Annotated in this window: 46 protein-coding genes and 1 pseudogene (2 of these 47 cut by a window edge); 31 read left to right on the top strand and 16 right to left on the bottom strand. The window is 68.0% G+C overall.

Annotated features, from left to right (window positions below; genetic code table 11):
• The 4 genes and pseudogenes from C0541_RS19990 to C0541_RS19975 form a co-directional block, all read left to right on the top strand.
• A protein-coding gene (locus C0541_RS19990) for a hypothetical protein (protein WP_238601374.1) crosses the window boundary here: on the top strand, positions 1–1,135 show its 3' portion. The gene continues 368 nt to the left of window position 1, outside the view; the window shows 1,135 of its 1,503 coding nt (coding positions 369–1,503); its start codon lies beyond the left edge, outside the window; it ends in the stop codon at positions 1,133–1,135.
• Between the two features lie 432 nt (positions 1,136–1,567).
• Positions 1,568–1,987 (top strand): annotated as a pseudogene (locus C0541_RS21190) (phosphodiester glycosidase family protein); the annotation flags it as partial.
• Between the two features lie 180 nt (positions 1,988–2,167).
• On the top strand, positions 2,168–2,947 hold the full coding sequence (gene xth / locus C0541_RS21185; RefSeq protein WP_115051095.1) for an exodeoxyribonuclease III: 780 nt from the start codon (positions 2,168–2,170) through the stop codon (positions 2,945–2,947).
• Positions 2,944–3,381, top strand: coding sequence for a GFA family protein (locus C0541_RS19975; protein ID WP_115051094.1), 438 nt, complete (start codon positions 2,944–2,946; stop codon positions 3,379–3,381). The genes xth and C0541_RS19975 overlap by 4 nt, the downstream gene beginning before the upstream one ends.
• A 58-nt stretch (positions 3,382–3,439) precedes the next feature.
• Here the strand turns inward: C0541_RS19975 and C0541_RS19970 are convergent, their stop codons facing one another.
• Positions 3,440–3,691 (bottom strand): GlsB/YeaQ/YmgE family stress response membrane protein, encoded by a 252-nt coding sequence (locus C0541_RS19970; RefSeq protein ID WP_016901812.1) that lies wholly within the window; start codon positions 3,689–3,691, stop codon positions 3,440–3,442.
• A 126-nt stretch (positions 3,692–3,817) separates the two neighbouring features.
• Between C0541_RS19970 and C0541_RS19965 the strand changes: the two genes are divergently transcribed.
• Complete coding sequence (locus tag C0541_RS19965) at positions 3,818–4,414, top strand: 4'-phosphopantetheinyl transferase family protein (RefSeq protein WP_115051093.1); 597 nt, start codon at positions 3,818–3,820, stop codon at positions 4,412–4,414.
• A gap of 111 nt (positions 4,415–4,525) precedes the next feature.
• Here C0541_RS19965 and C0541_RS19960 read toward each other — a convergent pair whose 3' ends face one another.
• Entirely contained in the window at positions 4,526–6,112 is a 1,587-nt protein-coding gene (locus C0541_RS19960) for an alkaline phosphatase D family protein (RefSeq protein ID WP_115051092.1), read from the bottom strand.
• A 363-nt stretch (positions 6,113–6,475) separates the two neighbouring features.
• Between C0541_RS19960 and rsmG the strand changes: the two genes are divergently transcribed.
• The 8 genes from rsmG (at position 6,476) to rpmG (ending at position 18,174) form a co-directional block, all read left to right on the top strand.
• Positions 6,476–7,111 carry a 16S rRNA (guanine(527)-N(7))-methyltransferase RsmG gene (gene rsmG / locus C0541_RS19955; protein WP_115051091.1) on the top strand — a complete coding sequence of 212 codons (636 nt, stop codon included), beginning with the start codon at positions 6,476–6,478 and terminating at the stop codon, positions 7,109–7,111.
• Between the two features lie 428 nt (positions 7,112–7,539).
• A complete protein-coding gene (locus C0541_RS19950; protein WP_115051090.1) occupies positions 7,540–9,363 on the top strand; it encodes a DUF885 domain-containing protein in 1,824 nt (607 codons plus the stop codon).
• Positions 9,364–10,228: 865 nt separating this feature from the next.
• Complete coding sequence (locus C0541_RS19945) at positions 10,229–10,612, top strand: hypothetical protein (RefSeq protein WP_161960172.1); 384 nt, start codon at positions 10,229–10,231, stop codon at positions 10,610–10,612.
• Positions 10,613–10,667: 55 nt separating this feature from the next.
• A complete protein-coding gene (locus C0541_RS19940; protein WP_115051089.1) occupies positions 10,668–11,939 on the top strand; it encodes a TolC family protein in 1,272 nt (423 codons plus the stop codon).
• A 449-nt stretch (positions 11,940–12,388) separates the two neighbouring features.
• Positions 12,389–13,651: an efflux RND transporter periplasmic adaptor subunit gene (locus C0541_RS19930; protein ID WP_115051193.1), complete on the top strand. Its 1,263-nt coding sequence runs from the start codon at positions 12,389–12,391 to the stop codon at positions 13,649–13,651.
• Between the two features lie 591 nt (positions 13,652–14,242).
• Complete coding sequence (locus C0541_RS19925) at positions 14,243–17,437, top strand: efflux RND transporter permease subunit (RefSeq protein ID WP_115051088.1); 3,195 nt, start codon at positions 14,243–14,245, stop codon at positions 17,435–17,437.
• A 319-nt stretch (positions 17,438–17,756) separates the two neighbouring features.
• Entirely contained in the window at positions 17,757–17,993 is a 237-nt protein-coding gene (gene rpmB, locus C0541_RS19920) for a 50S ribosomal protein L28 (RefSeq protein WP_002809459.1), read from the top strand.
• 13 nt (positions 17,994–18,006) lie between these two features.
• The gene (gene rpmG / locus C0541_RS19915) at positions 18,007–18,174 is read left to right on the top strand and encodes a 50S ribosomal protein L33 (protein WP_002809462.1); all 168 of its coding nucleotides are present in this window, start codon (positions 18,007–18,009) and stop codon (positions 18,172–18,174) included.
• Between the two features lie 431 nt (positions 18,175–18,605).
• Here rpmG and C0541_RS19910 read toward each other — a convergent pair whose 3' ends face one another.
• From C0541_RS19910 to C0541_RS19900, 3 genes are all read right to left on the bottom strand, one after another.
• Entirely contained in the window at positions 18,606–19,628 is a 1,023-nt protein-coding gene (locus C0541_RS19910) for an amidohydrolase family protein (protein ID WP_115051087.1), read from the bottom strand.
• Between the two features lie 234 nt (positions 19,629–19,862).
• Positions 19,863–20,918, bottom strand: a complete 1,056-nt coding sequence (locus tag C0541_RS19905; RefSeq protein WP_115051086.1) for a 4-oxalomesaconate tautomerase — start codon at positions 20,916–20,918, stop codon at positions 19,863–19,865.
• Positions 20,911–21,582 carry a 4-carboxy-4-hydroxy-2-oxoadipate aldolase/oxaloacetate decarboxylase gene (locus C0541_RS19900; RefSeq protein ID WP_115051085.1) on the bottom strand — a complete coding sequence of 224 codons (672 nt, stop codon included), beginning with the start codon at positions 21,580–21,582 and terminating at the stop codon, positions 20,911–20,913. The genes C0541_RS19905 and C0541_RS19900 overlap by 8 nt, the downstream gene beginning before the upstream one ends.
• Before the next feature lie 101 nt (positions 21,583–21,683).
• Between C0541_RS19900 and C0541_RS19895 the strand changes: the two genes are divergently transcribed.
• The 6 genes from C0541_RS19895 (at position 21,684) to C0541_RS19870 (ending at position 29,906) form a co-directional block, all read left to right on the top strand.
• A complete protein-coding gene (locus C0541_RS19895) occupies positions 21,684–22,994 on the top strand; it encodes a LysR substrate-binding domain-containing protein (RefSeq protein ID WP_115051084.1) in 1,311 nt (436 codons plus the stop codon).
• A gap of 13 nt (positions 22,995–23,007) precedes the next feature.
• Positions 23,008–24,426 (top strand): cardiolipin synthase, encoded by a 1,419-nt coding sequence (gene cls, locus C0541_RS19890; RefSeq protein WP_115051083.1) that lies wholly within the window; start codon positions 23,008–23,010, stop codon positions 24,424–24,426.
• Positions 24,427–24,693: 267 nt separating this feature from the next.
• Positions 24,694–26,088 carry an FAD/NAD(P)-binding protein gene (locus tag C0541_RS19885; RefSeq protein WP_115051082.1) on the top strand — a complete coding sequence of 465 codons (1,395 nt, stop codon included), beginning with the start codon at positions 24,694–24,696 and terminating at the stop codon, positions 26,086–26,088.
• Positions 26,089–26,395: 307 nt separating this feature from the next.
• A complete protein-coding gene (uvrD, locus tag C0541_RS19880) occupies positions 26,396–28,582 on the top strand; it encodes a DNA helicase II (RefSeq protein ID WP_115051081.1) in 2,187 nt (728 codons plus the stop codon).
• Positions 28,583–28,768: 186 nt separating this feature from the next.
• A complete protein-coding gene (locus C0541_RS19875; protein ID WP_115051080.1) occupies positions 28,769–29,350 on the top strand; it encodes a sugar O-acetyltransferase in 582 nt (193 codons plus the stop codon).
• A gap of 109 nt (positions 29,351–29,459) precedes the next feature.
• Entirely contained in the window at positions 29,460–29,906 is a 447-nt protein-coding gene (locus C0541_RS19870; RefSeq protein WP_115051079.1) for a universal stress protein, read from the top strand.
• A gap of 1,644 nt (positions 29,907–31,550) precedes the next feature.
• Here C0541_RS19870 and C0541_RS19865 read toward each other — a convergent pair.
• The gene (locus C0541_RS19865; protein WP_115051192.1) at positions 31,551–31,832 is read right to left on the bottom strand and encodes a DUF2782 domain-containing protein; all 282 of its coding nucleotides are present in this window, start codon (positions 31,830–31,832) and stop codon (positions 31,551–31,553) included.
• Positions 31,833–31,909: 77 nt separating this feature from the next.
• Between C0541_RS19865 and polA the strand changes: the two genes are divergently transcribed.
• Entirely contained in the window at positions 31,910–34,702 is a 2,793-nt protein-coding gene (gene polA, locus C0541_RS19860) for a DNA polymerase I (protein ID WP_115051078.1), read from the top strand.
• Positions 34,703–35,134: 432 nt separating this feature from the next.
• Here polA and hemF read toward each other — a convergent pair whose 3' ends face one another.
• The 4 genes from hemF to C0541_RS19840 all read right to left on the bottom strand — a co-directional run bounded on the left by hemF (position 35,135) and on the right by C0541_RS19840 (position 40,243).
• Positions 35,135–36,034 carry an oxygen-dependent coproporphyrinogen oxidase gene (gene hemF / locus C0541_RS19855; RefSeq protein WP_115051077.1) on the bottom strand — a complete coding sequence of 300 codons (900 nt, stop codon included), beginning with the start codon at positions 36,032–36,034 and terminating at the stop codon, positions 35,135–35,137.
• 160 nt (positions 36,035–36,194) lie between these two features.
• Entirely contained in the window at positions 36,195–36,767 is a 573-nt protein-coding gene (locus C0541_RS19850; RefSeq protein ID WP_115051076.1) for a hypothetical protein, read from the bottom strand.
• The gene (locus C0541_RS19845; RefSeq protein WP_115051075.1) at positions 36,764–37,480 is read right to left on the bottom strand and encodes a hypothetical protein; all 717 of its coding nucleotides are present in this window, start codon (positions 37,478–37,480) and stop codon (positions 36,764–36,766) included. Before C0541_RS19845 ends, C0541_RS19850 begins: the two co-directional genes overlap by 4 nt.
• Positions 37,481–37,879: 399 nt before the next feature.
• Entirely contained in the window at positions 37,880–40,243 is a 2,364-nt protein-coding gene (locus tag C0541_RS19840; protein ID WP_161960189.1) for a S9 family peptidase, read from the bottom strand.
• A gap of 357 nt (positions 40,244–40,600) precedes the next feature.
• On the opposite strand from C0541_RS19840, the gene C0541_RS19835 reads away from it, so the two are divergent.
• Positions 40,601–41,944, top strand: coding sequence for an AMP-binding protein (locus C0541_RS19835; RefSeq protein ID WP_193725971.1), 1,344 nt, complete (start codon positions 40,601–40,603; stop codon positions 41,942–41,944).
• 34 nt (positions 41,945–41,978) lie between these two features.
• Positions 41,979–42,974 (top strand): hypothetical protein, encoded by a 996-nt coding sequence (locus C0541_RS20805; protein ID WP_153065006.1) that lies wholly within the window; start codon positions 41,979–41,981, stop codon positions 42,972–42,974.
• A gap of 1 nt (position 42,975) precedes the next feature.
• Here C0541_RS20805 and C0541_RS19830 read toward each other — a convergent pair whose 3' ends face one another.
• Together C0541_RS19830 and C0541_RS19825 are read right to left on the bottom strand one after the other, a co-directional pair.
• Positions 42,976–43,983 carry a pteridine-dependent deoxygenase gene (locus C0541_RS19830; RefSeq protein ID WP_161960171.1) on the bottom strand — a complete coding sequence of 336 codons (1,008 nt, stop codon included), beginning with the start codon at positions 43,981–43,983 and terminating at the stop codon, positions 42,976–42,978.
• The gene (locus C0541_RS19825) at positions 43,980–45,326 is read right to left on the bottom strand and encodes an NAD(P)/FAD-dependent oxidoreductase (protein ID WP_115051072.1); all 1,347 of its coding nucleotides are present in this window, start codon (positions 45,324–45,326) and stop codon (positions 43,980–43,982) included. The genes C0541_RS19830 and C0541_RS19825 overlap by 4 nt, the downstream gene beginning before the upstream one ends.
• Before the next feature lie 327 nt (positions 45,327–45,653).
• Between C0541_RS19825 and xanC the strand changes: the two genes are divergently transcribed.
• From xanC to fabG, 9 genes are all read left to right on the top strand, one after another.
• Positions 45,654–45,923: a xanthomonadin biosynthesis acyl carrier protein XanC gene (gene xanC / locus C0541_RS19820; protein WP_005914783.1), complete on the top strand. Its 270-nt coding sequence runs from the start codon at positions 45,654–45,656 to the stop codon at positions 45,921–45,923.
• 37 nt (positions 45,924–45,960) lie between these two features.
• Positions 45,961–46,644: a ketosynthase gene (locus C0541_RS19815; RefSeq protein WP_161960188.1), complete on the top strand. Its 684-nt coding sequence runs from the start codon at positions 45,961–45,963 to the stop codon at positions 46,642–46,644.
• Between the two features lie 53 nt (positions 46,645–46,697).
• The gene (locus tag C0541_RS19810; protein WP_115051070.1) at positions 46,698–47,447 is read left to right on the top strand and encodes a lysophospholipid acyltransferase family protein; all 750 of its coding nucleotides are present in this window, start codon (positions 46,698–46,700) and stop codon (positions 47,445–47,447) included.
• A 71-nt stretch (positions 47,448–47,518) separates the two neighbouring features.
• Entirely contained in the window at positions 47,519–47,746 is a 228-nt protein-coding gene (locus tag C0541_RS19805; protein ID WP_238601373.1) for a hypothetical protein, read from the top strand.
• On the top strand, positions 47,743–48,717 hold the full coding sequence (locus C0541_RS19800; RefSeq protein ID WP_115051068.1) for an acyltransferase: 975 nt from the start codon (positions 47,743–47,745) through the stop codon (positions 48,715–48,717). Before C0541_RS19805 ends, C0541_RS19800 begins: the two co-directional genes overlap by 4 nt.
• On the top strand, positions 48,641–49,288 hold the full coding sequence (locus C0541_RS19795; RefSeq protein ID WP_115051067.1) for a LolA-related protein: 648 nt from the start codon (positions 48,641–48,643) through the stop codon (positions 49,286–49,288). Before C0541_RS19800 ends, C0541_RS19795 begins: the two co-directional genes overlap by 77 nt.
• A gap of 135 nt (positions 49,289–49,423) precedes the next feature.
• Positions 49,424–51,790: an MMPL family transporter gene (locus C0541_RS19790; protein ID WP_115051066.1), complete on the top strand. Its 2,367-nt coding sequence runs from the start codon at positions 49,424–49,426 to the stop codon at positions 51,788–51,790.
• Positions 51,777–52,217 carry a phosphotransferase gene (locus C0541_RS19785; protein ID WP_115051065.1) on the top strand — a complete coding sequence of 147 codons (441 nt, stop codon included), beginning with the start codon at positions 51,777–51,779 and terminating at the stop codon, positions 52,215–52,217. The genes C0541_RS19790 and C0541_RS19785 overlap by 14 nt, the downstream gene beginning before the upstream one ends.
• 168 nt (positions 52,218–52,385) lie before the next feature.
• Entirely contained in the window at positions 52,386–53,123 is a 738-nt protein-coding gene (fabG, locus tag C0541_RS19780; RefSeq protein WP_115051064.1) for a 3-oxoacyl-ACP reductase FabG, read from the top strand.
• 375 nt (positions 53,124–53,498) lie between these two features.
• Here the strand turns inward: fabG and C0541_RS19770 are convergent, their stop codons facing one another.
• The 4 genes in view from C0541_RS19770 to C0541_RS19755 are tightly spaced (each overlapping or abutting the next) and all read right to left on the bottom strand, a layout consistent with a single transcriptional unit that may run on beyond the window.
• Positions 53,499–55,121, bottom strand: coding sequence for an NAD(P)/FAD-dependent oxidoreductase (locus C0541_RS19770; RefSeq protein ID WP_115051062.1), 1,623 nt, complete (start codon positions 55,119–55,121; stop codon positions 53,499–53,501).
• A complete protein-coding gene (locus C0541_RS19765) occupies positions 55,118–55,939 on the bottom strand; it encodes a glycosyltransferase family 2 protein (protein ID WP_115051061.1) in 822 nt (273 codons plus the stop codon). The genes C0541_RS19770 and C0541_RS19765 overlap by 4 nt, the downstream gene beginning before the upstream one ends.
• Positions 55,936–56,709, bottom strand: coding sequence for a beta-ketoacyl synthase chain length factor (locus C0541_RS19760; protein ID WP_115051060.1), 774 nt, complete (start codon positions 56,707–56,709; stop codon positions 55,936–55,938). Before C0541_RS19760 ends, C0541_RS19765 begins: the two co-directional genes overlap by 4 nt.
• Positions 56,709–57,671 carry the 3' portion of a beta-ketoacyl-[acyl-carrier-protein] synthase family protein gene (locus C0541_RS19755; RefSeq protein WP_115051059.1) on the bottom strand. The gene runs 234 nt beyond the window's last position, so only the last 963 of its 1,197 coding nucleotides appear in the window; the start codon falls outside the window, past its right edge — the gene reads right to left on this strand; its stop codon occupies positions 56,709–56,711. Before C0541_RS19755 ends, C0541_RS19760 begins: the two co-directional genes overlap by 1 nt.

Raw genomic sequence — 57,671 nt, 5'->3', positions numbered from 1 at the left:
CTCAATGCCCGGTCTGGCTACCGTGGGCTATGTCAGAGAAGAGGATGACGATGAGCTGCGTAGCGCACGGACTATGGGGCTGGATCAGTTCTCGTTGCAGATCCGTGCTATTTCCCTCATGGAGCGCCATTCGCCCGGCCGAGCCCTGGCGCTGATCCCCGCATTGCCCAAACCCGTCGCTGCAGATTGCGATAGTGCTTACGTAGACGACCCAACGGCGGTTTACGCGCTTCTTCCAACGATTGGCATTCACGACACACTCCAGAACACCGATCTACTACTTGCGCAGATAGATCGCGCAAACAGCGAGGCAGACATCGCACCTGCGCTGAAGTCCGTCATCAGGCTACCGCCAGGATCCGCGACAACCGAGGCAGGTGTCGCGCAGCACCTTGCGAAGCTGCTGCTACGTGCGCGCGGGGATGACGTCAGCTTCACCGCAACCGAGCTCAGTGTCGCGTCCGACATCCAGTTGGCGCTCCAGCGAGTTGAAAGCATTCCAGGCGTCCATGCGCAGCTACGCGCAAGCTATCGCGACTATGTGCAGGCGCACTTGTCAGCCGCTCGCTGCACATCTAGCTTGGCCGGCAATCATCAACTACTTGAACAGCGCTTTGTCGCGGAGCTACCCGTTGATCGAATACGCGAACCGGCGCCTCTGACGCCATCAAGGACGCCGGAAGCTGAAACGGCAGTGTCTCTTGTGCGTCAAGCGGGCTATAACGTCCGTACCGAGCTGCTCGGCTATGTTGGGCAAGAACCCCTACACGCGGCTGCATTGAGCATCGCTTCGAAGGAGTTCCTCGATCAGATCGATTCCGGCCCGCTACGCGAGGCTGCGACATCCGACGCCACTGGCCGCATCAGAAGAGCCCAGTTGATGGAGATTCTCCGCTACCTGGAGTACGCACCGGCGGGTACCCAGCGTGATCACGGCTTTGCAATACTCGATGGGTTACTCGACGGACCGCATTATCGGCGCGACCACGACATGTGGCTGGGCGATCTCAAGCGCGTCGCGGATCAAGCAGCCCGCTGGCCGGATCGCAGGCTGCGGCTGCGTCATATGTCAGCCAGCACGGTACCTGTGCTCCGGGTCTACGCAATGCTAATGCAGCGCCAACAGTTCTCATGAGCGTATCGATGCACGGCAGCCACACTCAATGCGGCTTTGCCGGGGACAGATTGCCGGGTTGACAGGCTTGCTGTCTTTTCGCCACATAGAAAATGATTTCGTATGGGTCAGCCAATCCGTACAAGCCATGTGCAAGCCATGTGCAAGCCATGTGCAAGCCATGTGCAAGCATAATCAAACATTTCCTGGCAAGCGAAAAGTTAAAACCCCAACGGAGAAATCAAGGATTACGCTATCAATAAAGCGCTTGCCAGTGCTCGCAGGAGCGGTGATGGTCTGCACCCCGCTGGACGCGCCACCGGTACCGGCCCAGGCCGTCATGCTGTGGTAGTTAGTGGCCCCTGAGAAATCCTAATCGGCCAGAACAGCAGCCCGCTGGTCGATGCTACCGGCCTGCCGTTCGATGGCGGGCAGTTGTTCGACAAGGCGTTCGTGCCGGCAGCCGGGCAGGGCATCACTGCCGAAGGCCTGGTGATCGACGCGGGGCATCTCGATTCGGCCGCCGCCACCGACGATGCGCGCGTCGATGCCGCGTTTTGCGTGAGCGCGCGCAACGCCGTGGGCATCGCGCGCGGCAGCTGCCCGTCCGCTACGCGCATCGGTGTGGGCGCCGGCCCGCTGCTGCTGCGCGATGGCAAGCGCCAACCGCGCGAAGCCAGCCGCGCCGACTACTACGACGGCGCCGAACCGCGCAGTGCGCTGGGGCTGGACCGTGCCGGCAAGACCCTGTGGATGGTGGTGGCCGATGGCCGCCAGCCCGGCTACAGCGCCGGCATGACGCTGGACGCGCTCACCGCCGTGCTGCAGCAGCTTGGCGCCAGTGCGGCCATTAACCTGGACGGCGGCGGCTCCAGCACCCTGGCCGCGCGGGTGGATGGGTGCGTGCGCGCACTCAATCGCCCCATCCACACCGGCCCCCGGGGGCGAACGCCTGGTCGCCAACCCGCTCGGGGTGCTTATCGCGCCACGGCCCTGAGCGCACACGGGCGGCGCGGTACCATTGGTGGTTTGAACCACGGTCCGCGCCACGCCATGAAGATTGCCTCCTGGAACGTCAACTCGCTCAACGTGCGGCTGCCGCACCTGCAACAGTGGCTCGCCGACTTCGCGCCGGACGTCGTAGGCATCCAGGAAACCAAGCTGGAAGACCACAAGTTCCCGGATGCGGCCCTGGCCGCGCTGGGCTACCGCAGCGTGTTCTGCGGGCAGAAGACCTACAACGGCGTGGCGATCCTGTCGCGCGCGCCGGCGCTGGACGTGCAATTGGGTATTCCCGGCTTCGATGACGTGCAGCAACGCGTGATCGCCGCCACCGTCGATGGGGTGCGCATCATCAACCTGTACGTGGTCAACGGCCAGGACGTGGGCACCGACAAGTACGCCTACAAGCTGCGCTGGCTGGAGGCGGTGCACGACTGGATCGCGCAGGAGCTGCAGCGCTATCGGCAGTTGGTGGTACTGGGCGACTTCAACATCGCCCCGGATGCGCGCGATGTGCACGACCCGGTGGTGTGGAACGAGACCCACATCCTCACCTCCGCCGCCGAGCGCGCCGCACTGGAAAAACTGCTGGCGCTGGGCCTGCACGATGCCTTCCGTCTGCATCACGACGCCGCCGAGCAGTTCAGCTGGTGGGATTACCGCCAGGCCGGGTTCCGCCGCAACCTTGGCCTGCGCATCGATCTGACCCTGGTGTCGGAGGCCTTGCGCACGCGCGCGGTGGAGGCAGGCATCGACCGCGAACCGCGCACCTGGGAGCGTCCCAGCGACCATGCGCCGGCCTGGGTGCGGCTGGCGGAGGTCGGCGCATGAGCGAGCGGCATCTGCGGCGTAGCACGCACAAGGTCGGCGAGATGACGCTGGGGCCGGTACACCGCCTGAGCTGCCATTGCGGCGCGGTGCAGATCGATCTGGACCTTCCGCACGGCCTGCTTGATCCGCGCCGATGTGACTGCTCGATGTGCCGCCGCCGCGGTGCCATCGTCGCCTCGGTCACCCTCGATGGCCTGCACGTGCTGCAGGGCGAAGAGGTGCTGCGGCTGTATCAGTTCAATACGCATGCGGCGGCGCATTATTTCTGCGGAGTGTGCGGCATCTATACGCATCATCGCCGGCGCTCCAATCCCAACGAATACGGCTACAACGTCGGTTGCCTGGAAGGCGTCAACCCGTATGCATTGAACATGGCCGTGCCGGTGGAAGACGGCGTCAACCATCCGGCCGACCGTGTTGCGGTCGATGGCTGAAATGGCAACGCCCGGGCAAGCCCGGGCGTTGGTTTCTGCAGCACTGCCGGTGCGCCGTTTAGCGCACGCGGCCGCGTGTAAACAGGTTGACGATCGCCAGCAGGATCACTGCACCCACCAGCGACCATACGAAGGTCCACAAGGTGATGGCCTGATTGATGCCGCCACCGAACAGGAAACCGGCAATCAGCGCGCCGACGATGCCGACCACGATATTGAGGATGATGCCCTGCTGTGCATCGCGACGCATGATGATGCTGGCCAGCCAACCCACGATGCCGCCGACGATCAACCAGATGATGATGCCCATGTTGTCGAACTCCTCATGCGATTGCACCGGAAGTGGTGCATGGACGCCATTCAATGCAGCCGGGCGTGAAGCGACTGTCGAGCGCGATCACACGCCGATGCGGCTGTTTTGCTTGGTGCACGCAGCGTGACAGCGTACACAAGCTGGCGCATCGGGCCGGTGCAGCTGTGGCTGCGTCCGCACCGGCAGGGCGAGCGTGGCGAGCCACAGGCGCGCGAACTGCTGGGCCAGGCGCTGGTGTTGGAACCTGCCCGGGTACCGCTGCTGCGTGACGCGCGCGGGCGCCCGTCGCTGCAACCGGCCTTGCCGGACTGGGACACCGGCTGGAGCCATAGCGGCGACTACCTGCTGGTAGCTCTGGGCAACCGCGTGCGGCTGGGCGTGGACCTGGAACGCATCCGCGCCCGCCCGCGGCTGCTGGAGATCGCGCAGCGATTCTTCCATGCCGACGAAATCGCACTGCTGGCCGGGCTGGAGCCGGACGCGCAGCAGGCGCTGTTTTTCCGCCTGTGGTGCGCAAAGGAAGCACTGCTCAAGGCGCACGGGCATGGCCTGTCGTTCGGCCTGCATCGGCTCGCCTATGCAGTGGCACCTGATGGCGCATTGCGGTTGCAGTGGTGCGACCCCGCACTCGGCCAGGCCGCGCAATGGCAGTTGCACGAGTGGTGGGCTGCGCCGGACTGCCGCGCTGCGCTGGCGTTCCATCCGCTGCTGGCCGAATAAGCGCGGCGATCAAGGCGCTGCATCTCTGCACCGCAGCAGCAGCGCGTTGTCTTGGTCGGGATGCAGCCCGTACGGGCCGTGGATCTGTGCCGTAGCGGCCCGACCAGCGTCTCAGGCATGTTCTGGCCGCACCGCAGCGTGCGGCAAAATCGGCTGGCGGAACTGCGCCACCCCATCCAGATCGCGCAAGGTCACCGTCAACACCCCGGTACGTGCATCGATCTCCACTTCGCCAAAGAATTGAAATCCTGCCAGCGGCGACAGGTTCGGCGCCGGTGGTGCCTTCTGGAAGATCACCGTCGGGCCAAAGGTGGCATCGAGCGTATTCGGGCCGAAGCTGCCGGCATTGAGCGGGCCGGCCACGAATTCCCAGAACGGCTCGAATTGCTGGAACGCCGCGCGGTCCGGGTGGTAGTAATGCGCCGCGCAATAATGCACATCGGCGGTCAGCCACAGCGTGTTGCGAATGCGCGCTGCGCTGATGAAACGCAGCAGCGTGGCGATCTCCTGTTCGCGCCCACGCGGCACGCCCGGATCGCCGTTGGCGATCGCCTCCCAGCGCGCGCGGCCCGCTGCGTCCTGCCCATCGGGGACCTGCAGGCCGATCGGCATGTCGGCGGCGATCACCTTCCATTGCGCGCGCGAACCGGCCAGTTCGCGCTGCAGCCAGGCCAGCTGCTGCGGACCGAGAAATGCCGCGTCCGCGCCGGGCTGCGGTTGCAGGTTGTCGCTGTTGGCGCCGCGATAGCTGCGCATGTCCAGCACGAACACATCCAGCAGCGGCCCGTAGCTGATCTTGCGATAGATGCGACCGTCGCCATCGGCACGCACGCCGCGCATCGGGGCGTATTCCAGGAATGCCTGGCGCGCACGACCGGCCAGCACCCCGATATCGCGCACCTGATAGCGCGCGTCCAGCTGCTTGCCGGGCGACCAGTTGTTGGTGGTTTCGTGATCGTCCCATTGCCAGAGTTGTGCGACCTCCGCATTGAAGCGGCGCACATGCTCATCGAGCAGGTTGTAGCGGTAGTTGCCGCGGAATTCGTCCAGCGTTTCGGCCACCTTGCTCTTGGCCGCGGTGGTGAGGTTGCGCCAGCGCCTGCCTTGTTCGACGACCAGCTCGGCCGGGACGGGGCCGTCGGCATAGATGGTGTCGCCGCTGTGCAGGAAGAAGTCCGGGTTGCGCTCGCGCATCGCGCTGTAGATGCGCATGCCGCCGATGTCCGGATTGATGCCGAAGCCCTGGCCGACGGTATCGCCGCTCCAGACAAAGCGCACATCGCCGCGTGCCTGCGGCGCACTGCGCAGATGGCCATGCACCGGCGCGCTCAAGGCGCCGTTGTCGGCATCTTCGAAGCGCACCCGGTAGAAGATGTCCTGATCGCGTGGCAACGCGCCCAGATCCACCCGCGCAGTGAAATCGTGCGCCGGCCTGGCCACCGGCCCATCCACACGACGCGCCTGCCGCAGGCTCGGGCGCGTATCCCATTCCACCCGTAGCCGCGCCGGGCGGTCCGCGCGGGCCCACAGCAACGCGCCGCCGTCGCGTACATCGCCGCTCTGCACGCCATCGCTGATGATCGGCCGCCCGGAAGGCGCGGCCAGACTGCGGGCAGACCAGCCGCCGGCCGCCGGCAGCAATAGCCCGGCGCTCAAACCTTGCAGCACGCGGCGGCGCGCGGGATCGGAAGCGGTCATGAGGGAGCCTTCGCGCAGCGGGGGAGCCTGCAGATGTAGCGCCGCTGTCTTACCGCTGCGTGTCCGACACCGGCACGGCTCCAGGGCGCGTGACCGGGATCACGCCGATGCCGGCCAGGGCTGCGCCGTATCGCCGGACACGCCGTGCGGCACGGCTGCGATGCGGCGCCGTGTCGCGGCCGCCGGCCATTGCCGTCAATCGCAGGCCGGCTGCGTCGATGCACGCTCGGTCTGCTTCAGATCGTTCCTGCGAGCATCGACGCTTCCCGAATCCCGCTTCCCGCTTCCCGCTTCCCGAATCCCGAATTCCGAATTCCGAATTCCGAATCCCGCCATGCCATCGCCAACTGCGATAATCGCGCCATGAACGATGCCGCACTTGCCCCCGATGTCTCCGCCGCACTGGCGCATGGCCTGCAGGCCCAATCCCTGGATGCGGATTTTGCCGCGCCGCTGTTGCGCTATCTGACGCTGCTGGTGCGTTGGAACAAAACCTACAACCTCACCGCCGTGCGCGACCCGCGCGAGATGGTCACCCGCCATCTGCTCGATTCGCTGGCCATGCAGCCCTACATCGCCAGCGGCACGCTGGCCGACCTGGGCACCGGCCCCGGCTTGCCCGGCATCCCGCTGGCGATCACCCGCCCGCAGCTGCAGGTCACCCTGGTGGAAAGCAACGGCAAGAAGGCGCGCTTCATGCGCGAGGCGCTGCGCCAGCTGGCGCTGGGCAATGCGCGCGTGGCCGAATCGCGCGCCGAAGCGCTGGACGAACCGGCCGCCTACGACCACCTCACCGCACGCGCGCTGGATACGCTGGCCGGCATCATCGCCGTCGGCGGGCACCTGCTGCGTCCGGGCGGCAGCCTGCTGGCGATGAAGGGCATCTACCCGCACGACGAGATCGCCGCGCTGCCCGCCGGCTGGACGCTAGCCGAGGTACACCCGCTGCAGGTGCCCGGCCTGGAGGGCGAGCGGCATCTGGTGGTGCGCAAGGCCTGAACCGAGGCCACGCCGATCATCTCGGGCGGCCCTCACCCCGGCCCTGTCCCGCCGGAGGGACAGGGGGCAATACTGTCCTCGTGCTTCCGAAGGCGGGAGCGGGAATTCGACATAGGAAGCGGAACGAACACTGCCCTCGTCTAGAACGGCAGTCCCTCCCCCCGCCGGAGAGATGACCGATCCGGCGGAGAGGTAACAGACCCGTCGGAGAAGTGACCGACCTGTCGGAGGAATGACCGACAACCCCTCGGCAACCTACCAAGTCCCTTCCCCCGCCTGCGGGGGAAGGTGCCCGCAGGGCGGATGGGGGCTGCGACCGACACTCCAGCCACACCACGGCGCCAGTCCGCGTTGGGACTTCCGGCCCATGGCAGCTCACGCGTGGGGTGCCATGATCGGGCGTTCGCTCCAGATCAGGTTTTTCGCACGTGACCTCTCCACTCGCCACCGCACTCTCGCTCGCCCTGCTGGGCGCAAGCTTCGCCGCCAGCTCGGCGCAGGCCGCCGCACCGGCACCAGCGGCGCCCGCCACGCCGACCGCCGAGCGCCCCGCCGATGCGCGCTTCCGCGCCATCTACGAGAAAGAGTGGAGCTGGCGCCAGGCCGAGACCGGCCAGGCCGACGAGGACAGCGACAGCACCGGCGACAACACCCATCTGCCCGACGTCGGCCCGGCCGCGCAGCAGGCGCGCCTGGCGGTATGGGACGGCGTGCTCAAGCAGCTCGACGGCATCGACCCGAAACAGCTCTCGCCCGCCAACCAGGTCAACTACGCGATCTACCGCCCGCAGGTGGAAAACCTCGCCGCCGAAGTACGCCTGCGCCTGTACGAGATGCCGTTCAATTCGGACAGCTCGTTCTGGTCCAACCTCGGCTTCATGGCGCAACGGCCGATGAAGACGGCCGCCGAGTACCGCGCCTACATCGCACGCCTGAACGACGTGCCGCGCTACTTCGACCAGCAGACCGCCAACATGCGTGCCGGCCTGGCACGCGGGTTCAGCGTGCCGCGCGCGGTGCTCGATGGCCGCGATGTTTCCATCGCCACCGTGGCAGATGTGAAGGATCCGACCCGGTCGACCTTCTACGCCCCGTTCAAGCAGCTGCCGGCGCAGATCCCCGCTGCCGAACAGGCGCAGCTGCGCGAGCAGGCCAAGGCCGCGCTGAGCACCGCGGTGCTGCCGGCCTACGCCAAGCTGCTGGGCTTTTTCCGCGACGAGTACATGCCCAAGGCGCGCACCACGCTGGCGGCCGAAGCGCTGCCCGACGGCAAGGCGTTCTATCGCCAGCAGATCCGCGAATACACCACGCTGGAGCTGACCCCGGAGCAGATCCACCAGATCGGCCTGGACGAGGTGGCGCGCATCCAGGCGCAGATGGACGCGATCATCAAGCAGGTCGGTTTCAAGGGCAGCTTCGCGCAGTTCCTGACTTTCCTGCGCACCGACCCGCAGTTCTATGCCAAGACCCCGCAGGAACTGCTCGATCGCGCTGCGTGGATCTCCAAGCGCGTGGACGGGCAGGTCGGCAGGTTCATCGGCACGCTGCCGCGCGGGCGCTTCACCATCAAGCCGGTGCCGGACGATATCGCCCCGTTCTGGACCGCCGGCCGCGGTGGCGCCACCACCTACTGGGTCAATACCTACAACCTGCCATCGCGGCCGTTGTACAACCTGCCGGCGCTGACCCTGCACGAGTCCTCGCCCGGGCACTCGCTGCAGGGCTCGCTGGCGCTGGAGCAGGGCGACCAGCCGGCGTTCCGCCGCGAAAACTACATCTCCGCCTACGGCGAAGGCTGGGCGCTGTATACCGAAAAGCTTGGCCAGGAGATGGGCATCTACGAGACCCCGTACGAGGAATTCGGCCGGCTCACCTATGAGATGTGGCGCGCCTGCCGGCTGGTGATCGACACCGGCGTGCACCACGACGGCTGGAGTCGTGAGCAGGCGCTGGCCTACCTGCGCGAGCGCACTGCGCTGAGCGAGCACGAGGTCACCACCGAGGTGGACCGCTACATCTCCTGGCCCGGCCAGGCGCTGAGCTACAAGCTGGGCGAGATCAGCATCGTCAAGCTGCGTGCCGAGGCCGAACAGGCGCTGGGCGACCGCTTCGACATCAAGGCCTTCCACGACGCGGTGTTGAAGCAGGGCTCAGTGACCTTGCCGGTGCTGGAACAGCAGGTACGTGCGTTTATCGCCGAGAGCAAGGCGCGCCCGGCAACGTCCAAAAAGTCCAGCGCTGCCGCGCCCTGACCCAGGAAAACTGTCCGCCCCACGTAGGAGCGGACCCGGCCGCGACGGCCGTCCCGACCCCGGCACCGCCGCGGCCTGGAGCATCCAGGTCATCGTTGGTGGCGACCGACCGACCGCACGCACGCACGCACGCTATGCGCGCGCAGCCACATCTCGGCGTGATGCCATCGGTCCGACCCCATCCCGGCCCGACGGCGTCGCGGCCAGGTCCGCTCCTACGGCGCTGCGCGCCCGGCTGCGCATGCGAGTGTGTAACCGTCCCGTCCAGTCCCGTCCCATCGCTGACCCAACGCGCCGCAGCCTGATCCGGCACAACGGTCCGCCCACGTAGGAGCGGACCCGGCCGCGACGGCCGTCCCGACCCCGGCACCGCCGCGGCCTGGAGCATCCAGGTCATCGTAGGTGGCGACCGACCGACCATCCGCACGCTATGCGCGCGCAGCCATAATTCGGCGTGATGCCATCGGTCCGACCCCATCCCGGCCCGACGGCGTCGCGGCCAGGTCCGCTCCTACGACGCTGCGCGCCCGGCTGCGCATGCGGGTGTGTAACCGTCCCGTCCCGTCCCATCTCTGACCCAACGCGCCCCAGCCAGACCCGGCGCAACGGTCCGCCCACGTAGGAGCGGACCCGGCCGCGACGGCCGTCCCGACCCTGGCACCGCCGCGGCCTGGAGCATCCAGGTCATCGTAGGTGGCGACCGACCATCCGCACGCTATGCGCGCGCAGCCACATCTCGGCGTGATGCCATCGGTCCGGCCCCATCCCGACCCGACGGCGTCGCGGCCAGGTCCGCTCCTACGACGCTGCGCGCCCGGCTGCGCATGCGATTGTGTAACCGTCCCGGCCCCGATACGCTGCGCCCATGCTGCTGCGTCGCGCCCGCCTGTTGCACCCCTTGCTGCGCCTGATGGCGCTGGCGGTGCTGGCCATGGGCGTGCTGGTCGCACCGGTGGCCTGCGCGCTGGGCGACGTGCATGCGCTGGCGCACGACCAGATGCACCTGCAAGACACCGCACCGCATGGCCATGACGGCGCCGACGAAGGCGATGCCGGCGAGCGCGACGGGGCCGGCCTGATGCACGCCCTGATGCATAGCGGCTACTGCCACGGCCAGAATCCCGCCGTCTTGCCGGCGCTGGCCTGGCTGCCGTTGTCCATGCATGCGCAGGCCCAGCCGGTGGCCGTGTTCGTGCACTACCGCTCGCACCTGAGCGAGACCGGATTGCGTCCCCCGATCGCGGCCTGATGCATCGCCGGCAGCTGCCGGCCTGTCCATCGATCCCGATTCCGGAGACACCCTCATGTGGTTGCGACTGACGGCACTGGCCGTCTTCGCGGTCGTGCCCTGCGCCGTGGCGCAGGACGCACCGCCCAAACCCGTGCTGACCCTGGACGACGCCATCGCGCGCGTCGCCCGGCAGCACCCCGACCTGCGCCTGGCCGATGGCCAGCGCGCGGTCCTCACCGCCGAGGCCGAGCGCGACGCGCTGCGCCCGCCGTTGCGCATCGGCGCCGAACTGGAAAACGTGTTCGGCACCGGCCCGACCCGCGCGCTGGACCAGGCCGAACTCACCGTCACCCTGGCTGGCGTGCTGGAACGCGGCGGCAAGCTGGATGCACGCCGCACCCTGGCCCAGGCACGCATCGACGCACTGGCCCCGCAACGCGCGCTGGCGCGCCTGGATGTGCTGGCCGAGGTGGCGCGGCGCTATCTGGCCATCGGCATGGCCGCGCAACGGCAGGCGGTCGCGCTGGAAACCCTGGCGCAGCGGCAGCGCACCGTCAGTGCCGCGCGCCAGCGGCTGCAGGCCGGCGCCTCGCCCGAATCGGTGCTGCTGACCGCCCAGGCCCTGCAGGCGCGCGCGGAACTGGAGCGCGATCGCGCGCAGCAGGAGCTGCTGGCCGCACGCCGCCAGCTGGCCGTGCTGTGGGGGCAGCGCACGCCGGACTTCGGCGAGGTCACCGGCGACCCGCTGCAGCTGCCGGCGATTCCCGACTTCGAGGTGCTGGCGCAGTTGCTCGACGCCACCCCCGAACTGGCGCGCCTGAACGGCGAGCAGCGCGCGCGCGAGGCGCGGGTGCGGCTGGCACGCAGCCAGGCGCGCCCGGACCTGGACTGGCAGGTGGGCGTGCGCCGGCTCGAAGCCAACGACGCCACCGCAGTGCTCGGCAGCGTTTCGCTGGCGCTGGGCAGCGCCGCGCGCGCGCAACCGGAGATCCGCGCCGCCGAGGCGGAGCTGTCGTTGCTGGAGATCGAACGCCAGGCGCAGGCGCTGTCGCTCTACACCACGCTGGCCGACGCGCATGGCCGCTACCGCGCCGCGCAGCTGGAAGTGACGCGCATGCGCAGCGATGTGCTGCCCGCACTTGCGCGCGCCGATGCCGCCGCCGAGCGCGCCTACCGCGCCGGCGCCACCAGTTATCTGGACTGGGCACAGCTGCAGGCACAACGGAGCGATGCACGCCAGCAGCAGCTGGCCGCGGCGTCGGAAGCGCAGACTGCGCTGATCGAGATCCAGCGTTTGACCGGGCAGCCGTTCGTGGTCGACAGCGCTGCGCAGGTGGCGCCATGAGCGCGACTGACGCTGCGCGTTTTCCCACGGCCTGGATGCCTCGGTTGGGGTGTGCTGCGCCGCTGTCGGTGCCGGCTGCGGCATCGGCGTTCGCAGCCGCAGCCGCAGCCGCAGCCGCAGCCGCAACCGCAACCGCAACCGCACCCGCACCCGCACCCGCAGCCGCACCCGCAGCCGCACCCGCAGCCGCACCCGCAGCCGCACCCGCACCCGCAGCCGCACCCGCAGCCGCACCCGCAGCCGCACCCGCACCCGCAACCGCAACCGCAACCGCAACCGCACCCGCAGCCGCAGCCGCAGCCGCAGCCGCGTCGGCATCCAGCATTTGCCAAGAGATGCTCGCGCCTACCGCGCCTACCGCGCCTACCGCGCAGCTGGCGCATCCGGCGCATGCCTTCTTCGTTCGTTCGCCCGGCGCACTGCGCCGGCGCCAACCAGGATTTCTCTCGATGACACGTTTTCTGATCGCGCCGCTGTTGCTGGCGCTGCTGCTGGGCGGCTGCGGCCGCAATGGCGAAGAAGCACATGACCACGCAACGCCCGGTGCCGAGGGCGAGGCCGACGCACATGGCGACGACGCCGAAAAAGGCGCGCACGGCGGGCGCCTGCTGCGCAAGGACGGCGACAGCGTGGAGCTGGCGATTGCCGAAGACGGCACGCCGCCGACCTATCGCGCCTGGCTGTACCGCGACGGCAAACCGTTACCGCCCGGCGCCGGCACTGTCGAAGTGCGTTTGACCCGGCTCGGCGGCGTCCACGAAGTGCATCGCTTGCGCGCGCGCGACGACGGCAGCCTGCTGGCCGACAGCACGGTCGGCGAGCCGCATTCGTTCGATGTGGAGGTGCGCGCCACCGTGCAGGGCAAGCCGCATCGCTGGGCCTATCCCAGCTATGAAGGCCGCACCACCATCGCCGCGAAGATTGCGCAGGACGCCGGCATCCGGGTCGCGCCGGTCGGTCCCGGCAGCATCGCCGACCAGCACGAAGTGCAGGGTCTGCTGACGCCGGCGGAAGGCGCGCAGGCGCAGGCCACCGCGCGTTTTCCCGGGCCGGTGCGCAGCCTGCGCGTCAACGTCGGCGACCAGGTGCGCGCCGGCCAGGTGCTGGCCACGGTGGAGAGCAATCTGAGCCTGACCACGTATCCGGTCAGCGCACCGATCGGCGGCACCGTGCTCGCCCGCAACGCCAGCCTGGGCAGCAACGCCAGCGAAGGCCAGGCGCTGTTCGAGATTGCCGACCTGTCGAGCCTGTGGGTGGATCTGCACATCTTCGGCGCCGATGCCGGGCACATCACTGCCGGCGCACCGGTGACGGTGACGCGCATCAGCGATGGCGTGGTGGCGCAGACCACCTTGGAGCGCGTGTTGCCGGGCACCGCGACCGCCAGCCAGAGCACGGTGGCGCGCGCGGTCTTGCGCAACAACGACGGCCTGTGGCGGCCGGGCTCCGCCGTCAAGGCAAGGGTGACGGTGGCGCAGCAGCCGGCGGCGATGGTGGTGCCGGTGGGCGCCTTGCAGCAGTTTCGCGACTGGGAGGTGGTGTTCGTGCGCGTGGGCGATGTGTACGAAGCGCGGCCGGTGACCCTGGGCGCGCGCGATGCGCAACAGGTGCAGGTGGTGTCGGGTGTGGCGGTGGGCGATACGGTGGTGGTGGAGCAGAGCTATCTGGTCAAGGCCGACATCGAAAAGTCGGGGGCATCGCATGATCATTGAGCGCGCTGGTGTGGGCGGCATCGCGTCGTCGAGTGGGGGCGTTTGGTGGGCGAAGGGTGACGCGCCACGTCCAAGGCATTCGCGCCCTTCCATGCTCGAGCAAAGACCTTTGCGCGCTGTCGGGCTAGGGCAAAGGCTTTCACGCCCTGGCGGGCGCGAGTCACTTTTTCTTTGCTTGTGCAAAGAAAAAGTAACCAAAAAGAAAGCACATCCCGTCCTCGCGCCCTCCGCGCCTGCGGCGCTGCGGGTTCGCAAGTCCGGCAGAAATTTTTGTAAGGGACATCCCTGTCCCTTACAAAAACGACGCGCATCCATGCGCGCCGCCCTGCGGGTTGTATCTGCCGGCCCTGCCGCTGCGGTATGGGGCCCCGAAAGCAAACAGCACCAACAGCAACAACAGCAACAGCAACAACAGCAGCAACAACAACAGCAGCAACCGCAACCGCAACCGCAGTGGTGCGGGTGTGTGGCTGGGTGTTCGTTCGGGGTGCTGTGTTGCACCGCGATAGGGAGGCGTCGTCGTCGGTTGGTGAGACGACGAGGGCGGCGCTCGGCGCCGTGTGGTGCCAGGTCTGCACGGAGGGGCCTGTCATGCTGACCAACATCATCCGGTTTGCGATCGCGCAACGCTGGTTGATGCTGGCGCTGACGGGGGTGTTGATTGCGATCGGCGCGTGGAGTTTTTCGCGCCTGCCGATCGATGCGACACCGGACATCACCAATGTGCAGGTGCAGGTCAATACGGCCGCGCCGGGGTATTCGCCGCTGGAATCGGAGCAGCGGGTGACGTTCCCGCTGGAGACGGTGCTGGCGGGATTGCCGGGGCTGGAGTCCACGCGCTCGTTGTCGCGCTACGGCCTGTCGCAGGTCACCGCCGTGTTTGCCGATGGCACCGATCTGTACTTTGCGCGGCAGCAGGTGGCCGAGCGGCTGCAGCAGGTCAAGTCGCAACTGCCGGCCGACCTGGAGCCGCAGCTGGGGCCGATCGCCACCGGCCTGGGCGAGATCTTCATGTACACGGTCGAAGCCAGGCCGAATGCGCGCAAGCCCGATGGCAGCGCGTGGACGGCCACCGATCTGCGCACCCTGCAGGATTGGGTGGTGCGGCCGCAGTTGCGCAACGTGCCCGGCGTGACCGAGGTCAATACCATCGGCGGCTACGCGCGGCAGATCCACATCACGCCTGATCCGGCACGCCTGGTCGCACTGGGGTTCACGCTGGACGACGTGGCGCGCGCGGTGGAAGCGAACAATCGCAATATCGGTGCCGGCTATATCGAACGTAACGGCCAGCAGTTCCTGGTGCGGGTGCCGGGGCAGGTGGATGACATCGCGCAGATCGGCGCGATCGTGCTGGATCGACGCGAGGGTGTGCCGATCCGGGTGCGCGATGTGGCGCAGGTCGGCGAGGGCCGCGAGTTGCGTACCGGTGCGGCCACCCAGGACGGCAGCGAAGTGGTGCTCGGTACGGTGTTCATGCTGGTCGGCGCCAATAGCCGCACCGTGGCGCAGGCGGCCGCCGAGCGCTTGAAAGTGGCCAATGCCAGCTTGCCCGCCGGTGTGCAGGCGGTGCCGGTCTACGACCGCACCGCACTGGTGGACCGCACCATCGTCACCGTCGCCAAGAACCTGATCGAAGGCGCGTTGCTGGTGATCGTGGTGCTGTTCCTGCTGCTGGGCAATGTGCGTGCGGCCCTGATCACCGCGGCGGTGATTCCGCTGGCGATGTTGTTCACGCTCACCGGCATGGTGCGCGGTGGCGTGTCCGGCAACCTGATGAGCCTGGGCGCGCTGGATTTCGGCCTGATCGTCGATGGCGCAGTGATCATCGTGGAGAACTGTTTGCGCCGCTTCGGCCAGGCGCAGCTGCGCCTGGGGCGGGTGCTCGAGCGCGATGAGCGTTTCGAATTGACCGCCGACGCCACGGCCGAGGTGATCCGCCCCAGCCTGTTCGGTCTGGGCATCATCACCGCGGTATATCTGCCGGTGTTCGCGCTGACCGGTATCGAAGGCAAGATGTTCCACCCGATGGCGATCACCGTGGTGCTGGCGCTGAGCGGTGCGATGCTGTTGTCGCTGACCTTCGTGCCGGCGGCGATCGCCTTGCTGCTCGGCGGCAAGGTGGCCGAGCACGAAAACCGCGCGATGCGCTGGGCGCGCGGCGTGTATGCGCCGCTGCTGGATCGCGCGCTGCGTCACGGCCGTTGGGTCGGTCTCGGTGCGGTGGCGGCGGTGGCGCTGTGCGCGGTGTTGGCCACGCGCCTGGGCAGCGAGTTCATCCCGAACCTGGACGAGGGCGATATCGCGCTGCACGCCTTGCGCATTCCCGGCACCAGCCTGGAACAGGCCATCACCATGCAATCCACGCTGGAAAAACGCATCAAGCAGTTTCCGGAAGTGGCGCATGTGTTCGGCAAGCTCGGCACCGCCGAAGTGGCCACCGATCCGATGCCGCCGTCGGTGGCCGATACATTCCTGATCATGCATCCGCGCGAACGATGGCCGGACCCGCGCAAGCCCAAGGCGCAACTGGTGGCCGAGATCGAGGAAGCGGTGAAGCAGCTGCCCGGCAACAACTACGAGTTCACCCAGCCGATCCAGATGCGCATGAACGAGCTGATTTCCGGCGTGCGGGCGGACGTGGCGATCAAGGTCTACGGCGACGATCTGGAGACTCTGGTGAAGCTTGGGCAGCGCGTGCAGGAAGTCGCCAGCACCGTGCCGGGCGCAGCCGACGTGAGCCTGGAGCAGGCCACCGGCCTGCCGATGCTGGCAGTGGTGCCCGACCGCGCTGCACTGGCTGGCTACGGGCTCAATCCCGGCGTGGTGCAGGACACGGTGGCGGCGGCGGTGGGCGGGCAGGCGGCCGGGCAGCTGTTCGAAGGCGACCGCCGGTTCGACATCGTGGTGCGGCTGCCCGAAGGCCTGCGGCAGGATCCGACGGCGTTGGCCGATCTGCCGATCCCGCTGCGCGGCGATGGCGAGCGCGCCGACGCCGACGAGTCCAGCCGCGCGGCCGGTTGGCGCAGTGGCGAGCCGACCACGGTGCCGCTGCGCGAGGTCGCCAAGGTCGAAACGGTGCTCGGGCCCAACCAGATCAATCGCGAGGACGGCAAGCGCCGCATCGTGATCACCGCCAACGTGCGCGACCGCGACCTGGGCGGATTCGTCGCCGAGGTGCAGCAGCGCGTGCAGGCCGAGGTGGTGCTGCCCACCGGCTACTGGATCGGCTACGGCGGTACCTTCGAGCAACTGATCTCCGCCGGCCAGCGCCTGGCCTGGGTGGTGCCGGGGACCTTGCTGCTGATCTTCGCGCTGCTGTACTGGTCGTTCGGCTCGCTGCGCGATGCGCTGGTGGTGTTCAGCGGCGTGCCGCTGGCCTTGACCGGTGGCGTGGTGGCCTTGGCGCTGCGCGGCCTGGCCTTGTCGATCTCCGCCGGCGTCGGCTTCATCGCGCTGTCGGGGGTGGCGGTGCTCAACGGCTTGGTGATGATCGCCTTCGTGCGCAGCCTGCGGGCCGAGGGCCTGTCGCTGGAGCAGGCACTGCGCGAAGGCGCGCTGAGTCGCCTGCGCCCGGTGCTGATGACCGCGCTGGTGGCCGCCCTGGGCTTTGTGCCGATGGCCTTCAACGTCGGCGCCGGGGCCGAGGTGCAGCGCCCGCTGGCCACGGTGGTGATCGGCGGCATCGTCTCGTCCACCCTGCTGACCTTGCTGGTGCTGCCGGTGCTGTACCGCTGGCTGCACCGTGAGCGGCCGGGGCGGCCTGCACCGACGGCGGTGGGTTGAGCCGTGACACGATCCCGGCAGGCGCGTCTGCCGGGATCCGAATGGCCGCAGCCACCGTCGGCCGGGTCGGCAATGGCTGCCGGGCGCCAGGCGGCGCACGACGCTGGTGCAGGCTAAGTGCTTGCGGCGCAAGGAATTGCCGTGCATAATGCGCGGCTCGCTGTGCCCGGATCGCTCCGGATGGCGGCACCCAGCGCGATGGGGTTGCCGGCTTGTTCCCAGCGTAAGTTCTTGATTCCCAACGTTGCGTGGCAGCTTGATGCTGTCGGGGCCGCCGCTCCCCAGGCTATGGGTGGCAATTCATTTATCGAGGTGCGTAATGTCCCGCGTATGCCAAGTGTCCGGCAAGCGTGTGCAGACGGGTAACAACGTCTCCCACGCAAACAACAGAACCCGTCGTCGCTTCCTGCCCAACCTGCACGAGCGCCGCTTCTGGGTCGCCAGCGAGAACCGTTGGGTGAAGCTCCGTGTCTCCGCGCATGCATTGCGCACCATCGACAAGAACGGGATTGATGCCGTTCTGAAAGAGCTGCGTGCGCGCGGCGAAAAGGTCTGAGGAGTAAGCAGTCATGGCAAAAGGCAAGCGTGACAAGATTCGTATGATTTCCTCGGCCGCTACCGGCCACTTCTACACCACGGACAAGAACAAGAAGAACACTCCGGGGAAGATGGAAATGATGAAATACGACCCGGTCGTGCGTAAGCACGTGATGTACAAGGAAGGCAAGATCAAGTAATCCACCGATTACCGATCTGCATCCAGCAAACACCCGCCGCAAGGCGGGTGTTTGCGTTTGTGCGGTGTGCTGCGGGTTTACCGCAACCAAGGTGTTAATCCGCACACGTCCTGGGCCAATACAACTCGGCGGACTGCATCCCCTCTCCCTGCGGGAGAGGGGTAGGGGTGAGGGTACGGGGGCGAAGCCACTCGCAGTAGCTTTAGTGCCAGAGGCTTCGCCCGTACCCTCATCCGCCCCTGCGGGGCACCTTCTCCCGGTGGGAGAAGGGAGCGAGACGTCGTTCTTTCGATCGCGCGCACCGTCAGTAGTTTGCAGTTCGAGGCGAAGCAGTCGGTGTTTTACTTCTGAAGACGCGTAGCGACGCGTTTGACGTCCCAGGCGTTGACCGCTCTCCGAGGCGCCCCTCATCCGCCACTGTGGGGCGAGGGTTACAGCCCGCGCGCGCGCAATTGCGCATCCAGTCGCGGATACACCCGCCGCGCATTGCCTTCGAACACCTTGCGCCTGTCGGCGTCGGATATCGCCAGGGCATCGATATAGCGCTTGGTGTCGTCGAAGTACTGGCCGGTCTGGGGGTCGATGCCGCGCACCGCACCGACCATCTCCGAGCCGAACAGGATGTTGTCGATGTCGATGACCTCGAACAGCAGGTCAATGCCGGGCTGGTGATACACGCAGGTATCGAAGAACACATTGCGCATCACATGCGTGGACAGCGGTGGCTTGCCGAGCATGTCGGCCAGGCCGCGGAAGCGGCCCCAGTGATACGGCACCGCGCCGCCGCCGTGCGGGATGATGAAGCGCAGGTCCGGGAAATCGGCGAACAGGTCGCCTTCGAGAAACTGCATGAACGCGGTGGTATCGGCGTTGAGGTAATGCGCACCGGTGGCGTGGAAGTTGGCATTGCAGCTGCCCGACACATGCACCATCGCCGGCACGTCGAGCTCGACCATCTTCTCGAAGAACGGATACCAGGCGCGATCGGTCAATGGCACGCCGCTCCAGTGGCCGCCGGAGGGGTCGGGGTTGAGGTTGCAGCCGACAAACCCGAGCTCGGTGACGCAACGTTCCAGCTCGGCGATCGATTGGGCGATCGGCACGCCCGGCGACTGCGGCAGCTGGCATACGCCGATGAAGGTGTGCGGATACAGCTGCACCACGCGCGCGATCAGGTCGTTGCAGTGGCGCGTCCACACCTGGCTGACCGCTGCGTCGCCGATATGGTGCGCCATGGTGCTGGCACGTGGCGAGAAGATCGTCATGTCTGCACCGCGCTCACGCAGCAGGCGCAGCTGGTGCTGCTCGATGCTTTCGCGCAGTGCATCGTCGGAGATGGACGGATACACCGGCGCGGGCAGGGTCGGGTCGTCGTAGTGGGCGATCTGCGCCTTGCGGAAGGTGTCATGCGCCGCGGGCGCGGTGGTGTAGTGGCCGTGGCAGTCGATGATCATGGCGAGGGTCTTTTCGAGGCAGCGGGATCGGTGAGCCAACCACTGCATGCGCGGAACATGCATGCACGCGGTGCGCGGAAGCGGCAGGTGCCCACGTAGGTTGCGGCGTGCGCATGCTTGTTCACGTGTAGGTTGCTACGCCGTGGGGAACCGGTCACGCCCCATGGCAGGCGCAGGTACTGCGCCTGCCATGGGCGATGGCAAGCGATCCAGCCCGCTGGGGCATTCATCCGCTCAGCCATACAGCTGCCCGTCGAACAGCTTGCGTGCGGTGCGCAGCACCGCGGCACGCACCACCTTGCCGTGCGCGTCTACGGTGATGACGCAGCTGCTCGCACCGCTGGGATGTTCGACCTGCAGCTGCTGCGTGGTGCCGCCGGGCAGCTGCGCCAGCGCATGCGCGGGCGAACCGGGCAGCAGGCAGGCGGTGGCCACGGTGACCGCGCCGAGTACGCCGATCGAGGCATGGCAGCGGTGCGGAATGAACGAGCGTACGCTGATCGCGCCGCCGTGGCGCGGGGCGGCGACCAGCATCATCTTCGGCACGGTGGCCTCGGCGACATCGCCCAGCCGCATCAACGGGCCGGCCTGTAGACGAAGCGATTGCAGGCGACTTTTCAGCGCATCGTCGGCATCGAGCGTGTTGCGGTCTTCGTAACCGCTGATGCCGAGATCGCTGGCGCGCAGCACCACGCAGGGCATGCCGTTGTCGATCAGCGTGACCTGCACGCCATCCAGGGTGTCGACATGGTTGCCGGTGGGCAGCAAGGCGCCACACGAGGAGCCGGCGATCCCGGCAAAGGCCAGCGCAATCGGCGCAGCGGTGCCGGGCACGCCGTCGATGCGGGCGTCGCCGTCGTAGCGCACCTGGCCGCCGGGCGTCTGCACGCTGGCGGTGGCCAGCGTGCCGGTGTTGCGCATGAAGATGCGCACCTCGGTCTCGCCATCGCGTGCCGGCAACAGGCCGCGTTCCAGTGCGAACGGCGCAACCCCGGCCAGCATGTTGCCGCAGTTCTGCGCGTCGCTGACCTGTGCCCGTTCCACCGACACCTGCAGGAACAGATAGTCCACGTCGGCATCGGTGCGCGCCGAGCGCGACACCACCGCCACCTTGGAGGTCAGCGGGTCGGCGCCGCCCATGCCATCGATCTGGCGCAGATCCGGCGAGCCGTAGGCGCGCAGCAGGAAGGCGTCGCGTGCGGCACGGTCGCCAGGCAACTCGTCGGCCAGGAAAAAACCGCCCTTGGAGGTGCCGCCGCGCATCCACATCGCGCGTACCTGCTCAGACATAACGCAGGCCCTTGGCCGCCAGGCGCTCGCGCATGGCGTAGATGTCCAGGCCCAGTTCGCCGTTGGCAAGCCGCTCGCGCTTGATCAGCTCGCGTGCCTCGCGCGCCTGCGCTTCGGCCAGCACGGCGGCAGCGGTGGCGCGTGGCACCACGCACACGCCATCGTCGTCGGCCACCACCACATCGCCCGGGTGCACCAGTGCGCCGGCGCAGACCAGCGGCACGTTGACCGAACCCAGCGTCTCCTTGATGGTGCCCTGCGCGCAGATCGCATGGCTCCAGGCGGGGAACTGCATCGCCGTGAGATCGCGCACATCGCGGACCCCGGCATCGATGACCAGCCCGCGGCAGCCGCGCGCCTGCGCCGAGGTGGCCAGCAGATCACCGAAATAGCCGTCGCAGCAGTCGCTGGTCGGCGCGACCACCAGCACGTCGCCGGCCTGCAGCTGCTCGATGGCCACATGCATCATCCAGTTGTCGCCGGGCGGAATCGACACGGTGACGGCGGTGCCGGCGATGCGGCAGCCGGCGTAGATCGGGCGCAGCCGATGATGCAGCAGGCCGCTGCGCCCCTGCGCCTCGTGCACGGTGGCCACCCCGGCCTGCGCAAGCCCGTCGACGATGGCCAGCGGGGTGCGCTCGATCCGGGTGACGACCTGGCTCATCCATCCATCCTCGTTAGGGGTGCACCGAGTCTGTGCGGTGATCGCCTGCTGGCTCAAGATTCATTTGGGGTATGCATATTGGTTTTGCTTATAGTTAGAACATGCCGCCGACCCCCGAGCCGAATCTTCGTCATCTGTATGCCCTGGTCGTGGTACACCGGCTGGGCAGCATCAGCGCGGCCGCGCCGCAGGTGAACCTGTCGCAGCCGGCATTGACGCAGGCGGTGGCGCGGCTGGAACAGCAGCTCGGCGCGCGCCTGTTCGAGCGGCATCCGGGCGGCATGGTCGCCACCGAGGCCACGCAACTGCTGGTGCCGCGCATCGAGCGGGCGTTGGCGCAACTGGGGCGCGGCATCCGGGTGGCGCGGCGGGCGCTGCGGCTGCCGGTGCGCCCCGGGCTGGAGCGACGGGTTTCGCTGGGGCAGCTGCAGGCCCTGGTCGCGGTGGATGTGGCGGGGAGTTACTCGCTGGCGGCGGCGCGTGCCGGGGTCTCGCAGCCGGCGATCTACCGCGCAGTGCAGTCGCTGGCCGATGTGATCGAGGTGCCGCTGACGGTGCGTCGCGGCAAGACCATGCAAGCCACCCCGGTGGCCACGCGGCTGCTGCGGCAGGTGCGCCTGGCGCTGGCCGAAGTGCGCGCCGGCCTGGACGACGTGGGCGCGTTGCGCTCGCAGCACGCCGGCCGGATCGCGCTGGGGGTGATGCCGTTGGCGCGGGCGATCCTGCTGCCGCAGGTCCTGGCGCGGTTTGCGCGTGCGCATCCCGGTGCCGGCGTCAACGTGGTCGAAGGCCCGTATGACGAACTGCTGGCGCATCTGCGCGAAGGTGGGCTGGATCTACTGATCGGTGCGCTGCGCGAGCCGTTGCCGTTGCGCGACGTGCTGCAGGAGCCGTTGTTCGATGACGAGCCGGTGATCGTGGCGCGCAGCGGCCACCCGCTGGCCGGGCGCACGTATGCATTCGCGCAGTTGCTGGACTATCCCTGGGTGATCGCCACCACCGGCACGCCGGTACGCGCGCGCTGGGAGCGCATGTTCCGCGATCAGCAGATCGAGCCGCCGGCGCTGCGCATCGAATGCGGCGCGGAGCTGACCATCCGCGGGCTGCTGCTGGAAGGCGACTGGCTCACGCTGATGTCGCGCGACCAGTTCCTGTTCGAGCGCCGCGCCGGCCTGTTGTGCGAGATCGGCCACGCCGGGCCGCAGCTGCGCCGCCAGATCGGCATGACGCTGCGCAGCGACTGGCATCCCACCCGCGCGCAGTCGGCGTTCGTGCAGACGCTGCGGGAGGTGTGCGCCGAGCGCGTGCAGCCGGCCGATGCGCAGGGCGGGCCATTTCGTTATTGCGTGCCGATGGACACATCCGCCGCGTCGCGTTCACGCACCGGGCGGTCAGAATCGGAGCCTTCTTGAGAACGGATCGCTGATGTTGCCTGACTGGTTGCAAGGGACCTGGCTGCTGGCGCTGGACTGGGTGATTCGCCTGGCCGCGCTATTGTGGATTCCGACCCGTACCACGCCCGGTGCGGCGCGCAGCTGGTTGCTGCTGATCGGCTTCGTGCCGGTGGTCGGCCTGCCGCTGTATCTGCTGTTCGGGCATCCGTGGCTATCGCGGCTGCGGGTCGAACGCCAGGCCACCGCCTCGCAGGTGATCCGCGAGCAGCAATTGCCCCTGCATGCCCTGCGCTGGGCCCCGCAGGCGGACACCAGCAGTGCCGAGGTGGTGCCGCTGATCGAACGCCAGGGCGATTTCATGCCCACGCTGGGCAATGCGGTGGAATTGCTGGACGATTACACGCAGTCGCTGCAGGCCTTGATCACCGCGATCGACATGGCGGAAAAGCGCGTCCACCTGCTGTACTACCTGATGTTCGACGACGCGGTGGGCGATGCGGTGGTCGCCGCGCTGCAACGCGCCAGTGCGCGCGGCGTGCGTTGCCGCGTGCTGCTGGATGCGGTCGGTGCCAAGCGCGGTCTGCGCCACTATCGCCAGCGCCTGCAGGCGGCCGGGGTGGACGTGCTGGCGGTGCTGCCCGGTGGCCTGCGCTGGCGGCGCAGCGGGCGCATGGATCTGCGCAACCATCGCAAGATTGCGGTGATCGACAACCAGGTGGGCTTTGTCGGCTCGCAGAACCTGGCCGAGGCCGGCTTCATCGACGGGGTGCCCAATCGCGAGCTGGTGGCGCGCGTGCGCGGGCCGGTGGTCAATCATCTGGAAGCGGTGTTCGCCAGCGACTGGTTCACCGAAACCGGGCAGCGCCTGGACGTATGGCCGGATGCGCCGGTCTGCGAGGCCAACATCGCCACCCAGCTGCTGCCCAGCGGGCCGGCGTATCCGTTCGAGAATGCACGCGATGCGATCAACGCGGTGATCCACCTGGCGCGCCGCAAGGTGGTGCTGGTGACGCCGTACTTCGTCCCCGACGAAGCCTTGCTCAGCGCCTTGCGCATCGCTGCGGTGTCCGGCGTGGATGTGCAGCTGATCCTGTCGGAGAGCAACAACCAGGTCCTGGCGGCGTGGGCGCAGGAGGCGTATTTCGAGGAGCTGCTGCGTTGCGGGGTCAAGATCGCGCTGTACCGCCCGCACTTCCTGCATGCCAAGCACCTGAGCATGGACGAGGACATCGCACTGGTCGGCTCGATCAACCTGGACATCCGCTCGTTCGCGCTCAACGCCGAGATCGGCATGCTGTGCTACGACCCGGGCGTGGTGCAGCGGCTGCGTGCGATCGAGCAGGATTACCTGGCCAACGCGCGCCAGCTGGAGCTGGAGCAGTGGCGTACGCGCCCGGCCTGGCGCCGCAGCCGCGAGGGCATCGCACGCCTGGCCGATGCGTTGATGTAGTGGTTGCGTGCGTGCATGGTCCATGCACGCACGGTGCCGGTTGGCGCGTGGGGATACCCGTGGCGGTCGGTGTCGTGGTGATTGCAGGCACGAGCCGGCACGGTCTGGCCGGGCGCAGGTCTGCCCGCGCCACGACAGGCGCATCGGGCGAGTGCTGCATCGGACGGGCGCCGCCGCCCGGCCCCTCCGCACGAGGCTATCCCGGCGGTGCTGGCGGGCACGGCCGCTGTCATCGGTGCGACGCGACGCATCGCCTACAATTGCCCGATGACTGAACTGCGTGATTCCGGCGATGCAGTGATCGCCATCGTTGGCGGTGGCGCATCCGGTGTGCTGGTGGCGCTGCAGCTGCTGCGTCAGGCCGTGGCGCCGCTGCAGATCGCACTGATCGAGCCGCACGCGCTGCTGGGCGAGGGCGTGGCGTACGCCACCACGCGCCCCGAGCATCTGCTCAATGTGCCCGCCGCGCGGATGAGCGCGCTGGTGGAGGCGCCGCAGGATTTCGTCGATTACCTGCGTGCGCACAGCTGCTGCCCGGAGCTGGAGGACGCGCAGCTGCCGCAGCACTTCGTCGGACGCCGGCATTACGCGCCGTACCTGCGCGAGCGCCTGCAGGCCGCACGTGCGCAGGGCCCGGCGACGCTCACCGTGTACAGCGCCCGCGTGCGGACGCTGCAATGCGATGCCGATGGCGCGCTGTTGCAGCTCGACGATGGGCAGGCCCTGCACGCCAGCAGCGTGGTGCTGGCGGTGGGCAATGCGTTGCGGCCGCTGCCACTGCGCGGCGCCACCGGCCTGTCGGCAGCGCAGCGGGTGGAAGCCTGGGAGACCGAGGCGGTCGCCGCGTTGCCGCAGGACGCGGCGGTGTGCATCGTCGGCTCGGGACTGAGCATGGCCGACACGGTGGTGACGCTGGCTGCGCAGGCGCATCGCGGGGCGGTGCACGTGGTGTCGCGGCATGGGCTGCTGCCGTTGCCGCAGGCGCATTGCAGTGCGGCGGACTTCGATCCGCAGCCGTTGCTGGCGCTGTCGCTGCGTGCGCGCATGCGCAGCCTGCGGCGGCATGCGCGGGCTGCGATGGCGCAAGGCCTGCCCTGGCAGAGCGTGATGGAGCGTCTGCGCCCGCTGAGCCAGGCCTTGTGGCAAACGCTGTCGGTTGCCGACCAGCGCCGCTTCCTGCGCCATGTGGTGCGCTATTGGGATGTGCATCGTCATCGCATCGCCGCGCCGGTGCATGCGCAGTTGCAGGCGATGCGCGCGCGCGGGCAACTGCAGCTGCATCGCGCGCGGCTGGAGGTGGCCTACCAGGCCGGTGCCTGCGTGCGGGTCAGTGCCGGCGCCAGTGCCGGGCATGCGCTGCAGCTGGATGTGCAGACGCTGGTCAACGCCACCGGCGTGGAAATGCGCGTGCAGGCGATGCGCAACCCGCTGCTGCAGCAGTTGCTGGGGCAGGGCATTGCGGTCGCAGGTCCGCATGGGATCGGGGTGGAGACCGATGCCGATGGCTGCCTGATCGATGCCGATGGGCGCGCCAATCCGCGGCTGCGGGTGATCGGCAGCCTGCGGATCGGTTCGTTGTGGGAGAGCCTGGCGGTACCGGAGCTGCGCGAGCAGGCAGCGGCGATTGCGCGGGATATGTTGGGACTGCCAGGCGGCGTTTGATCGGCGTCGCTCCCTTCTCCGCCGGGAGAAGGTGGCGCGTAGCGCCGGATGCGGGTGCGCCTCAGACATCTGCCAGTGCCTGGAATGACAAACGCGTCGCCACGCGCCTTCAGAAGTGATGTGCCGACTGCTTCGCCCCCGTACCCTCACCCCAACCCCTCTCCCGAGGGGAGAGGGGCTTTGTGTCCTTCTCCCGCCGGGAGAAGTGGCGTGAAGCGCCGGGTGAGGGTGCGAGCGCAGCCTCGCATTCCCAACTGCTTCATCGCAATCTCAGCCGCAGCGACGCCACAACCGGTAAAATGGCGCGGTGGATGTCTCTCATTTGCTCGATCATTTAAACCCCGCCCAGCGCGAGGCCGTTTCCGCGCCGCCGGGGCATTACCTGGTGCTGGCCGGCGCCGGCTCCGGCAAGACGCGCGTGCTGATCCATCGCATCGCCTGGCTCAACGAAGTCCAGGGCGTGCCCAATCACGGCATCTTCGCGGTGACCTTCACCAACAAGGCCGCCGGCGAAATGCGCCACCGCACCGACCTGCAGCTGCGCAACGGCAGCCGCGGCATGTGGATCGGCACCTTCCACGGGCTGGCGCATCGGTTGCTGCGGCTGCACTGGCAGGATGCGCGGCTGCCGGAAGGCTTCCAGGTCATGGACAGCGACGACCAGCTGCGGCTGGTCAAGCGCGTGGTGCAGGCGCTGGAGCTGGACGAGGGCAAGTATCCGCCCAAGCAACTGAGCTGGTGGATCAACGAGCAGAAGGACGAAGGCCGCCGTCCGCAGCATATCCAGCCCGAGCCCAACGACGACTGGACCGAGGTGCGCCGGCAGGTCTACGCCGCCTACCAGGAACGTTGCGACCGCTCCGGCCTGCTGGACTTCGCCGAGTTGCTGCTGCGCGCGCATGAACTGCTGCGCGACACCCCGGCCCTGCTGGCGCATTACCGCGCGCGCTTCCGCGAGATCCTGGTCGACGAGTTCCAGGACACCAACGCCATCCAGTACGCCTTCGTGCGCGTGCTGGCCGGCGAGAGCGGGCATGTGTTCGTGGTCGGCGACGACGACCAGGCCATCTATGGCTGGCGTGGCGCCAAGGTCGAGAACGTGCAGCGCTTCCTGAAGGATTTCCCCGGCGCGCAGACCGTGCGGCTGGAGCAGAACTACCGTTCCAGCGCGAATATCCTGGGCGCGGCCAATGCGGTGATCGCGCACAACCCGGACCGCATCGGCAAGCAGCTATGGACCGACTCCGGCGACGGCGATCCGATCGACCTGTACGCGGCTTACAACGAGGTCGACGAGGCGCGCTACGTGGTCGAGCGCGCGCGCCAGTGGGTGCGTGACGGCGGCAGCTACGGCGAAGTGGCGGTGCTGTATCGCAGCAACGCGCAGTCGCGCGCGCTGGAAGAGGCGCTGATTTCCGAGCAGCTGCCGTACCGCGTGTACGGCGGCATGCGCTTCTTCGAGCGTGCCGAAATCAAGGATGCGCTGGCCTACCTGCGCCTGCTCACCAACCGCAGCGACGATGCCGCGTTCGAGCGCGCGGTCAATACGCCCACGCGCGGCATCGGCGACCGTACGCTGGACGAAGTGCGCCGCCTGGCACGCGCCAATGCGTTGTCGCTGTGGGAAGCGGCCATGCTGTCCACGCAGGAAAACACCCTGGCCGCGCGCGCCCGCAATGCGCTGGCCACGTTCCTGAGCCTGGTCGGCCAGTTGCATGCCGAAACCGGACAGATGGAACTGGCCGAACGCATCGACCATGTGCTGATGCGCTCGGGCCTGCGCGAGCATTGGGCCAAGGAAAGCCGCAGCGGACTGGATTCGGAATCGCGTACCGAGAACCTGGACGAACTGGTGTCGGTGGCCTCGCGCTTCACCCGCCCGGACGATGAAGACAGCCAGGGCATGACCGAGCTGGTCGCCTTCCTCGCCTATGCCTCGCTGGAGGCCGGCGAAGGCCAGGCCCAGGCCGGCGAAGAGGGCGTGCAGCTGATGACGCTGCATTCGGCCAAGGGCCTGGAATTCCCCATCGTGTTCCTGGTCGGCCTGGAAGATGGCCTGTTCCCGAGCGCACGCTCGCTGGAAGAAAGTGGCCGGCTGGAAGAAGAGCGACGCCTGGCCTATGTGGGCATCACCCGCGCGCGCCAGAAACTGGTGCTGTGCTACGCCGAATCGCGGCGCATCCATGGCCAGGACAACTACAACGTGCCCTCGCGCTTCCTGCGCGAAATCCCGCGCGAGTTGCTGCACGAGGTACGCCCGAAAGTGCAGGTCTCGCGCACTGCCTCGCTGGGCGCCACGCGCGGCGGCCCGGTACACGGCGTGGTCGAAGCCGCACCGATCAAGCTCGGTGCCAATGTCCAACACCCCAAGTTCGGCGGCGGCGTGGTCGTGGACTACGAAGGCGCCGGCGCGCATGCGCGCGTGCAGGTGCAGTTCGACGACGTCGGCGCCAAGTGGCTGGTGATGGCCTACGCGAATCTGACGGTGATTTAGGCGGGGCGTGCAATCGCACTGCATCGCGGGGTGTGTTCGGTAGGCGGCAGCCGCGTCCCGATCTGGCCGGACAGTGTCATCGGCATGAAGGCACTGCCGGCAGCATTGGTGCATCGCCCGATGCATTCACCGCGGCATCCGTGACACCCTTGCGTTCGAATCGAACGCAGACAGAGCCACGGCCCGATGCGCACCGAAAAACACAAGATGCTGGCAGGCGAGCTCTACAACGCTGCCGATGATGAGCTGCAGACCGACCAGGCGGCCGCGGCCGACTGGATGGCGCGCTACAACGCCAGCGCCGCGCAGCCGTCTGCCCAACGGCACGCGCTGCTGGTCGAGCGCTTGGCCGAGGTGGGTGCAGGCGCGGTGATCCGCCCGCCGTTTCATTGCGACTACGGCTACAACATTCGCCTGGGCGCCGGCGTGTTCCTCAACTTCAACTGCGTGATCCTGGATGTCTGCGAGGTCAGCATCGGCGAGGGCACGCAGGTGGGCCCGGCGGTGCAGTTCTATGCCGCCGACCATCCGCGCGACGCGGCAGGACGCGCCAGCGGGCTGGAGTTCGGGCGACCGATCCGGATCGGGCGTAACGTGTGGATCGGCGGCGGTGCGATCATCCTGCCGGGCGTGTGCATCGGCGATGATGCGGTGATCGGTGCCGGTGCGGTGGTCACCCGCGATGTGCCGGCCGGCGCGACCGCGCTGGGCAATCCGGCGCGTGGACGCGTACGTCGCGACGCTGCCGATGCGGCGCCAACCGATTGAGTATTGGAGCAACTCCCGTGGCGGCATTGATGCGGATCAAGGCGCGTGCCGCAGCGGACTGTCAGACTGATTCCACCGGCAGCCAGGCCGGTCATCCAGGGAGGTCACCATGTACAAACGTATCCTGATCGCCATCGATGCGTCCGAGTTGTCGCATCGCGGTTTGTTCCAAGGCCTGGAGTTGGCCAAGGCCACCGGTGCCAAGGTGGATATCGTCACCGTGTCCGAGCCGTGGGCGATGGGCATGTACGACGCGATGGGCTGGAGCGTGGGCTACGAGGCAAGTCCGGAGTACCGCAAGGAACGCGAAGCCGCCGCAGAGAAGATCCTGCGCCCGGCGCTGGAGCTGGCAGCCGCGGCCAATATCAAGGCCGCCTCGCGCCACGTGCTGGACCGCTTCGCCGCCGAAGGCATCGTGCAGACCGCCAAGGAGTGCGACAGCGACCTGATCATCATGACCTCGCACGGCCGCCGCGGCATGCGCCGCGTGCTGCTCGGCAGCCAGACGGTGGAAGTGCTCACGCACAGTTCGATTCCGGTGCTGGTGATCCGCTGATCGCCGGATGACATGTTGCGCAGGCTCACCTGCCGCGCATCGCGCGTTCAAGCCGCATCTTCTCTCGTAGGAGCGCGCCCGAGCGCGACGAGGCGTTACCGGTGATGCCTCGTCGCGCTCGGGCGCGCTCCTACACCGGTTCCGGGTCAGCGCTCGGTCGGCCTGGGCCGGGCGGCAACGTGGCCGTTCGGCCTTGCAAGACGCCATGCCGCTCCGGGATGCAGCAGGAGCGCCGGGCGTGCAGNTCCGGGTCAGCGCTCGGTCGGCCTGGGCCGGGCGGCAACGTGGCCGTTCGGCCTTGCAAGACGCCATGCCGCTCCGGGATGCAGCAGGAGCGCCGGGCGTGCAGGCGGCGTCGCAGCCGGCGCCATCCTTCGGCGTGCCGAGACACGCGGACCCTCTCGTCTGCCGTCAACCACACGCGGCGCAGGCTCACCTGCCGCACATCGCGCGTCCAAGCCGCATCTTGTTTCGTAGGAGCGCGCCCGAGCGCGACGAAGCGTTACCGGTGATGCCTCGTCGCGCTCAGGCGCGCTCCTACACCNATCGCGCGTCCAAGCCGCATCTTGTTTCGTAGGAGCGCGCCCGAGCGCGACGAAGCGTTACCGGTGATGCCTCGTCGCGCTCAGGCGCGCTCCTACACCCGGTCCGGATGACCCTCCGGGGTGCAGCAGGAGTGCTGGATATGCAGACGGTGTCGCAGCCGGCGCCATCCTCCGGCGTACCGAAACACGCGGACCCTCTCGTCTGCCGTCAACCACACGCGGCGCAGGCTCACGTGGCGCGCATCGCGCGTTCGAGCCGCACCTTCTCTCGTAGGAGCGCGNGTCAACCACACGCGGCGCAGGCTCACGTGGCGCGCATCGCGCGTTCGAGCCGCACCTTCTCTCGTAGGAGCGCGCCCGAGCGCGACGAAGCGTTACCGGTAATGCCTCGTCGCGCTCAGGCGCGCTCCTACACCGGATCCGGGTCAGCGCTCGGTCGGCCTGGGCCGGGCGGCAACGTGGCCGTTCGGCCTTGCAAGACGCCATGCCGCTCCGGGATGCAGCAGGAGCGCCGGGCGTGCAGACGGTGTCGCCCCCGCCGCCATCCTTCGGCGTGCCGANTCCGGGTCAGCGCTCGGTCGGCCTGGGCCGGGCGGCAACGTGGCCGTTCGGCCTTGCAAGACGCCATGCCGCTCCGGGATGCAGCAGGAGCGCCGGGCGTGCAGACGGTGTCGCACCCGCCGCCATCCTTCGGCGTGCCGAGACACGCGGACCCTCTCGTCTGCCGTCAACCACACGCGGCGCAGGCTCACGTGGCGCGCATCGCGCGTTCGAGCCGCACCTTCTCTCGTAGGAGCGCGCCCGAGCGCGACGAAGCGTTACCGGTGATGCCTCGTCGCGCTCAGGCGCGCTCCTACACCGGGTCCGGATGACGCTCCGGGAGGCAGCAGGAGTGCTGGGCGTGCAGACGGTGTCGCACCCGCCGCCATCCTTCGGCGTGCCGAGACACCCGGACCCTCCCGTTCGCCATCAGCCACACGCGGCTGACCTCTCCGGAGCCAACGCCTGGAGACTCGCCATGTCTAAGCTCCGAGATTCCGGATTCCGGATCCCCGAATCCCAAATCCCGAATCCCGAATCCCGAATCCCGAATCCCGAATCACCAGCTATACAGCTTCCAGTACACCTTGTTGACCTTGTCCTTCTCCGCATCGGTATGCCCGTCGTGATCGCGGTCGTACAGGAAGTAGGGCGACCCGCGTGCAGGCGTCACCCGCACCATTTCCAGCTGGCCATTGACGCGGTACTCGTCGACCTTGTCGCCGTTGCCCATGGTCTTGCTGGTGACATCCGCGCCGGCTGGCACATCGCCGACCGCACCGCTGGTGGCGCAGCCGCCGAGCAGCAGCAACGGCAGCAGCAAAAGACTCGCTCTGATCATCGTCGTCATCCGTTCTAGGTCGTCGGCCAGTATGCGCCGGCAAGGTGTCGCGTGGGTGTGCAGCGTAGAATTGGCGGATGAGCAGATTAGTCCTGATCGACGGGTCCAGTTACCTGTACCGCGCGTTCCACGCGCTTCCGCCGCTGACCAATGCCCAGGGCGAGCCCACCGGCGCCTTGTTCGGCGTGGTCAACATGCTGCGCGCCACCCTGAAGGAGCGCCCGGCCTATGTGGCGTTCGTGGTGGATGCGCCGGGCAAGACCTTCCGCGATGACCTGTATGCCGACTACAAGGCCAATCGCCCGTCGATGCCCGACGACCTGCGCGCGCAGGTGCAGCCGATGTGCGACATCGTGCATGCGCTGGGCATCGACATCCTGCGCATCGATGGCGTGGAAGCCGACGATGTGATCGGCACGCTGGCCCTGCAGGCCGCCGCCGACGGCCTGAGCGTGACCATCTCCACCGGCGACAAGGACTTTGCCCAGCTGGTGCGTCCGGGCATCGAACTGGTCAACACCATGAGCGGCAGCCGCATGGATTCGGAGGCGGCGGTGATCGCCAAGTTCGGCGTGCGCCCCGACCAGATCGTCGACCTGCTGGCGCTGATGGGGGACACCGTCGACAACGTGCCCGGCGTGGAAAAGTGCGGCCCCAAGACCGCCGCCAAATGGCTGGCCGAATACGACTCGCTCGATGGCGTGATCGCCAACGCCGACCGGATCAAGGGCAAGATCGGCGACAACCTGCGCGCCGCATTGCCGCGGCTGCCGCTCAACCGCGAGCTGGTCACCATCAAGACCGACGTGACCCTGGCCAGTGGTCCGCGCGCGCTGGACCTGCGCGAGCCCAACCCCGAGACGCTGGCGGTGCTGTACGCCCGCTACGGCTTCACCCAGGCGCTGCGCGAACTCGGCGGCGCGGCCGGCCTGACGACCGAGTCGATGGCACTCGGCGCCGCCGCAGCCAGCGCCCGCACCGAACCCGGCCGCGCCCGCGGCACCGGCTTCGTGTCCGGCCCGGTCAGCGCCCCGGTGGAGGTGGACCCGGCCCTGTCGGCGCTGGGCCAGTACGAGACCATCCTGACCCAGCAACAGCTGGACAGCTGGATCGCGCGCCTGCGCGCCGCCGGCCAGTTCGCCTTCGATACCGAAACCGACAGCCTGGATCCGCTGCAGGCCGACCTGATCGGCCTGAGCGTGGCCGCCGAGCCCGGCCAGGCGGCGTATCTGCCGTTCGGCCACAACTTTCCCGGCGCCCCGGCCCAGCTCGACCGCGCCCAGGCGCTGGCGCAGCTGGCGCCGCTGCTCACCGACCCGGCGGTACGCAAGCTCGGCCAGCACGGCAAGTACGACCTGCATGTGATGCGCCGCCATGGCATCGCCCTGGCCGGCTACAGCGACGACACCCTGCTGGAAAGCTTCGTGCTCAATTCCGGCAGCGCCCGCCACGACATGGACAGCCTGGCCAAGCGCTACCTGGGCTACGACACGGTCAAGTACGAGGACGTCTGCGGCAAGGGCGCCAAGCAGATCCCGTTCGCCCAGATCAGCCTGGAGGACGCCACCCGCTACGCCGCCGAAGACGCCGACATCACCCTGCGCCTGCACCAGGTGCTCGGCCCCAGGCTGGCCGCAGAACCCGGCCTGGAGCAGGTCTACCGCGAGATCGAGATGCCGCTGGTGGAAGTGCTCGCCCGCATCGAGGCCAACGGCGTGTGCGTGGACGCGGCCGAACTGCGCCGCCAGAGCGCGGACCTGTCCAAGCGCATGCTCGCCGCCCAGCAGAAGGCCACCGAGCTGGCCGGGCGCAGCTTCAACCTGGACTCGCCCAAGCAGCTGCAGGCGCTGCTGTTCGACGAGCTCAAGCTCCCCGCGGTGGTCAAGACGCCCAAGGGCCAGCCCTCGACCAACGAAGAGGCGCTGGAGGCCATCGCCGACCAGCACGAGCTGCCGCGGGTGATCCTGGAATACCGCGGCCTGACCAAGCTGCGCAGCACTTACACCGACAAGCTGCCGGAGATGATCCACCCGCAGTCCGGGCGCGTGCACACCAGCTACCACCAGGCCGGTGCGGCCACCGGGCGGCTGTCCTCGTCCGATCCGAACCTGCAGAACATCCCGATCCGCACCGACGACGGCCGCCGCATCCGCCGCGCCTTCGTCGCCCCGGCCGGGCGCAAGCTGATCGCCTGCGACTACTCGCAGATCGAACTGCGCATCATGGCCCACCTGTCCGGCGACCCCGGCCTGGTCGGCGCGTTCGAGTCCGGTGCCGACGTGCACCGCGCCACCGCCGCCGAGGTGTTCGGCCGCACCATCGACACCGTCAGCAATGATGAGCGCCGCGCCGCCAAGGCGATCAACTTCGGCCTGATGTACGGCATGAGCGCATTCGGCCTGGCCCGCCAGCTCGGCATCGGCCGTGGCGAGGCGCAGGACTACATCGCGCTGTACTTCAGCCGTTACCCGGGCGTGCGCGACTTCATGGAGACCACCCGCCAGCAGGCGCGCGACAAGGGCTACGTGGAGACGGTGTTCGGTCGCCGGCTGTACCTGGACTTCATCAATGCCGGCAGCCAGGGCCAGCGCGCCGGCGCCGAGCGCGCCGCCATCAATGCGCCGATGCAGGGCACCGCCGCCGACATCATCAAGCGCGCCATGGTCAGCGTGGACGGCTGGATTGCCGACCACGCGCAGCGCGCGCTGATGATCCTGCAGGTGCACGACGAACTGGTGTTCGAAGCCGACACCGATTTCGTCGACACGCTGCTGAGCGAGGTCACCACGCGCATGTCGGCCGCTGCTCAATTACGCGTGCCGCTGGTGGTCGACTCGGGGATTGGCGACAACTGGGATGAGGCCCACTGACGCAGCGAATGATGCCGATATGCTGAATGCGTAGACCAGACATAATACGAATTAAGTCCGCGCCGATGGAATGAATAACCGCTAAATTCTACATTTTTTTAACAGGTATCTTCACGATCCATCAATGTAGAAAATGGTGTTATATCCCTCGACGGGCGCAACGCCTGTCGGCAGATCTCTCCCATCCCCTGGAGCAGATCTCGGAACGGAAGCTACTCCCCAAGCGTCCGTTCCCTGGCCCCGCCGACCTCCCCCTGGTCTGCGGGGCTTTTTATTTCCACGCCCTGCGTTATTTTTTTGCCGTGCAACATAACCGGTTCATCGCAGTGCGCGATTCACCGGTGGCGTTGGCAATCACAAATTTAAATTGGCGGAATTAATTCAAGCAGGCAACACAGCGTTGCATCGCCGTCGGTTTTTCAATCGGCGGACTTATCCGAGCCAGTCCCGCGGTACCAGATAGTCCATCAGCCGCGCTTCGGCGCTGCCCGGCTCCGGCGTAAAGCCGTATTCCCAGCGCACCTGCGGGGGCAGGCTCATCAGGATGCTTTCGGCCCGCCCGCCACTTTGCAGGCCGAACAACGTGCCGCGGTCGTAGACCAGGTTGAATTCCACATAGCGGCCACGGCGGTAGAGCTGGAACTCGCGCTCGCGTTCGCCGTAGGGCGTGTCCTTGCGACGCTCGACGATCGGCAGGTAGGCATCCAGGAAGCCGTCGCCGACCGCACGCTGGTAGGCGAAGTCGCGTTCGAAGTCCTGACCCAGGTCGTCGAAGAACAGCCCGCCCACGCCACGGGTCTCGTTGCGATGACGCAGGAAGAAATACTCGTCGCACCAGCGCTTGTGCGCGGCATAGCGCTCCTCGCCGAACGGCGCGCACAGGGCCTGCGCGGTGCGGTGCCAGTGCAGCACGTCCTCGTCGACCGGATAGAACGGGGTCAGGTCGAAGCCGCCGCCAAACCAGGCCGCCACCACTTGGCCATCGCGCTCGGCGCGGAAGTAGCGCACGTTGGCGTGGGTGGTGGGGACATGCGGATTGTGCGGATGGAACACCAGCGACACGCCACAGGCGCGCCACGTCGCCCCGGCCAGCTCGGGCCGATGCGCACTGGCCGAAGGCGGCAGGCGCGAGCCGGACACATCGGAAAACCCGATGCCGGCCTGCTCGAACACCGCGCCATCGCGCAGGATGCGGGTGCGTCCGCCTCCGCCTTCCTCGCGTTGCCATAGGTCTTCGGCAAAACGCGCGCTGCCATCGATGGCTTCCACGGCAGCGCAGATACGATCCTGCAGGCCGGTCAAATAATCGCGTACACGGTCGAATTCGTTCATGCCACGATTCTAAGCGCTGCATCGCGCTTCTTGCAGTCGGGCAAACGCGCCCGTTTGTCGCAGGGCGAGGCGCCGTGTCGTGTGGGCATCGTTCGCATGAGCGACCAGGCTTTGCCGGGTTGGCTCATCCCAACATCCGCAGGCCAGCTTCAACCGGCGATCATGCCTTGCGCGAGGCCGTAAATTCGGCGCGCACCGCGGGCGTGCACAGCCGCCATGCCAGCACCGCGTGGAGACAGCCGATTGCCACCACGCCCAGGCCTGTCAGCAGCAGCGCCGCCTGGCGTGTTGCCTGCAGGCGTGCCTGCAGCTGCGGCCACTCGGGGCTGTGCAGGACGTCGGCCGGCAGCATCGCCTGCACGCCCTCGAACACCGGTCCGATCAACGCCAGGCCGCCGACATTGAGCAGCGCGGTCACCAGCAACACCATCACGAATCCGACCCGCGCCCACTCGCGTCGTTGCAGCAAGGCCCAGCTCAACCATGCGAAGGCGACCGACAGCAGCACGCCCATGACCGACAAGGACACGGCATGATCGATCAGCCACTGCAACGAGGCGGGCAGGGCGATCCCCTCGGGCAAGCCCAGCGCCGCCGCATCGGGCATCAGCACGATCATGGCGATCTGCAGCAGGTTGGACATCGCACTGACGACGCCCAGCAACAAGGACACCCACGCCAGCGGCGTGACGAAGCCGCCGCGTGGTCGGGAAGCCGGTGCCGGCATGCTCATTGCAGCGATGCGATATGGGCGGCCACGGCGGCCTGGCCGGGAGGATCCAGTGATGGCTGCAGTTGCGCATACCAACCCGGCAGCGCCTCGGCCGGCAGGCATTGGCGCAACAACGGTGTGCTGCGCTCCAGGAAGGCCTCGAGGAAGGGCAGCCCGCGCACGTAGAGGAAGTGGCTGTCGGTGATCGACATTCCGGCGTAGGCCTCGCGCAACCACTCCAGATGCGGCAACGCGTGTGCGCCGTGCCCGGCGCGGGTCAGCGCGGTGAGGAAGCTGGTGCGTGCGGTGGCCGGCGAGGTGGAGCGCTCCTGCGCGTTCAGATCGTCGAACGTCAGCAACCACTGCTCGCCACGATCGATCTCGTTGCACATCACCGCGGTGGTCGCCAACTGCAGTGCGTTGTGTGCGGTGGGCTCCAGCTCGTACAGCGCCAGCCAATAGGGATACGCTTCGTGGTAACGGTCCAGCGCGCTCAATGCCAGGGCACAGAGTCGCTGCGCATCCGCACCGGCCTGCAACTGCGCTTGCGCTGCGTTATAGGCGCCCACGTGATCGCCGCGCTGAAACGCCGTCAGCGCCGGCTGCAGTGCGGGGTCGATTTCTGCAGCTGCCGCGTCGGCATTGTCGGCAGGCGCCGTCGCTGCGGTGGGTTCTGCACGTGGCGGCTTCGCCACGGCGGTCTTGCGTCCAAACAAACGGTCCCACAGGCCCATCGCGTCTACCTTGTGTGCGCCAGCAAGAGTGGAAGGTCGCTGCCAGGCCGGCGGCGCACCGGTCCTGCGGCAGACCGGTGCAGAGGGCCAACCCACGAACCATCTGCCGGTCCTGCATCAAGCTTAGAGCCACTTGCGTAGGGAGAGGTGAGTGCAACGCAACCAGCCTGCGTGCTGGCTACGCGATGCGTTGCATCCGCTCGGATCTGCGCAGCCGGTTGTCTCCTGCGGCGATCGCTTCCTGACGTGGCGGCGGAACCGATCGCCCACCACAAACGTCAAACGCGCATCTGTGACGTCGCCAGCGACGTGGCGCCTGGAAATGCTGCGCTCGCACCGCAGCCATCCGTGGATGTCGGTGCCGGCAACGCCCGTCTCGCAACGGGCGCAGTGCGGCGGTCAGCGCTGCGGCTTCACCTGCTCATCGAACAGCTTGAGGATGCGCTTGTACTCGTCCAGCCACGAATCGGCACGGGTGAAGCCGTGGCGTTCCAGCGGATACGGCGCCACCTGCCAGTTGTCCTTGTGCAGCTCCATCAACTTCTGGGTCATGTCGACCGAGTCCTTGAAGAACACGTTGTCGTCGATCATGCCGTGCGCGATCAGCAGATGGTCGCGCAACCCGTCGGCATAGTTGATCGGCGACGAGGTCTTGTACGCGTCGGGGTCGAGCTCGGGCGTATTGAGGATGTTGGAGGTGTACTCGTGGTTGTACTGCATCCAGTCGCCGACCGGACGCAGCGCCGCGCCGGCCTTGAACGTGCCGGGGCTGCGGAACAGCGCCATGTAGGTCATGAAGCCGCCGTACGAGCCGCCGTAGATGCCGGCGCGTGCACGGTCGCCCTGCTTGGTGTCGACCAGCCACTCCAGCCCGTCCAGGTAGTCTTCCAGCTCCGGATGGCCCATGTTGCGGTAGATCGCGGTGCGCCAGTCGCGGCCGTAGCCCTCCGAGGCACGGTAGTCCAGGTCCAGCACGATGTAGCCCTGCTGCACCAGCAGGTTGTGGAACATCTGCTCGCGGAAATACGGCGTGTAGCGCTGCGAGACGTTCTGCAGGTAGCCGGCGCCATGCACGAACATCACGATCGGATACTGCTTGCCGGGCTCGGGGTTCTGCGGCCCGTAGTACTTGCCCCAGACCGTGCCGGCGCCATGCTTGGACGGCACCTGCACGTACTGCGGCGCGATCCACGGCTGCGCCTTGAAGGCCGGCGTGCGGGTGTCGGTGAGCAGCGTGGCCTTGCCGCCCGCGGCCGGCACCACCGCCAGCTGCGGTGGCAGGTAGCTGCCGGAATAGCGCACCAGCACCTGCTGGCCGTTCGGCGACAGGCTGAAGCCTTCCACGCCATTCAACGCAGTGACTTCGGTGAGCTGGTCGTTGCGCAGATCCAGCTTGCACACCTCGTAATCGCCCGGCCATTTCTGGTTGCACAGAAAGTACATGCTGTTGCCGTCGGCGCCGGCCACCGGCATCGAGACTTCCCATTTGCCGCGCGTGCGCTGGCGCGGCTTGCCGTTGCCTTCCACGGTGTACAGCTGCGAATAGCCGGATTCTTCCGACAGCAGCCACAGCGTGCGGTTGTCGGGCAGCCAGCCGAAATCGTTGAAGTCCCAGTTGATCCAGGCGCTGTCGCTCAGGCGATGCCGCGGGAGCAGCTTGGCCGCGTCCAGATCCACGCTGGCGATCCAGCGATCCTTGTTGTCCACCGCGCGGATTTCCACCGCCACGTTGCGGCCATCGTCGCTCCAGTGCACCGCCGGGCCGCTGCCGTCGCCATCGCTTTCCACGCGCACGGCGCGGTTGCCCTTGAGCGGATCTTTCCTGGCGGCCTTGCGCAACGCGGCCAGCGGATCGGTGGCAATGCCCGGCAGGGTGTCGAACGACAGCGGTCTTGCCGTGCCGGCGCTGACATCGACCAGCCACAGCGCATGCGCCACCGGCAGGTTGCGACCGACGCGGGTGCGCACTTCCTGGAATTCCTCGTAACCGGATTCGGTCACGTACCTGGGCATCTTGCCGGCCTGGCCTTCTTCGGCGTTCTTGGCCTGGGTGACCACCAGCAGATGGCGGCCGTCCGGCGACAACGCGCTGTCGACGATTTCCACCTCGTCGCCCAGATACACCGGTGCCGCCGCACGGGTGGCGTCGGCGCGGCGCCAGGCGTCTTCCTGGGTGCGCAAGGCATCGCGCTGCTCACGGTCGCGCCGCAGCGTGGCCAGGGTGGCCAGTTGCTGTTCGCGCAACACGTCGGCCTTGGGCGCAGCGTCGGGATCGCGCTCGGCCTTGACCACCGCAACCTGCGCGGTGCCGGCGTCGGCGCGCCAGTGGTACCAGTTGTTGCCCGCGCGCCAGATCGCACCGCCATCGCTGGCGAACTGCGGCCGCGATTCGACCTCGTTGCTGCGGGTCAGCTGGGTCAGCGCGCCGGAGCGCAGGTCGCGCAGGAAGATGTCGCCATTGCGCGCAAACAGCATGCGCTGACGGGTTGCGTCGTAGCTCGGGTTCTCCGCGTCCAGGCCGGCGCGTGCGTTGTCGGCCACGCGTTCGGCGCCGCCGCCGGTGCCCTGGCGGTAGGTGTCGCGCACCGGGGAACCCTCGCGCTTGAGCAGGTATTGCACCTGTTTGCCGTCCCACTGCCACCAGGCGCGGTCCACCGACGGCCCGATCCAGTCCGGATCGGCCATCACCTGTTCGATGGTGAGCGGCGTGGCGGACTGCGCATGCGCGGTGACAGCCAGCAACAACAGGGACAGCGGCAACAATCTGGGCATCGGCAACAACTGGACGCAGCGAGGAGCGGACAAGCCTAGCAGCTCGCTTCCATCGGGGGCTTGGGCCACAGGTCATGTGCGCAGGAGAGCGCGTGTGTCATCGAACGGGCGAGCCATCGGCGAATGGCGGACGCGACCGTTTGCGGCGCGCGCCTGTCTGCCGATGTCGGTGCATCCACGCGATGCATTCCACGCGCGTAGCGCGCCAGCGGCGAGGTGGCGTCTGCGTCACGCACGGCTGCGCACCGCTTGCGCGCCGCGGCCAACCCCGCGCAGCCGGAGATCGCCCGACTTGCCAGCAGCGCAGGTGGCGGCCAAGCTAGCGCGCTTTTGCGATTGTCGGTTCCCATGTCCAGCCTGCCTGTTCCTGCCGTTTTCCACCCGATGGCCGTCGGCGCGCCCGGCCGGCCGCTGGCCTGGCGCGCAGGGCAGTCGGTCGATCTGGCCACCTTCATCGCGCACGTGCATGGCCTGGCGCAGCAGCTGCCGGACGGTCGCCACGCGGTGAACCTGTGCGAGGACCGCTATCGCTTCATGGTCGCGTTCTATGCCTGCGCGCTGCGCGGCCAGGTGTCGCTGTTGCCGTCCTCGCGCGCACCGGCCGTGGTCGGCGAAGTGCAGGCGCGGCATGCCGATGCGTACTGCCTGGGCGATCTGGCGCTGGAGCTGGCGCCGCCGCGCTACTGGCAGTTGCCGGCCGAGTTGCCGCAGGCCGCGGGCCCGATCCCGCAACTGGCCGACGATGCCCTGGTGGCCATCGGCTTTACCTCCGGCAGCACCGGCAGCCCGCAACCCAACCCCAAGACCTGGGGCAGCTTCCTGACCAGCACGCGCCAGGACCTGGTCGCGCTGCAAAGCCTGTGGGCGCACACCGACGCGGTGCCGCACGTGGTTGCCACGGTGCCGCCGCAGCACATGTACGGCATGGAATTGTCGGTCCTGCTGCCGATGGTGAGCGCGCTTGCGGTGCATGCCGGCCGCCCGTTCTTCCCGGACGATGTGGCGCGCGCGCTGGCCGATGTTCCCGCCCCGCGCGTGCTGGTGACCACGCCGGTGCACCTGCGCGCGCTGGTGGAATCGGGCGTGGCGTTGCCGCCGCTGGTCGGCATCGTCTCGGCCACCGCGCCGTTGGCGCAGGACGTGGCCGCTGCCGCCGAGGCGCGCTTTGGCGGCGAGGTACGCGAGATGTTCGGTTCCACCGAAACCTGCGTGTTCGCCGTGCGTCGCACTGCGCTGGAAGCGGCGTGGACACCACTGCCCGGCGTGCGCCTGGAAACGCAGGCCGCCGGCACGCTGGTGCACGCACCGCATCTGGCCACGCCGGTGCTGCTGGCCGACATGATGGACGTTGCAGACGACGGCCGCTTCCAGGTGCGCGGGCGGCAGGCCGATCTGCTGGAAATCGCCGGCAAGCGCGCCTCGCTGGCCGATCTGACCCGTCGCCTGCTGGCCATCCCCGGCGTCGTCGATGGCACCGTCGTGCAACTCGCGCCCGACCCCGGCCAGGCGGTCGGGCGCATCGCCGCACTGGTGGTCGCCCCGACCCTGGACGAGGCGCAGATCCTCGCCGCCCTGCGCGTCAGCGTCGACCCGGTGTTCCTGCCGCGCCGCCTGCGCAAACTCGCCGCCCTGCCACGCAACGAAACCGGCAAGCTGCCACGCGATGTGGTGCTGGGTTTGCTCAACGGCTGAGTGATACTGCGCATAGTGCTCAGGAGAGGTCGAAGTGGAGAAAGGACGTCTGGCCGCCGCGCTCACAATTGCAGTCTGCCTGGGAGGCTTGTTTGTACTGTTGTCCAGCGGAATTGTCCCCAAAGACACCGCTAAGTCGACGACTGTATCTACAGCCTCGCCCGCGCAACCGTCAGCACCGCCAAAGCGCGATTGGACTTCAACGCCACTGCCGCCGCAGGGTACGCCGCTGCGCAGCGTTTTTGCCGATTTACGCCGCCGCGCCGAGATGGGTGATCCTCGCGCGGCCTGCCGATTGGCAGCGGAGTCACAGAGGTGTGAGAATGTTCATGAGCAAGTCGCCTCGTACGACGAGCAATTGTGGAAGCTCAAGCAGGCTGGACGTACTGCGAGTGCATCCGCACGAGCCGGCTTGTCGTCCAATGAGACATCGCTAGAAGCGACTGGCGATAGTCTGCTGAATCAAGTAAAGGACTGCGAAGGCGCTCCGCAACTTTCGTCCGCAGAGCGTGTAGCCCTGTGGCGGCAGGGCGCTCTGGCAGGGCAGCCTGCGGCCTTGGCAAACTACTCAGTGGGCAACGCATTCAAATTCCGCGAGCTGCTCGAAGTAGCTCCGCAGTTGGAGCGTTATCGTCGCGAGGCGGAAGGCATGGCATTGCAGGCTGCCGCAAAGGGAGATCTACGGACATCGCTCGTCTTGGCCGCGGCATACTCGCCTCGTCGCGACAGTGGAGATCGTGTTTTTCTGGCGCAAGTCGTAAAGCCGGATATCTCGCGTTCGCTGGCGCTTTATCGGCGTGGAGGGCAGCTGTTACCTGCCAACTCTCCTGCACAGACCCGCAGTGTCATCGACGACAACATCGCCTGGCTTCAGCAGCGGGCGAGTCCTGCGGAGCTGGCGCGTGCCGACGCACTGGCTGGGCAATGGTCACGCGAGTGGTCATCCGTAGTGGCAAACACGCCGGCAGAGCTTATCGTGGAGGCCGATGGGGGCGTTGCGAGCATGGGGCCAGCGCGATGCAGCCAATGACTCACCCATGCACCCCGTCGATCTCCACCGCCAGCTCGTCGCGGCAGATCACCGCGTGCAGCAGCAGGCGCGGCACCGCATCGCCGAAGCGGGCGTCCAGGGCCTGCGCGACCCTGGGCAGGTCGTCCTGCTCGCGCACGTAGACCTTCAGGCGGGTGCCGGCACCGAACTGCGCGGGCAGGGCCGGGGCGTGCTGGCGGGCGGCGCCGAGCAGGGCGTCGAAGTTGGCGAAGGTTTCTTCCAGCTGCGCCAGCAGCTGGCCGGTGTGCATCGAGGCATGCCCGACCACGGCGGCGGTGCCCGACAGCAGCAGCGGCATGTCGCTGCCGGCCGGCGGCAGCATGGCGCGCGCGAAACTCGGCGGCTGCGGGCCGTACTGGCGCGGGTAGTTGTAGGCGCTGACCTGGCGCGGATTCTCCAGCGGGGTGCCGGCATCGGCGGCGGCCAGCCAGTAGATCTGGATGATGCGCTCGGCATCGCAGCGGCCCACCGCGGTGGCGGCCGGCAGCTGCGCAGTGTCGAAGGCGCCCAGGCCGCGCGCACGGCCCACGCAGAACTGCCGGTAGCGTTCGCGGTCGCCGCTGCCCAGGGTGATGGCGTCCAGATAGTTCCAGATACGCAGCAGGCGCGGCGTCTGGCTGCCGGTGACGAAGGCGGTGATTTCCGCATAGGCCCTGGCGGCGGCGGCTTCGATATCGACATCCTGCTCGTCGATTTCGATCACGCCGAACTGCAGGCGGCCGTCGCTGGCCCAGGCGATGTTGCCATCGCGCCCGCTGTGGACCGCCGCGTCGCTGCGCCACACTTCCAGCACGTCGGCCCGATAGGGCTGCAGCGGCACGCGCAGGTAGCGCGGATCGTCCAGGCGCGGCGCCGCAGTGCCGAAGCCGAACACGGCCAGCACCTGCGGGTCGGCCAGCACGGCGGATGGATCGGTCTGGTCGACATAGTCGACCTGCAGGCGGGGATGGCGCACGCTGTGCGTGGTCTGGGCCTGGAAAGCGGTCATCGCGTATCTCGTTGTTGCGTATCGCGTTGCAAGGTGTCGCCGTCGAAGCCGAGCGTGGCCTGACGTCGGCGTTGGCGCCAGGACTGCCAGGCGCGCGGCATCATCGACAAGGTGGTCAGTGCATAGATGGCGCGGAACGCGCGCAGGCGCAGGCGTACCCTGGGGCTGTCGAACACATCGCCGGCCAGCATCGCCACCACCGCCTGCTCGATCTGCCAGGTGTTTTGCGGTTGCGCGAACAGGGCGCGCATGGTCGGCGAAGTGAAGCGGTAGATGAACCACTTGAACTCGTCCACGCCGCGCCGGAGTTCGCGCTGCAAGGCGCGCTGCAGTTTCGCCTCGTGCTGCGGCATGCGCAGGGCCTGGTCCACCATCGCCGCACCGCGTTCGGCGCTGTGCATGGCCAGGAACACGCCCGACGAAAACATCGGGTCGACGAAGGTGTAGGCATCGCCCAGCATCAACCAGCGCGGGCCGGACATGCGCGTGCATTCGTAGGCGTAGTTGCCGGTGGCATGCACCGGGGCCACGCGTTCGGCGCCGAGCATGCGCGCGTTGAGCTCGGCATTGAGCGCGAGCGTGCGCATGAAGAAGCCTTCGCTGTCGCCCTTGCGGGTCTTCATGTATTCCGGGTAGCAGACCGCGCCCACGCTCATGATGTCGTCCGGCAACGGAATCAGCCACATCCAGCCATGCGCGTGGCGGTAGATGCTGATGTTGCCGGCATCCTCGCCCGGCCGGCGCGTCACGCCGCGGAAGTGGCTGAACAACGCGGCCGATTGATGCCTGGCATTGGCACGCTTGAGCTTGAAGCGGTTGCCCAGGAAGGTGTCGCGGCCGCTGGCATCGAGCAGGTAGCGCGGGCGGAACCGCTGCACGCCCGCCACGCCCTGCGCCTGCAGCACCGGCTGCTGCCCGTCGAACTCGACCGTCTCGACCTTGACCTGATCGCGCGCATCCACGCCCACCGCCCGCGCGCGCTCGAACAGCACCTGGTCGAACTGCGCACGCGGCACCTGGAAGGCGAAATCGGCCTTGGCGTCCAGCGCATGCGAAAAACGGAAGGTGTTGTAGCCGCCGCTGCCGTTGGGGAAGTCCGCGCCGCGCTTGAGCACGCCGATGCCGCGCACCTGCTCGAGCACGCCCAGGCGTTGGAGGATCGGCATGTTCATCGGCAGCAGCGACTCGCCGATATGGAAGCGCGGATGCTGCGCCTTCTCCAGCAAGGTCACCTGCCAGCCCTGCCGGGCCAGCGCGATGGCCGCCGTACAGCCGGCCGGCCCGCCGCCGATGATCAGGACATCCGGGCACTCGGGTCCGGGAGCCGGCCCGGCTGCCGGCATGGCGGTCGGGGTGGGGCGAACAGCAGTGGAAGTCATCCTGGAACGAACCTGCAGCGGGCGAGCGTCATGCAGTCATGATAGCCTGACCGGCGGCCCGGACAGGTATGCGGCGGCCGGACGCAGTTGCGGAACGAGCGACCCCATCGACAATGCGGCCGCAAGGCCGGCATGGCGAGCGCTCGGAACCGGCTGGCGCGGCACCGTACACTGTCCGTGGTTCCGCAGCATCGCCCATGCCGACCCGACGGTCGTCTGCGACGCTGCGGTGGTTGTCCTGAAATTTCGCTCTGAACTCTGTCGCCCGACCCTCACCTGGAAGCTCCCTGGATGTCCTCGCAAACCGCTGCCGAACGTGAACTGGCCGAACTCCTGGTCGAAAGCCTGAACCTGGAAGACGTCCAGCCCGCCGACATCGATCCGGAGGCGCCGTTGTTCAACACCGGGCTGGGACTGGATTCGATCGACGCGCTGGAACTGGCGCTGGCGATCAGCAAGCGCTATGGCTTCCAGCTGCGCTCGGACAATGACGAGAACCGTCGCATCTTCGCGTCGCTGCGCGCATTGTCGGCGCATGTCCAAGCCAACAAGACCGTCTGACCTGCCAACTGCAGCGCCTGCCGATGCGCCCCCGTGGGTGCTGGGGCTGGGCGTGCTGCTGGCGGTGGCGTACTCGCCGCTGGCGCATTGGGCCAATGCCAGCCATCGCCCGGACCTGGCCGTCGTCGCCGGCGGCTTGCTGGTGCTGATGGTGCTGATCGAACCGATGGTCGCGCGCCGCGCGTGGGCCTGGGCACTGGCCGGGCTGACCCTGGTCGGCCTGAGCGCGTTGTGGCATTCGCCGTACGCGATGCTGCTGCTGGCCGCGCCGCCGGTGGTGTTCACCGGCTGGATCGCGTGGTTCTTCGGGCGCAGCCTGCGCCGCGGACGCACGCCGTTGATCACGCGCATCGTCGAAGGGCTGTATCGCCAGGCCGGCATGCCGATCACTCCGGCGCAATACCGCTATACGCGTCGTCTCACCCTGGCCTGGGCGCTGCTGCTGTGCGCGCTGACCCTGGTCAACCTGGTGCTGGGCCTGTGCGCCGAGCCCAGTGGCGTGCTGGCGCAACTGGGCTACGCCTCGCCGCTGCCGATCAGCGATGCGCGTGCGTCGTTGTTCGCCAATCTGCTCGCGTACGGGGTGGTTGGCGGGTTCTTCGTGGGCGAATATCTCTTGCGTGGCCGCTGGTTTCCACAGCGCCCCTATCGTAATCTGCCAGACTTCCTGCGCCAGATGGCGCGGCTTGGGCCGGAATTCTGGCGCGATCTACTGCGCTGAGTGCGTGGCCAGGGGCAGCGACGTACGTGTACATTTTCGGGGACAAGACAAAAATGCCGTTGGCAAGGATGCCGTCGCGCCTGGCGTGGGCCGTGTTCAACCTGCTGCAACTGGCCTTCACGCTGACGTTTACCGCTGGCGGAATCGTCTATGCCCTGGTGTTGCTGGCGATCACGCGCGATGCCGACCGCCTGCTGCGCATGGGTGCCTGGATGTGGTCGCCGGTGCTGTTTCGCGGCGCCGGTGCCCGGGTGATCGTGGAAGGCCGCGAGCGCGTGGACTGGTCCAGGAACTATCTGTTCGTCAGCAACCATCAGTCGATCATCGATATCTGCGCATTGTTCTACGCCTTGCCGGTGCCGCTGCGGTTCCTGCTCAAGGACGAAATGCTCAAGGTGCCGTTCGTGAACTGGTATGCACGGGCCACCGGCATGCTGTTCCTGGACCGCGACAGCCGTCGATCCGGGGCGATGGTGCGTCGGCAGGCGGCGGCACTGCTGCGCGAGGGCAAACAGTTGTGTCTGTTTCCCGAAGGCACCCGCAGCCGCAGCGGCGCATTATTGCCATTCAAGGCCGGGCTGTTGCAGGCCGCTATCGATGCTGGTGTGCAGGTGGTGCCGGTGGCGGTGGACGGCTGCGGCAAGGTGCTGCCGGTGGAGGGTGTGTTCAGGGTGCGCCCGGGCATCATCCGTGTGCGTATCGGCGATCCGATCCCGGTGACCGGGCCGGATGCGCCGGACCGCCAGCAATTGACCGAGCAGGCACATGACGCCGTGGCTGCGATGCTTCAACCCAGGATTTGAGTTACCCGCTTATGGATTTCGTCGTACCGCATGATCATCCCTGCCTGCCCGGGCATTTTCCGGGGCGTCCCGTGGTGCCCGGCGTGGTCGTGCTCGACCATGTGCTGCAGGCGGTGGAAGCGCTGCATGGCCCGCGCGCTGCGGCACGGCTGCCGCAGGTGAAGTTCGTGCAGCCGTTGCTGCCCGGTCAGACGGCATCGGTGACGCTGGACGGCACCGGCCCGCGCTGGCGCTTTCGCGTGCAGCGCGCCGACGAGCTGCTGGTCAGCGGCGAACTGGTGGCGGAGGCGGCGCGATGAGCAGCCAGTGGAAGCAACGTCCCGAAGGCGGTGGACGTTTCGCGCTGTGGCTGATCCGCGGCATCGCCCAGCACGCCGGACGCACGGTGGGGCGCGCGCTGCTGTACCCGATCACGCTGTACTTCCTGCTGGTGCGTGCGCCCGAGCGCAGCGCCTCGCGTGCCTATCTGGCACGGGTGCTGGAACGCCCGGCCACGCTGCGCGATGTGGCGCGGCATATCCACACCTTCGCCTCGACGATTCTGGACCGCGTGTACATGCTGTGCGGGCAGATGCAGCGCTTCCGGGTCGACATCACCGGGCTGGACCAGCTGCATACGCAGATGGACCGCGGCCGCGGCGTGCTGATCTTCGGTTCGCACCTGGGCAGTTTCGATGCGCTGCGCGTGCTGGCCACCGAGCGGCCGGACGTGCAGGTCAAGGTGGTGCTGGACAAAGCGCACAACCGCGCCATGACCGAGCTGCTGGGCGCGCTGAATCCGCAGCTGGCGGCCAACATCATCGATGCCGGGATGGACGCGACCTCGATCGTCATGGCGATCAAGGACGCCACCGACGCCGGTGCGCTGGTCGCGCTGCTGATCGACCGCCCGCGCGAGGGCGACCCGGCGTTGCCGGCGATGTTCCTTGGCCGCAACGCGATGTTCCCGACCTCGCCGTGGCTGATCGCCGCCGCGCTCAAGGTGCCGGTGGTGCTGGCGTTCGGCCTGTATCGCGGCGGCAACCACTACGAGCTTGCGTTCGAGACCTTCAGCGAAGGCCTGGACGTGCCGCGCCGCCAGCGCGCACCGGTGCTGGCGGTACTCATGCGCGATTACGCGGCCAGGCTGGAACATTACACACGCTACGCGCCGTACAACTGGTTCAACTTCTACGATTTCTGGAACACCCACCATGCCGATGTGCCGCACCCTGCCGTGGATGCTGATACTGCTGTTCAGCGCCGCACCGCTATGCGCCGCACCGCCTGAGGCGCTGGACGTGGGCCAGGTGCTGCAGCGCCTGGCACGCCCCGCACCGGTCAGTACCGAGTTCGTCGAACTGCGTGGTTCGGCCCTGCTGAAGACGCCGCTGCGCGTGCAGGGCCACTACCGGCGTCCGGACGCGCAGACGCTGGTGCGCGAGGTCAGCGCGCCGTATCGCGAGACCACCACGCTGCAGGGCGACGAAGGCGTGCTGGAACGCGAAGGCAAGGCGCCGCGGCGTTTTGCGCTGAGCCGCGTGCCCGAGCTGGCCGGCTTGAAGTCCGGCTTCGGCGCATTGCTGGCCGGCGACCGCGCGCTGCTGGAACAGCAGTACCGCATCAGCGGGCAGGGCCAGCTGCACGCCTGGGCACTGACCCTGCAGCCCAGGGACGCTGCTGTCGCCAGGCAGGTCCGCGAGTTGCGGCTGTACGGGCGCAACGACGAACTGCGCTGCATCGAAAGCCTGCCGGTGAAAGGCGATGTGCAGCGCACCCTGCTGGCCGGAGCCGCACGTGACGCTGCGGCAGTCAACGACGCGGCAGCCTTGACCACGCTCTGCCACGGCCCGGGCGCGTGACCACGCGTGGGCTGGTGTCGCCGGCCGCCGTCAGCCACAACCCACTGCTCGCGTCCCCCCAGACACGCGTGACGCTGCCGCCAGATCCCGCACGCGCGGCCGGTGGGCGTTCCGCTGGCACAGCGAGGCTTGCGCATGGCAGTTGAGTTGACCGCCAACCGTCGTATCGGCCTGGCGCTGCTGTGGCTGGCCTTGCTGGCGGTGGCCGGGTTCTGGTTGAGCGAGACGCTCAAGGTCACCGGCGACCTGCGCAAATTCATGCCCGCCCCGCGCACGCCGGCGCAGAAGCTGCTGATCGAGGAGCTGGGCGAAGGCCCGGGCTCGCGGCTGTTGCTGATGGCGCTGTCCAACAGCGACCCGGCCACGCTGGCCGCCCAGTCGCAGGCATTGCAGCAGGCCCTGGCCGCACAGCCGCAGCTGTTCGAGCTGGTCGGCAATGGCGGCAGCGCCGGCCTGGATGCGATCCCCGAGCGCCTGCTGCCGTATCGCTATCTGCTCAGCGACAGCTTCGACGCCGCGCCGCTGGATGCACGCACCCTGCAGGGGGCCTTGCAGGCGCGCGTGCAGGATCTGGGCTCGCCTGCCGCTGCGCTGGTGGAGCCGCTGCTGCCGCGTGACCCCACGCTGGAAGTGCTGCATCTGGCCGAGACCCTGCAGCCGGCCGCGGCGCCGCAGACGCGCAACGCGGTGTGGTTCGACCGTGCCGGCACCTCGGCCCTGCTGATCGTGCAGACGCGCGCAGCCGGCTTCGATCCCACCGGTCAGCAGCTGGCCTATGACGCGGTGCGGGCGGCGTTTGCCAAGGTCAGCCAGGGCACCTCGACGCAGCTCGTCCTGACCGGTCCCGGCGCCTTTGCGGTGGAAATCACCGCGCGCACGCAGGGCGAGGCGCAATGGATCGGCACACTGGATACGGTGGGGCTGGTGCTGTTGCTGCTGGTCGCCTACCGCAGCTGGAAGATTCCGGTGCTGGGCGTGTTGCCGCTGGCCAGCGCCGGCCTGGCCGGCCTGGGCGCGGTGGCGCTGTTGTTCGAGGGCGTGCACGGCATCACCGTGGCATTCGGCTTCACCCTGATCGGCGTGGTGCAGGATTACCCGATCCACCTGTTCAGCCATCAGCGTCCCGGCCTGGATCCGCGCGCCAACGCGCGCCATCTGTGGCCGACGCTGGCCACCGGCGTGGTGTCGACCTGCATTGCCTATGTGACCTTCCTGTTTTCCGGTGTGGACGGCTTGCGGCAGCTGGCGGTGTTCACCATCGCCGGGCTGGCGACCGCCGCGATCACCACCCGCTGGCTGCTGCCGGCGTTGATCGACCCGGCGCCGCGCGACTACGCCGATTCGCGCATGCTCGCCGCGCTGTGGCGCGGCATCGCGCGCCTGCCACGGCCGCGCATCAGCCTGGCGGTGGTTGCGCTGGTCGGCATCGCGGTGATCGTCTTTGCACCGGGGCAATTCTGGCAGAACGACCTGTCGAAACTGACCCCGGTGCCGCCCAAGGCCCTTGCGCAGGACACGCACCTGCGCCAGGAACTGGGCGCCCCCGACGTGCGCTACGTGCTCGCATTGCCTGCCGCCAACGATGAGGCCGCGCTGCAGGCCAGCGAGCAGTTGCGCCCGCGCCTGGATGCGCTGGTACGCGCCGGCGCGTTGAGCGGCTACGACATGGCCGCGCGCTATCTGCCCAGCATCAAGACCCAACGTGCGCGCCAGGCCGCGTTGCCGGATGCCGCGCAAGCGCGCGTGCTGACCGACAGCGCGGTGGCGGCCACGCCGTTCCGCAGCGATGCGTTCGCGCCATTCCTGCAGGACCTGGACGCTGCCAGGCGCGCCGCGCCGCTGTTGCCGAAGGACCTGGCCGGCTCGCCGCTGGCGACCTCGGTCGGCGGGCTGCTGCTGGGGCGCGGTGATCGCAGCACCGCGCTGGTGTCGTTGACCGGCCTGCGCGATCCGGCGGTGCTGGCCGCCGCGGTGCAAGGCAGCGGCGCGCAGTTGCTGGATCTCAAGGATGCGTCCGAGTCGCTGGTTGCCGCGTACCGTGGACGTGTGCTCGGCGCGCTGGGGCTGGCCGCACTGCTGCTGGCGGCGACGGTGGCGGTCGCCTTGCGCAGCCCGCGCCGGATCGTGCGCGTGTTGCTGCCGATGGCGCTGACCACGGTGCTGATCCTGGCGATCCTGCGCGGCATGGGGGTGGAGCTCAACCTGTTCCATCTGATCGCGCTGATCCTGGCGGCAGGCCTGGGCCTGGATTACGCGCTGTTCTTCGACCACGCCGGCGACGATCACGCCGACCAGCTGCGCACCTTGCATGCCTTGATCGTGTGCAGCCTGATGACCTTGCTGGTGTTCGCGTTGTTGGCTGCGTCCAGCATCCCGGTGTTGCGCGCGATCGGCAGCACGGTGGCGCTGGGGGTGTTGTTCAATTTCATCCTGGCCTTGCTGGTCTCGCGCGAGCCGGCGCTGGAGCGTGCAAGAAGTGGAGATGCACATGCAGGGACGTGACGCGATTGCCGCCTTGATTCCGCACCAGGGCAGCATGTGCCTGTGGGAAGAGCTGGTCGTCTGGGATGCGCAGCGCATCGTGCTGCGCAGTCACGCGCACCGCAGCGACACGCATCCGTTGCGCGCCGATGGCCGCCTGCGTGCCGTGCATCTATGCGAGTACGGCGCGCAGGCCATGGCGGTGCATGGCGGCCTGCTCGGCAGGGAATCGGGCAGGCCGGTGCGCCCGGGCATGCTGGTGGCGCTGCGCGCAGTGGAGCTGCATGTCGCATACCTGGACGAGCTGCCCGGTGCGATCGTCTGCGAAGCGCAGGTGTTGCTGCAGGGCGAAGACAGCCAGCAATACAGTTTTCGCCTGACCCATGACGAACACCTGCTCGCCGAAGGCCGCGCCACGGTGATGCTGGGCGCGGCGCAGACCCTGTAGGAGCGCGCTTGCGCGCGATGAAGCATTGCCGCCAACGCCGCATCGCGCGCAAGCGCGCTCCTGCCAAATGCAGGCGATCAATGTGGGCGATCTATTCCTGCGCTTGCTGCCAGCCGTTAGGATGACGCTCTTTCCGCCGTCGCTTCTGCGGCTTCCACCGAGGCTTCCATGAGCACCTCCATTCCACAGCGCCGCGCCCTGGTCACCGGTGGCAGCGGCGATCTTGGCGGGGCGATCTGCCGTCAGTTGGCCGCGCAGGGTCGCCATGTGATCGTGCACGCCAATCGCAATCTCGCCCGCGCCGACGCCGTGGTCGCGGCGATCGTGGCCGACGGCGGCAGTGCGCAGGCGGTGGCGTTCGATGTGGCCGATGCGCAGGCCAGTGCTGCGGCGCTGGCAAGCCTGCTGGAGGTCGGCCCGATCCAGATCGTGGTCAACAATGCCGGCATCCACGACGATGCGCCGATGGCCGGCATGAACGCCGAGCAGTGGCATCGGGTGATCGACGTGTCGCTGCACGGGTTCTTCAACGTCACCCAGCCGTTGCTGCTGCCGATGGCGCGTACGCGCTGGGGCCGTATCGTCAGCGTGTCGTCGGTGGCGGCGGTGCTGGGCAATCGCGGGCAGACCAACTACGCCGCGGCCAAGGCCGCCCTGCACGGCGCCAGCAAATCGCTGTCACGCGAGATGGCCAGCCGCGGCATTGCCGTCAACGTGGTCGCGCCGGGCGTGATCGAAAGCGAGATGGTCGGCGAAAGCTTCGCGCCGGAGGTGATCAAGCAACTGGTGCCGGCCGGCCGCGTCGGCAAGCCCGACGAAGTGGCCGCATTGGTGGCGTTCCTGTGTTCGGAGGCAGCCGGTTACATCAACGGCCAGGTCATCGGCATCAATGGCGGCATGGGCTGAGAGCCGCTGATAGAACGACGATGCCTCCCCCCCAGGTAGGCGCGGCTAGTGTGGTTCCCATCAGCGCACGACCAAGTTGGCAGGTGCGGTGTCCTCGCCGCTGTGAGTTTGCTGCAGGGCCCTTGCCCGCCCACCATCGCGGGACACGCCGTGAATCCGTCCATGGAGGCTCTTACGCGGCATCCCTGCCGCGTAAGGTCCCGCGACGGTGGGCGGGCAAGGACCGGGCGAGATGGGTGGTGTGCCTGTGCAAGCAATGCACCTCGCGCGGCCGTTCGATGCGTTGCGGTTTGATCGGCGTCTTCCGATCCGGCATTTGGATCAAGCCAACGCGGATCCAGAAAAAGCGCGCCGTTGCCGGCGCGGTTTTCAAGCTCACGCTGCGTCGGCGTACCAGGCGGCGGTGAGGATGGGCTCGCCGATGGCGTTGGCGGTCAGGGCGTCCAGCCCATGGTCCGGCAGTGCGGCATGGCGCTGGCGTGCCTGCTGCAGGATCTCGCGTGCCAGCACCGACATCTGCGCCACGTTGCTGTGGATGCGTGCGGCAAAGGCATCGTCGTCGAGGGTGTCGTTCAAGGCGCCATTGAGTTCGTTGAACCAGCCGATCAGGTATTGATCGAGCAGGCGCCCGTCGTCGCTGGCCAGGCCTTTTGCAGTGTTGTGCTGGCCCCAGTCGTGCAGCACGCGCTGCATTGCCAGATTCATGTCGCGCGCGTAGAAGAAATCGGACTTCATGCGCGAGAGCAGGCTGAGGTCGGCGATCCGTCCGCTGCAGAACAGCGGCGCCAGCAGCGACCAGTAGTAGGTGTAATCCCAGATCACCTTGACCGGCATCACCTGCGCGTCGCCGAACAGCGTGTACTGATCCTGATACAGGGTCAGGGTGTTTTCGTAGAACGAGAAATACAGCTGCTGGTACAGCTCGACATACGGGCTGAGTGACCTGCCGGCGCGGTCGCGGCCAATCAGTTCGCAGATGTAGGTATTGGAAATCGCGATGAAGTCGCTGCCGGGCGAGTAGAACGGGTCCAGGAACAAGCCCGCCTCGCCGGTCAGCGCCCAGCGCTGCGGCGAGAACACCTGCGTGCAGCCATAGGAGAAGTTGCGCAGGAACAGGAAGTCCTGCAGCCGGTAGTCGGCCTTGTCGAGCGTGGCGGCGACCTGCGGCTGATGCGTGCGCAGCCAGGTCATCGCTTTTTCATGCGTGTTCATGCTGTCCAGCGGATGCATGGACGCATCGCAGACGATGCCCAGCGAATGCGCACCGGACGACAGCGGAATCAACCAGAACCAGTAGCCCGGCCCGCACATGTGGTTGGTCGAACGCCACCGGTCCGGCGGCGTGCAGCGCTGCAGCCAGCTGCTGTCCTGCGACCAGCCATTGGGGTCGATCAGGCCTTCCACGCGCCACCACACCGCGTTGGCGTCGTGCGCGTTGTCCTGCGCCAGGCCGAGCTTGCGCTTGAGCAGGCCGGCGCGGCCACTGGCATCCACCACCCAGCGTGCGCGCAGCGTGCCGGCCTCGCCTGCGCGCTCGTAGCGCACGGCATGGTCGGCCTCGTCATCGGACAGGTCCACGCCCTTGACGCTGCAGCCGTCGACAAACGTGATGCCCTGCGCGCGGGCGCGCTCGCCGAGGAAATTCTCGAAGCGGCCGCGATCGATCTGCCACGACGGCGTCGGCAGGATCTGGCTGACGCCCAGCTCGGTGCAGCGGTCGATGTCCTGGCGCCTGTCGGAAAAGAAGAAGCGGAAACCGAACTTGCGGATCTGCTCGGTCTCCAGATGCTCGCGCAGGCCCAGCACGTCGGCGAAATAATGCGCGCCGATTTCCACCGTGGATTCGCCGACCTTGAACGCGGCCTCGCGCACCGGGTGCGCGCGGCGCTCCAGCACGGTGATCGCGAGTTCGGGGTCGCGCTGGCGCAGCTGCAGCGCCAGGCTCAGGCCGGCCAGGCCACCACCGGTGATAACGACATCGGCACGCTGTGCATTCATGGGGAAGGCTTGTTCCTGGTGACCGCGGGCACAGTAGCAAATTCGCCGTCGGCGTCGTCGATCAGCACCGGGTTGGCGCGCACGCGGCGGTACTCGCGCCAGATATGCCCATAGCTCCAGGCCTGCACGACCACATGCGAGGTGATTTCCCACAGGTCGCGCACCAGCCGGAAATGGCTCTTGCGGAAGGTGCCCGGCGAGGTGCCGGCGTAGCGGGTTTCGATCGGCACCGCGACCACGCGCGCGCCGGCCTGGCGCGCGGCGGAAATCAGCAGCTGCGCTTCGAACACGAAGCCTTCGCCGGGCACGTCGGGCAGGGTGAATACCGAGGCCGGATACAGGCGCTGGCCGCTCTGGCTGTCGACCAGCTGGAAGCCGCAGGCCCAGGCGATGCCCCAGTCGCCGAAATCGTTGCCGATGCGGCGGATGGTGGGCTGGGTGGCGCGCTTGCGCATGCGGGCGCCGACGATGACGCAGCCGGGGTGGCGGTTGGCCGCGGCCAACAGGCGCGGGAAATCGGCCGCCTTGTGCTGGCCGTCGCCGTCCATGGTCATCACCGCGCGCATGCCCATCCGCTGCGCCTGCGCAAACCCGCTGCGCAACGCGGCGCCCTTGCCCTTGCGCTGCGGATGCCGGATCAGGGTGATCGGCAGGCCGGCGATGCAGTCGGCGGTGCCGTCATCGGAGCCGTCGTCGATCACGATCACGTTGGAGCAATAGGTCAGCGCATCGTTGACCACTTCGCGGATGCGCAGCGACTCGTTCAGGGCCGGCACCAGGATCGCGGTGTCCTCGCGGGTCAGCGGCTGCCGGCTCACTGCTGGACCTCCAGCTGCAACACCCGGCCCGGGCCGGCGTACAGCGCCACCCGCCCGCCACCGGCGGCGAGCAGGTCGAACAGCGGCAGCATCGGCGCCATCGCATTGCCGGCGACCTGCCGCGACAACGGGCCCTCGCCCGGTGTCGGCGTGCCGTCGTCCAGCCATGCCCGCAGCTGCGGCTTGCCGGCCTGGCCGGGCGCGCCCAGCACCAGCGCGCCGCCAAGCAGCCCCTGGCTGGGCGCGACCCGGCCCAGCGGCCCGACCGAGCGGGCGTCGTAGCCGGCCAGCAGCACCGCGTCCATGCCGGCGGCGCGTTGCACCAACGCCTCCAGCAGGCCCTGCGCGAAGCTGCCCAGGCTGGCGCTGATCGCCGTGGCCGGGGTCATCGCCCCGGCGCCGATGGTCCAGTAGCCGGCCGCGGCGTTGTGCACCGAGTTGTGGAACTTGGTCGGCGAGATTGCCAACGGGTCGCTGGCCAGGGTGGTGCACATGTAGTCGGAGATGGCCAGATCGCCGTAGGTGGAGGTAAAGATCGACGGCAGGCTGGCCGGTTCGCGGCCGGCGGCGGTGCAGGCGGCCAGCGCCGCCTCCAGCGAGACCGCCACCGTGTCCGGTGCGCGGCGGCGTTCGTTGGCGGCCAGCAGCTGCGGCGCCGGGCGTGCCCCGGTGTCCTGCAGCGTGCCGTCACGGACGAAGGCCGCCGCGGCGTCCCAGCTCGGCAGGCCCTGGGTCCAGAAACCGATTCCCTCGAGGGTGGCAGCCAGCATCAGCGGGCCCGCCCGAACAGCAGCGAACAGTTGTTGCCGCCAAAACCGAAGGAGTTGTTCATCGCGTAATCGATCTTGGAATGGGCATTGTCGAAACGGATCTGCGGGCCACAGGCCGGGTCGGGCACGGCGCTGTTGAGCGTGCCCGGCAGCACGCCGTCGCGCAGCGCCAGCAGCGCGATCACCGATTCGACGATGCCGGCCGCACCCAGGGTGTGGCCGGTCCAGGCCTTGGTCGAACTGGCGTGCAGGGTGGCGGGGAAGATCGCCGCCACCGCGGCTGCCTCCACGCTGTCGTTGGCCGGGGTGGCGGTGCCGTGCAGGTTCAGATAGCCCACCGCATCGGCGTCCAGGCCGGCGCGGTCGAGCGCACCGCGCATCGCCAGCTGCGCGCCCAGGCCCTGCGGATGCGGGGCGGACATGTGGTGCGCATCGCTGGATTCGCCATAGCCGTACAGCCACAGCATGGCCTCCGGTGCGGCGGCGGGACGTTCGAGCAGGGCGAAGCCGCCGGCCTCGCCCAGGCTCAGGCCGACCCGGCGCGCATCGAACGGCTGGCACAGCTCCGGTGCCACCACCTGCAGCGAGTTGAAGCCGAACAGCACGCTGCCGCACAAGGTATCCACGCCGCCGACCAGGGCGGCATCCACCACCCCGGCATCGATCAGGCGCGCGGCCTGGGCGAACACCTTGGCGCTGGACGAACAGGCGGTGGCCACGGTCACGCTGGGGCCGCGCAGGCCGGTGGCGTGCTGCACGAAGTCGCCCAGCGAGTGCGGGGTGTGCACGATCGGGCGATCCAGATCGTCGGGGAAGCGCGCGCCGTCGGCGTCTTCGACCAGGCGCGTATAGGCCTCCTCGCTGGCGCCGATGCTGGAGGTGGAGGTGCCGATGATCACCGCCACGCGCTCGGCGCCGTAGCGCTGCGCGGCGGCCTGCACGGCCTGGGCCATGCCGTCCTG

The organism is Xanthomonas arboricola (genome assembly GCF_003353015.1).
GTDB classification, from domain to species: Bacteria; Pseudomonadota; Gammaproteobacteria; order Xanthomonadales; family Xanthomonadaceae; genus Xanthomonas; species Xanthomonas arboricola_E.
Note: the sequence above shows the minus strand (reverse complement) of the source record. Positions and strands in the feature narration are given on the sequence as shown.

What these genes read in the sequence shown, in the direction of transcription:
- xth (WP_115051095.1), top strand. Translation starts at nt 2,168, where the DNA reads ATGAAGATTGCCTCCTGGAACGTCAACTCGCTCAACGTGCGGCTGCCG.
- C0541_RS19975 (WP_115051094.1), top strand. Translation starts at nt 2,944, where the DNA reads ATGAGCGAGCGGCATCTGCGGCGTAGCACGCACAAGGTCGGCGAGATG.
- C0541_RS19970 (WP_016901812.1), bottom strand. Translation starts at nt 3,691, where the DNA reads ATGGGCATCATCATCTGGTTGATCGTCGGCGGCATCGTGGGTTGGCTG.
- C0541_RS19960 (WP_115051092.1), bottom strand. Translation starts at nt 6,112, where the DNA reads ATGACCGCTTCCGATCCCGCGCGCCGCCGCGTGCTGCAAGGTTTGAGC.
- rsmG (WP_115051091.1), top strand. Translation starts at nt 6,476, where the DNA reads ATGAACGATGCCGCACTTGCCCCCGATGTCTCCGCCGCACTGGCGCAT.
- C0541_RS19945 (WP_161960172.1), top strand. Translation starts at nt 10,229, where the DNA reads ATGCTGCTGCGTCGCGCCCGCCTGTTGCACCCCTTGCTGCGCCTGATG.
- C0541_RS19940 (WP_115051089.1), top strand. Translation starts at nt 10,668, where the DNA reads ATGTGGTTGCGACTGACGGCACTGGCCGTCTTCGCGGTCGTGCCCTGC.
- C0541_RS19930 (WP_115051193.1), top strand. Translation starts at nt 12,389, where the DNA reads ATGACACGTTTTCTGATCGCGCCGCTGTTGCTGGCGCTGCTGCTGGGC.
- C0541_RS19925 (WP_115051088.1), top strand. Translation starts at nt 14,243, where the DNA reads ATGCTGACCAACATCATCCGGTTTGCGATCGCGCAACGCTGGTTGATG.
- rpmB (WP_002809459.1), top strand. Translation starts at nt 17,757, where the DNA reads ATGTCCCGCGTATGCCAAGTGTCCGGCAAGCGTGTGCAGACGGGTAAC.
- rpmG (WP_002809462.1), top strand. Translation starts at nt 18,007, where the DNA reads ATGGCAAAAGGCAAGCGTGACAAGATTCGTATGATTTCCTCGGCCGCT.
- C0541_RS19910 (WP_115051087.1), bottom strand. Translation starts at nt 19,628, where the DNA reads ATGATCATCGACTGCCACGGCCACTACACCACCGCGCCCGCGGCGCAT.
- C0541_RS19905 (WP_115051086.1), bottom strand. Translation starts at nt 20,918, where the DNA reads ATGTCTGAGCAGGTACGCGCGATGTGGATGCGCGGCGGCACCTCCAAG.
- C0541_RS19900 (WP_115051085.1), bottom strand. Translation starts at nt 21,582, where the DNA reads ATGAGCCAGGTCGTCACCCGGATCGAGCGCACCCCGCTGGCCATCGTC.
- C0541_RS19895 (WP_115051084.1), top strand. Translation starts at nt 21,684, where the DNA reads ATGCCGCCGACCCCCGAGCCGAATCTTCGTCATCTGTATGCCCTGGTC.
- cls (WP_115051083.1), top strand. Translation starts at nt 23,008, where the DNA reads ATGTTGCCTGACTGGTTGCAAGGGACCTGGCTGCTGGCGCTGGACTGG.
- C0541_RS19885 (WP_115051082.1), top strand. Translation starts at nt 24,694, where the DNA reads ATGACTGAACTGCGTGATTCCGGCGATGCAGTGATCGCCATCGTTGGC.
- C0541_RS19875 (WP_115051080.1), top strand. Translation starts at nt 28,769, where the DNA reads ATGCGCACCGAAAAACACAAGATGCTGGCAGGCGAGCTCTACAACGCT.
- C0541_RS19870 (WP_115051079.1), top strand. Translation starts at nt 29,460, where the DNA reads ATGTACAAACGTATCCTGATCGCCATCGATGCGTCCGAGTTGTCGCAT.
- C0541_RS19865 (WP_115051192.1), bottom strand. Translation starts at nt 31,832, where the DNA reads ATGATCAGAGCGAGTCTTTTGCTGCTGCCGTTGCTGCTGCTCGGCGGC.
- polA (WP_115051078.1), top strand. Translation starts at nt 31,910, where the DNA reads ATGAGCAGATTAGTCCTGATCGACGGGTCCAGTTACCTGTACCGCGCG.
- hemF (WP_115051077.1), bottom strand. Translation starts at nt 36,034, where the DNA reads ATGAACGAATTCGACCGTGTACGCGATTATTTGACCGGCCTGCAGGAT.
- C0541_RS19850 (WP_115051076.1), bottom strand. Translation starts at nt 36,767, where the DNA reads ATGAGCATGCCGGCACCGGCTTCCCGACCACGCGGCGGCTTCGTCACG.
- C0541_RS19845 (WP_115051075.1), bottom strand. Translation starts at nt 37,480, where the DNA reads ATGGGCCTGTGGGACCGTTTGTTTGGACGCAAGACCGCCGTGGCGAAG.
- C0541_RS19835 (WP_193725971.1), top strand. Translation starts at nt 40,601, where the DNA reads ATGTCCAGCCTGCCTGTTCCTGCCGTTTTCCACCCGATGGCCGTCGGC.
- C0541_RS19830 (WP_161960171.1), bottom strand. Translation starts at nt 43,983, where the DNA reads ATGACCGCTTTCCAGGCCCAGACCACGCACAGCGTGCGCCATCCCCGC.
- C0541_RS19825 (WP_115051072.1), bottom strand. Translation starts at nt 45,326, where the DNA reads ATGCCGGCAGCCGGGCCGGCTCCCGGACCCGAGTGCCCGGATGTCCTG.
- xanC (WP_005914783.1), top strand. Translation starts at nt 45,654, where the DNA reads ATGTCCTCGCAAACCGCTGCCGAACGTGAACTGGCCGAACTCCTGGTC.
- C0541_RS19810 (WP_115051070.1), top strand. Translation starts at nt 46,698, where the DNA reads ATGCCGTTGGCAAGGATGCCGTCGCGCCTGGCGTGGGCCGTGTTCAAC.
- C0541_RS19800 (WP_115051068.1), top strand. Translation starts at nt 47,743, where the DNA reads ATGAGCAGCCAGTGGAAGCAACGTCCCGAAGGCGGTGGACGTTTCGCG.
- C0541_RS19795 (WP_115051067.1), top strand. Translation starts at nt 48,641, where the DNA reads ATGCCGATGTGCCGCACCCTGCCGTGGATGCTGATACTGCTGTTCAGC.
- C0541_RS19790 (WP_115051066.1), top strand. Translation starts at nt 49,424, where the DNA reads ATGGCAGTTGAGTTGACCGCCAACCGTCGTATCGGCCTGGCGCTGCTG.
- C0541_RS19785 (WP_115051065.1), top strand. Translation starts at nt 51,777, where the DNA reads ATGCAGGGACGTGACGCGATTGCCGCCTTGATTCCGCACCAGGGCAGC.
- fabG (WP_115051064.1), top strand. Translation starts at nt 52,386, where the DNA reads ATGAGCACCTCCATTCCACAGCGCCGCGCCCTGGTCACCGGTGGCAGC.
- C0541_RS19770 (WP_115051062.1), bottom strand. Translation starts at nt 55,121, where the DNA reads ATGAATGCACAGCGTGCCGATGTCGTTATCACCGGTGGTGGCCTGGCC.
- C0541_RS19760 (WP_115051060.1), bottom strand. Translation starts at nt 56,709, where the DNA reads ATGCTGGCTGCCACCCTCGAGGGAATCGGTTTCTGGACCCAGGGCCTG.